The 56,234-nt window shown below is 66.0% G+C and carries 51 protein-coding genes and 2 pseudogenes (2 of these 53 cut by a window edge); 28 read left to right on the top strand and 25 right to left on the bottom strand.

Features of this window, described 5'->3' with window-relative positions; all coding sequences use genetic code 11:
- Both smc and LT948_RS09900 read right to left on the bottom strand, forming a co-directional pair.
- Window positions 1-1,915, bottom strand: the 5' portion of a protein-coding gene (gene smc, locus LT948_RS09905) for a chromosome segregation protein SMC (RefSeq protein WP_003133020.1). Its footprint begins 1,574 nt before the window's first position; only the first 1,915 of its 3,489 coding nucleotides appear in the window; the start codon lies at window positions 1,913-1,915; the stop codon falls past the left edge of the window.
- 25 nt (window positions 1,916-1,940) lie between these two features.
- Window positions 1,941-2,600, bottom strand: coding sequence for a GntR family transcriptional regulator (locus tag LT948_RS09900; RefSeq protein WP_003087224.1), 660 nt, complete (start codon window positions 2,598-2,600; stop codon window positions 1,941-1,943).
- A 180-nt stretch (window positions 2,601-2,780) separates the two neighbouring features.
- Between LT948_RS09900 and alkB2 the strand changes: the two genes are divergently transcribed.
- The 5 genes from alkB2 (at window position 2,781) to guaD (ending at window position 10,221) form a co-directional block, all read left to right on the top strand.
- Window positions 2,781-3,914 carry an alkane 1-monooxygenase AlkB2 gene (gene alkB2 / locus LT948_RS09895; protein ID WP_003083349.1) on the top strand — a complete coding sequence of 378 codons (1,134 nt, stop codon included), beginning with the start codon at window positions 2,781-2,783 and terminating at the stop codon, window positions 3,912-3,914.
- A 220-nt stretch (window positions 3,915-4,134) separates the two neighbouring features.
- Window positions 4,135-5,589, top strand: a complete 1,455-nt coding sequence (gene xdhA / locus LT948_RS09890) for a xanthine dehydrogenase small subunit (RefSeq protein ID WP_023875552.1) — start codon at window positions 4,135-4,137, stop codon at window positions 5,587-5,589.
- Window positions 5,582-7,981: a xanthine dehydrogenase molybdopterin binding subunit gene (gene xdhB / locus LT948_RS09885; RefSeq protein ID WP_003087217.1), complete on the top strand. Its 2,400-nt coding sequence runs from the start codon at window positions 5,582-5,584 to the stop codon at window positions 7,979-7,981. Before xdhA ends, xdhB begins: the two co-directional genes overlap by 8 nt.
- A gap of 26 nt (window positions 7,982-8,007) precedes the next feature.
- Window positions 8,008-8,847 carry a xanthine dehydrogenase accessory protein XdhC gene (xdhC, locus tag LT948_RS09880; protein ID WP_023097800.1) on the top strand — a complete coding sequence of 280 codons (840 nt, stop codon included), beginning with the start codon at window positions 8,008-8,010 and terminating at the stop codon, window positions 8,845-8,847.
- Window positions 8,848-8,916: 69 nt separating this feature from the next.
- Complete coding sequence (guaD, locus tag LT948_RS09875) at window positions 8,917-10,221, top strand: guanine deaminase (protein ID WP_003083342.1); 1,305 nt, start codon at window positions 8,917-8,919, stop codon at window positions 10,219-10,221.
- A gap of 158 nt (window positions 10,222-10,379) precedes the next feature.
- Here guaD and LT948_RS09870 read toward each other — a convergent pair whose 3' ends face one another.
- Window positions 10,380-10,913, bottom strand: a complete 534-nt coding sequence (locus tag LT948_RS09870; RefSeq protein ID WP_023097801.1) for a GNAT family N-acetyltransferase — start codon at window positions 10,911-10,913, stop codon at window positions 10,380-10,382.
- Between the two features lie 135 nt (window positions 10,914-11,048).
- Between LT948_RS09870 and aceK the strand changes: the two genes are divergently transcribed.
- Complete coding sequence (gene aceK / locus LT948_RS09865; protein WP_003133326.1) at window positions 11,049-12,782, top strand: bifunctional isocitrate dehydrogenase kinase/phosphatase; 1,734 nt, start codon at window positions 11,049-11,051, stop codon at window positions 12,780-12,782.
- A gap of 20 nt (window positions 12,783-12,802) precedes the next feature.
- Here the strand turns inward: aceK and pdxB are convergent, their stop codons facing one another.
- Together pdxB and LT948_RS09855 are read right to left on the bottom strand one after the other, a co-directional pair.
- Window positions 12,803-13,945, bottom strand: coding sequence for a 4-phosphoerythronate dehydrogenase PdxB (gene pdxB, locus LT948_RS09860; RefSeq protein WP_023097802.1), 1,143 nt, complete (start codon window positions 13,943-13,945; stop codon window positions 12,803-12,805).
- 214 nt (window positions 13,946-14,159) lie between these two features.
- On the bottom strand, window positions 14,160-14,666 hold the full coding sequence (locus LT948_RS09855) for a winged helix-turn-helix transcriptional regulator (RefSeq protein WP_003086962.1): 507 nt from the start codon (window positions 14,664-14,666) through the stop codon (window positions 14,160-14,162).
- A gap of 108 nt (window positions 14,667-14,774) precedes the next feature.
- On the opposite strand from LT948_RS09855, the gene fabF reads away from it, so the two are divergent.
- Together fabF and LT948_RS09845 are read left to right on the top strand one after the other, a co-directional pair.
- The gene (gene fabF, locus LT948_RS09850) at window positions 14,775-16,043 is read left to right on the top strand and encodes a beta-ketoacyl-ACP synthase II (RefSeq protein WP_003133331.1); all 1,269 of its coding nucleotides are present in this window, start codon (window positions 14,775-14,777) and stop codon (window positions 16,041-16,043) included.
- A gap of 720 nt (window positions 16,044-16,763) precedes the next feature.
- A complete protein-coding gene (locus LT948_RS09845) occupies window positions 16,764-17,237 on the top strand; it encodes a GNAT family N-acetyltransferase (RefSeq protein ID WP_023657597.1) in 474 nt (157 codons plus the stop codon).
- Window positions 17,238-17,601: 364 nt separating this feature from the next.
- Here the strand turns inward: LT948_RS09845 and LT948_RS09840 are convergent, their stop codons facing one another.
- On the bottom strand, window positions 17,602-18,162 hold the full coding sequence (locus tag LT948_RS09840) for a hypothetical protein (protein WP_025991802.1): 561 nt from the start codon (window positions 18,160-18,162) through the stop codon (window positions 17,602-17,604).
- Between the two features lie 251 nt (window positions 18,163-18,413).
- A pseudogene (locus tag LT948_RS09835) lies at window positions 18,414-18,824 on the bottom strand (TolC family protein); the annotation flags it as partial.
- Between the two features lie 262 nt (window positions 18,825-19,086).
- Between LT948_RS09835 and LT948_RS09830 the strand changes: the two are divergent.
- From LT948_RS09830 to LT948_RS09815, 4 genes are all read left to right on the top strand, one after another.
- Window positions 19,087-19,704 carry a TetR/AcrR family transcriptional regulator gene (locus LT948_RS09830; RefSeq protein ID WP_003133334.1) on the top strand — a complete coding sequence of 206 codons (618 nt, stop codon included), beginning with the start codon at window positions 19,087-19,089 and terminating at the stop codon, window positions 19,702-19,704.
- 71 nt (window positions 19,705-19,775) lie between these two features.
- Window positions 19,776-20,891 carry an efflux RND transporter periplasmic adaptor subunit gene (locus tag LT948_RS09825; RefSeq protein WP_003162328.1) on the top strand — a complete coding sequence of 372 codons (1,116 nt, stop codon included), beginning with the start codon at window positions 19,776-19,778 and terminating at the stop codon, window positions 20,889-20,891.
- Window positions 20,888-23,977, top strand: a complete 3,090-nt coding sequence (locus tag LT948_RS09820; RefSeq protein ID WP_003133339.1) for an efflux RND transporter permease subunit — start codon at window positions 20,888-20,890, stop codon at window positions 23,975-23,977. The genes LT948_RS09825 and LT948_RS09820 overlap by 4 nt, the downstream gene beginning before the upstream one ends.
- Before the next feature lie 30 nt (window positions 23,978-24,007).
- Entirely contained in the window at window positions 24,008-24,814 is an 807-nt protein-coding gene (locus LT948_RS09815; protein ID WP_003124979.1) for an oxidoreductase, read from the top strand.
- Between the two features lie 484 nt (window positions 24,815-25,298).
- Here LT948_RS09815 and LT948_RS09810 read toward each other — a convergent pair whose 3' ends face one another.
- Both LT948_RS09810 and LT948_RS09805 read right to left on the bottom strand, forming a co-directional pair.
- Window positions 25,299-25,772 carry a methyltransferase family protein gene (locus tag LT948_RS09810; RefSeq protein ID WP_003086935.1) on the bottom strand — a complete coding sequence of 158 codons (474 nt, stop codon included), beginning with the start codon at window positions 25,770-25,772 and terminating at the stop codon, window positions 25,299-25,301.
- 21 nt (window positions 25,773-25,793) lie between these two features.
- On the bottom strand, window positions 25,794-26,687 hold the full coding sequence (locus LT948_RS09805) for an NAD(P)/FAD-dependent oxidoreductase (protein ID WP_003086934.1): 894 nt from the start codon (window positions 26,685-26,687) through the stop codon (window positions 25,794-25,796).
- A gap of 111 nt (window positions 26,688-26,798) precedes the next feature.
- On the opposite strand from LT948_RS09805, the gene LT948_RS09800 reads away from it, so the two are divergent.
- The gene (locus LT948_RS09800; RefSeq protein WP_019485174.1) at window positions 26,799-27,443 is read left to right on the top strand and encodes a TetR/AcrR family transcriptional regulator; all 645 of its coding nucleotides are present in this window, start codon (window positions 26,799-26,801) and stop codon (window positions 27,441-27,443) included.
- A 27-nt stretch (window positions 27,444-27,470) separates the two neighbouring features.
- Here LT948_RS09800 and LT948_RS09795 read toward each other — a convergent pair.
- A pseudogene (locus LT948_RS09795) lies at window positions 27,471-27,578 on the bottom strand (IS5/IS1182 family transposase); the annotation flags it as partial.
- Between the two features lie 164 nt (window positions 27,579-27,742).
- Between LT948_RS09795 and LT948_RS09790 the strand changes: the two are divergent.
- Window positions 27,743-28,579: a PhzF family phenazine biosynthesis protein gene (locus LT948_RS09790; protein ID WP_218816310.1), complete on the top strand. Its 837-nt coding sequence runs from the start codon at window positions 27,743-27,745 to the stop codon at window positions 28,577-28,579.
- A 159-nt stretch (window positions 28,580-28,738) separates the two neighbouring features.
- On the opposite strand, the gene LT948_RS09785 is transcribed toward LT948_RS09790, so the two are convergent.
- From LT948_RS09785 to LT948_RS09770, 4 genes are all read right to left on the bottom strand, one after another.
- Complete coding sequence (locus LT948_RS09785; protein WP_031633514.1) at window positions 28,739-31,180, bottom strand: TonB-dependent siderophore receptor; 2,442 nt, start codon at window positions 31,178-31,180, stop codon at window positions 28,739-28,741.
- Between the two features lie 77 nt (window positions 31,181-31,257).
- The gene (locus tag LT948_RS09780; RefSeq protein ID WP_003140338.1) at window positions 31,258-32,100 is read right to left on the bottom strand and encodes a FecR family protein; all 843 of its coding nucleotides are present in this window, start codon (window positions 32,098-32,100) and stop codon (window positions 31,258-31,260) included.
- Window positions 32,097-32,621: an RNA polymerase sigma factor gene (locus tag LT948_RS09775; protein ID WP_034005207.1), complete on the bottom strand. Its 525-nt coding sequence runs from the start codon at window positions 32,619-32,621 to the stop codon at window positions 32,097-32,099. The genes LT948_RS09780 and LT948_RS09775 overlap by 4 nt, the downstream gene beginning before the upstream one ends.
- Window positions 32,622-32,849: 228 nt before the next feature.
- Window positions 32,850-33,173, bottom strand: coding sequence for a hypothetical protein (locus tag LT948_RS09770; RefSeq protein ID WP_023112165.1), 324 nt, complete (start codon window positions 33,171-33,173; stop codon window positions 32,850-32,852).
- 495 nt (window positions 33,174-33,668) lie between these two features.
- Between LT948_RS09770 and pmpM the strand changes: the two genes are divergently transcribed.
- The gene (gene pmpM / locus LT948_RS09765; protein ID WP_003086920.1) at window positions 33,669-35,102 is read left to right on the top strand and encodes a proton-coupled multidrug efflux MATE transporter PmpM; all 1,434 of its coding nucleotides are present in this window, start codon (window positions 33,669-33,671) and stop codon (window positions 35,100-35,102) included.
- Here pmpM and rhtA read toward each other — a convergent pair.
- Window positions 35,085-35,978 carry a threonine/homoserine exporter RhtA gene (gene rhtA / locus LT948_RS09760; RefSeq protein WP_003086919.1) on the bottom strand — a complete coding sequence of 298 codons (894 nt, stop codon included), beginning with the start codon at window positions 35,976-35,978 and terminating at the stop codon, window positions 35,085-35,087. The genes pmpM and rhtA overlap by 18 nt on opposite strands.
- Here rhtA and LT948_RS09755 point away from each other — a divergent pair.
- Together LT948_RS09755 and LT948_RS09750 are read left to right on the top strand one after the other, a co-directional pair.
- Window positions 35,977-36,627 (top strand): helix-turn-helix domain-containing protein, encoded by a 651-nt coding sequence (locus LT948_RS09755; protein WP_003082844.1) that lies wholly within the window; start codon window positions 35,977-35,979, stop codon window positions 36,625-36,627. The two genes, rhtA and LT948_RS09755, sit on opposite strands and share 2 nt — an antisense overlap.
- A 37-nt stretch (window positions 36,628-36,664) precedes the next feature.
- Entirely contained in the window at window positions 36,665-37,063 is a 399-nt protein-coding gene (locus LT948_RS09750; protein WP_022580675.1) for a VOC family protein, read from the top strand.
- 15 nt (window positions 37,064-37,078) lie between these two features.
- Here the strand turns inward: LT948_RS09750 and LT948_RS09745 are convergent, their stop codons facing one another.
- The 3 genes from LT948_RS09745 to LT948_RS09735 all read right to left on the bottom strand — a co-directional run bounded on the left by LT948_RS09745 (window position 37,079) and on the right by LT948_RS09735 (window position 39,020).
- Window positions 37,079-37,555 (bottom strand): YbaK/EbsC family protein, encoded by a 477-nt coding sequence (locus LT948_RS09745; RefSeq protein WP_003086914.1) that lies wholly within the window; start codon window positions 37,553-37,555, stop codon window positions 37,079-37,081.
- 68 nt (window positions 37,556-37,623) lie between these two features.
- Window positions 37,624-38,730 carry a WD40/YVTN/BNR-like repeat-containing protein gene (locus LT948_RS09740; RefSeq protein ID WP_023464451.1) on the bottom strand — a complete coding sequence of 369 codons (1,107 nt, stop codon included), beginning with the start codon at window positions 38,728-38,730 and terminating at the stop codon, window positions 37,624-37,626.
- 20 nt (window positions 38,731-38,750) lie between these two features.
- Window positions 38,751-39,020 carry a MoaD/ThiS family protein gene (locus tag LT948_RS09735; protein WP_003086912.1) on the bottom strand — a complete coding sequence of 90 codons (270 nt, stop codon included), beginning with the start codon at window positions 39,018-39,020 and terminating at the stop codon, window positions 38,751-38,753.
- A 257-nt stretch (window positions 39,021-39,277) separates the two neighbouring features.
- Between LT948_RS09735 and LT948_RS09730 the strand changes: the two genes are divergently transcribed.
- The 3 genes from LT948_RS09730 (at window position 39,278) to LT948_RS09720 (ending at window position 41,534) form a co-directional block, all read left to right on the top strand.
- Window positions 39,278-39,703 (top strand): YciI family protein, encoded by a 426-nt coding sequence (locus LT948_RS09730; protein WP_003086910.1) that lies wholly within the window; start codon window positions 39,278-39,280, stop codon window positions 39,701-39,703.
- A gap of 36 nt (window positions 39,704-39,739) precedes the next feature.
- On the top strand, window positions 39,740-40,153 hold the full coding sequence (locus LT948_RS09725) for a VOC family protein (RefSeq protein WP_003082839.1): 414 nt from the start codon (window positions 39,740-39,742) through the stop codon (window positions 40,151-40,153).
- 169 nt (window positions 40,154-40,322) lie between these two features.
- Window positions 40,323-41,534 carry an MFS transporter gene (locus tag LT948_RS09720; RefSeq protein ID WP_003145238.1) on the top strand — a complete coding sequence of 404 codons (1,212 nt, stop codon included), beginning with the start codon at window positions 40,323-40,325 and terminating at the stop codon, window positions 41,532-41,534.
- A 7-nt stretch (window positions 41,535-41,541) separates the two neighbouring features.
- Here LT948_RS09720 and LT948_RS09715 read toward each other — a convergent pair whose 3' ends face one another.
- The 4 genes from LT948_RS09715 to LT948_RS09700 all read right to left on the bottom strand — a co-directional run bounded on the left by LT948_RS09715 (window position 41,542) and on the right by LT948_RS09700 (window position 44,578).
- Complete coding sequence (locus LT948_RS09715; RefSeq protein ID WP_031631469.1) at window positions 41,542-42,765, bottom strand: RNA polymerase sigma factor; 1,224 nt, start codon at window positions 42,763-42,765, stop codon at window positions 41,542-41,544.
- A 17-nt stretch (window positions 42,766-42,782) separates the two neighbouring features.
- Entirely contained in the window at window positions 42,783-43,532 is a 750-nt protein-coding gene (locus tag LT948_RS09710; protein ID WP_003107663.1) for a DUF899 domain-containing protein, read from the bottom strand.
- Window positions 43,533-43,706: 174 nt separating this feature from the next.
- Window positions 43,707-44,057, bottom strand: a complete 351-nt coding sequence (locus LT948_RS09705; RefSeq protein ID WP_003082795.1) for a YciI family protein — start codon at window positions 44,055-44,057, stop codon at window positions 43,707-43,709.
- A 182-nt stretch (window positions 44,058-44,239) separates the two neighbouring features.
- A complete protein-coding gene (locus LT948_RS09700) occupies window positions 44,240-44,578 on the bottom strand; it encodes a hypothetical protein (protein WP_003112384.1) in 339 nt (112 codons plus the stop codon).
- 434 nt (window positions 44,579-45,012) lie between these two features.
- On the opposite strand from LT948_RS09700, the gene LT948_RS09695 reads away from it, so the two are divergent.
- Window positions 45,013-45,705, top strand: coding sequence for a helix-turn-helix transcriptional regulator (locus tag LT948_RS09695; protein ID WP_014603097.1), 693 nt, complete (start codon window positions 45,013-45,015; stop codon window positions 45,703-45,705).
- Between the two features lie 65 nt (window positions 45,706-45,770).
- Window positions 45,771-47,336 (top strand): aminotransferase class I/II-fold pyridoxal phosphate-dependent enzyme, encoded by a 1,566-nt coding sequence (locus tag LT948_RS09690; protein WP_034005206.1) that lies wholly within the window; start codon window positions 45,771-45,773, stop codon window positions 47,334-47,336.
- 10 nt (window positions 47,337-47,346) lie between these two features.
- Here LT948_RS09690 and LT948_RS09685 read toward each other — a convergent pair whose 3' ends face one another.
- The 3 genes from LT948_RS09685 to pagP all read right to left on the bottom strand — a co-directional run bounded on the left by LT948_RS09685 (window position 47,347) and on the right by pagP (window position 50,468).
- Complete coding sequence (locus tag LT948_RS09685; protein WP_003133393.1) at window positions 47,347-48,936, bottom strand: RimK family alpha-L-glutamate ligase; 1,590 nt, start codon at window positions 48,934-48,936, stop codon at window positions 47,347-47,349.
- Window positions 48,937-49,119: 183 nt separating this feature from the next.
- On the bottom strand, window positions 49,120-49,914 hold the full coding sequence (locus LT948_RS09680; RefSeq protein ID WP_003082773.1) for an SDR family NAD(P)-dependent oxidoreductase: 795 nt from the start codon (window positions 49,912-49,914) through the stop codon (window positions 49,120-49,122).
- A 95-nt stretch (window positions 49,915-50,009) separates the two neighbouring features.
- Entirely contained in the window at window positions 50,010-50,468 is a 459-nt protein-coding gene (gene pagP, locus LT948_RS09675; RefSeq protein ID WP_003082771.1) for a palmitoyltransferase PagP, read from the bottom strand.
- A gap of 451 nt (window positions 50,469-50,919) precedes the next feature.
- On the opposite strand from pagP, the gene LT948_RS09670 reads away from it, so the two are divergent.
- From LT948_RS09670 to LT948_RS09645, 6 genes are all read left to right on the top strand, one after another.
- Entirely contained in the window at window positions 50,920-51,828 is a 909-nt protein-coding gene (locus LT948_RS09670) for a glutamate/aspartate ABC transporter substrate-binding protein (protein WP_003140367.1), read from the top strand.
- A 202-nt stretch (window positions 51,829-52,030) separates the two neighbouring features.
- Window positions 52,031-52,777 carry an amino acid ABC transporter permease gene (locus LT948_RS09665; protein ID WP_003082767.1) on the top strand — a complete coding sequence of 249 codons (747 nt, stop codon included), beginning with the start codon at window positions 52,031-52,033 and terminating at the stop codon, window positions 52,775-52,777.
- Window positions 52,774-53,442, top strand: coding sequence for an amino acid ABC transporter permease (locus LT948_RS09660; RefSeq protein WP_003082765.1), 669 nt, complete (start codon window positions 52,774-52,776; stop codon window positions 53,440-53,442). Before LT948_RS09665 ends, LT948_RS09660 begins: the two co-directional genes overlap by 4 nt.
- Window positions 53,439-54,173 carry an amino acid ABC transporter ATP-binding protein gene (locus LT948_RS09655; RefSeq protein WP_003082761.1) on the top strand — a complete coding sequence of 245 codons (735 nt, stop codon included), beginning with the start codon at window positions 53,439-53,441 and terminating at the stop codon, window positions 54,171-54,173. Before LT948_RS09660 ends, LT948_RS09655 begins: the two co-directional genes overlap by 4 nt.
- A gap of 77 nt (window positions 54,174-54,250) precedes the next feature.
- Entirely contained in the window at window positions 54,251-55,924 is a 1,674-nt protein-coding gene (ggt, locus tag LT948_RS09650; protein ID WP_003086881.1) for a gamma-glutamyltransferase, read from the top strand.
- Between the two features lie 85 nt (window positions 55,925-56,009).
- Window positions 56,010-56,234, top strand: the 5' end (the start) of a protein-coding gene (locus tag LT948_RS09645; RefSeq protein ID WP_003109247.1) for an asparaginase. It continues 864 nt past the right edge of the window; 225 of the gene's 1,089 nt are visible here — the first part of the coding sequence; it begins with the start codon at window positions 56,010-56,012; its stop codon lies off the right edge, out of view.

Here is a 56,234-nt window from a genome sequence, read left to right as displayed (position 1 = left end):
CCCGCAGGAAGTGCCGGCCGACCCAGTAGCCATCGCGACTGATCAGGCTCTCGCCGTCGTCCAGGGCGCCGCGCTGGGCGAGCGCCTGTTCCAGGGTCTCCACCGGTTTCACCCGGGCCAACCAGGGACTCAGGTCGGCGTCGGCGCGGACCTTGTCCAGCAGCGAACCGGCCGCCGTCGCGGCTCCGCGAGCGGGGCTGAGCAGGCGCAGCTCGCCCTTGCCGAAGCCGGCCAGGGCGAGCCCGTCGAAGCCGTCCAGCAAGACCGCCTGCAGATCCGCGCCGAGCACGGTCTCCACCGCCAGCTCCCAACCCGGCTCGACACGCAAGCCTTCGGCGAGGCGCGGACGTTGTTCCAGGCCCTGCTCGCGCAACCACTCCAAGGCGCCCTGTCCGGGATCGAGAGCGGCCTGCTGCAGGGCCTCCAGCGAAGCGATGCGCCCGTTCAGGCGCTGCAACTCGCCCTGCGCCTGGTGCTGTTCGGCGGCCAGCTGCTGCAATTCCTGGCGCAATTGTTCGAGTCGCTCGGCTTGGCCCTGCTCCTGCAATTGCAGTTCTTCCAGGGCCAGTTCGGCGATCGCCACCTGTTCGTTGAGTTCGAGGATCGCCGCGTCCTCGGGGTCGGCCGCCAACTGGCCACGCTCCTCCTGCAGGCGCCGCTCGCGATCCTGCAGGCGCTCCAGGCTCTGCTCCAGGTGCTGGATGCGCGACTGCTGCACCTCGGCCTGGCGGCGGGGTTCGGCGCTCTGCTGGTTGAAGGCATCCCACTGCTGCTGCCAGGCCTGCATGCCCTGCTCGGCCTGTTCCAGGGCGATGCCCGCTTCTTCCGCGGCGGCCGCGCTGAGTTCCTGTTCCGGTGCGAGCATGGCCATTTCCTCGGCCAGGGTCGCGAGCAAGGTACGGTCGTGCCCGAGGTGCGATTCGGTTTCCTGGCGGGTCCGTTCGGCTTCGCGCAAGTCGTCCTGCAACTGGCGCTGGCGCTGCTGGCCATGCTGGATGCTCTGCTCGACCCGGGCGATGTCGCCGCCGACCGAATAGAAGCGCGCCTGCACCTGGTTGAAGCGTTCGGACAACTCGTGATGGCCGTCGCGCAGCCGTTCGATGCCGGCATCGGCACCACGCTGCTCGGCCACCAGGGCCTCGAAGGCGATCTCCTGGTCGCCGATGACCCGCTCGCGCTGACCGACCTGCTCGTTCAGGTCGCGCCAGCGCACGGCACCCAGCTGGGCCTTGAGCTGGCGCTCCTCGGCCTTGTGTTCCTGGTATTTTTCCGCCGACTGGGCCTGCCGGTGCAGGCGTTCCAGTTGCCGCCCCAGCTCTTCGCGCAGGTCGGTGAGGCGTGCCAGGTTTTCCTGGGTCCGACGGATGCGGCTTTCGGTTTCGCGGCGGCGCTCCTTGTACTTGGAAATACCCGCGGCTTCCTCGATGAAGTTGCGCAGGTCTTCCGGACGCGCCTCGATCAGCTTGGAGATCATGCCCTGTTCGATGATCGAGTAGCTGCGCGGCCCCAGGCCGGTGCCGAGGAAGATGTCGGTGATGTCGCGCCGCCGGCACTTGGTGCCGTTGAGGAAATAGGTGTTCTGCCCATCCCGCGAGACCCGTCGGCGAATGGATATCTCGGCGTACTGGGCGTATTCGCCCACCAGGGTGGTCTCGGCGTTGTCGAAGATCAGCTCGATGCTCGCCTGGCTCACCGGCTTGCGGGTATTCGAGCCGTTGAAGATGACATCGGTCATCGACTCGCCGCGCAGGTTCTTCGCCGAGCTTTCGCCCATCACCCAGCGCACCGCGTCGATGATGTTCGACTTGCCGCAGCCGTTCGGCCCTACCACTGCCGCCATGTTGCTGGGGAAGTTCACCGTCGTCGGATCGACGAAGGACTTGAACCCCGCCAGCTTGATGCTCTTCAGGCGCATGCGTGCGCTCCCGCCAGGGTCGCCATCAGCGTTCGGCGAGCGCGGCCAGCACCAGCTGGCAGTTGTGGCGGCCGTATTCCAGCAGGACCTCGCGGATCCTCGCCTCGTCACGGGCGATCACCGCTTGCAGGAGCTGGGCGAAACTGCCGAGGAACTGGTTCATTTCCGCCTTGCGCCGCTCCAGCGCCAGGTGGTAGGCGCGACTCACCGCTGGCAGCAGGTTTTCGACGGTCTCCTGCAGGTAGGGATTGTTCGCGAAAGGAAAGGCCGCGCGCATGATGTCGAAACTGGCCTCGACGAAGCCGTCGATATCGCTTTGCGCCAGGTTGTTCAGCAGGCGCTGCTGGATGGCCAGGAACGGTGCCAGCTCGGCTTCGCTGCGCCAGCGCCGGGCGACGCTTTCCGCCAGCAGGATGTAGAGCTGCACGATCAGCGCGTAGAGGCTTTCCACATGTTGCGGGGACAGTTCGGACACCTGGGCGCCGCGGCGCGGCAGGATGTTCACCAGGTGGCGGCGTTCGAGAATCAGCAGCGCCTCGCGGACCGAGCCGCGACTGACGTTGAGGGTCTGGGTGACCTTCTGCTCCTGGATACGTTCCCGTTCCTTGAGTTCTCCCCGGATGATGCGTTCCGCGAGGTGGTGGGCGATCTGCTCTGCCAGGCTGTCCGGGGCCTTGAACGTCATGGTGATCCTTTTATCCAGGGGCGCGTTTTCCGGGGGTATATGGATGGGAAGTGTAACACAGGGCGTTACCCCGCCGGCTTCCCGGCGAAGCGGCGGACAGAACGAAGGTTGGGATGGGGCAGGCCGGCCAAGGGAGGACAATTGTCAGACAATCTAACAAGATAAATACGAGGACTTCCCATGTTTGCCTCGCTTTCCTCTGCCTGGATGCTGCGTCTGAAAAAGTACGGCTACTGGATCTGGCTGATCGCGGTGCTCGGCATCCCGCTCAGCTACTGGTGGTCGCTCGGTAGCGACTATCCCAACGCCTGGCCCTGGCTGGTGATCAGCGTGGTGTTCGGGCTGATCCCGATCCTCGATGCCATCGTCGGCCGCGACCCGGCCAACCCCGAGGAAGCCAGCGAAGTGCCGGAGATGGAAGCACAGGGCTACTACCGCGTACTGTCCCTGGCCACCGTCCCGCTGTTGCTGGGCATGCTCGTCTGGTCCGGCTGGATCCTCGCCCACGAGACCCGCTGGGACTGGGTCGGCCAACTGGGCTGGATCCTGTCGGTGGGCACCGTGATGGGCGCCATCGGCATCACCGTCTCCCACGAACTGATCCACAAGGACCCGCAACTGGAACAGAACGCCGGCGGCCTGCTGCTGGCAGCGGTGTGCTATGCCGGCTTCAAGGTCGAACACGTGCGCGGCCACCATGTACACGTCTCGACCCCGGAAGATGCCTCGTCCTCGCGCTACGGCCAGAGCCTCTACTCGTTCCTCCCGCACGCCTACAAGCACAACTTCCTCAACGCCTGGCGCCTGGAGGCCGAGCGCCTGAAGCGCAAGGGCCTGCCGGCCCTGCACTGGCGCAACGAGCTGATCTGGTGGTACGCCATCAGCGCCCTCTTCCTGCTCGGCTTCAGCCTGGCCTTCGGCTGGCTGGGAGCGATCTTCTTCCTCGGCCAGTCGGTGATGGCCTTCACCCTGCTGGAGATCGTCAACTACGTCGAGCACTACGGCCTGCATCGGCGGCGTCTGGACAACGGCCGCTACGAACGCACCACGCCGGAGCACTCGTGGAACAGCAATTTCCTCCTGACCAACCTGTTCCTTTTCCACCTGCAGCGCCATTCCGACCACCATGCCTACGCCAAGCGCCGCTACCAGGTGCTGCGCCACTACGACAGCAGCCCGCAACTGCCCAACGGCTACGCCGGGATGATCGTCCTCGCCCTGTTCCCGCCGCTCTGGCGCGCGGTGATGGACCCGAAGGTGCGCGCCTACTATGCCGGCGAGGAATACCAACTTACCGACACCCAGCGCATCTGAGCGTCCCGCCCCTGGGAAACGGCACCTTCGGGTGCCGTTTTCGTTTATGGGCAAACTGACTGACCTACAGGTCAAAAAATTATTTGACTCAAAAGTCAGTTTTTTCTAGATTCGCCTCCATAGCTCCTACCGTGGAGCCCTGTGCGGAAACCGCCCCACTCCGGCCGGTTCTCCTGCAAGGCCTAGAATTCAATAACAAGAACCCGCCTGGAGGCACGCCTTGATCAGGTTCCTGCTCAACCGGGAGATCCGCGTCGAAGAACGCCTGGACCCCAACCTTACCGTCCTCGACTACCTGCGCCGACACCTCGGCAAGACCGGCACCAAGGAAGGCTGCGCCTCCGGCGATTGCGGCGCCTGCACCGTGGTGGTCGGCGAACTGGTCACCGGCGAGGATGGTGCCGAACGCATCCGCTATCGCAGCCTGAACTCCTGCCTGACCTTCGTTTCCGCCCTTCACGGCAAGCAATTGATCACCGTCGAGGACCTCAAGCACCAGGACCGCCTGCACGACGTGCAGCAGGCGATGGTCGACTGCCATGGCTCGCAGTGCGGGTTCTGCACGCCGGGCTTCGTCATGTCGCTGTTCGCCCTGCAGAAGAACAGCGCCGGCGCCGATCCGGCCAAGGCCCACGAGGCGCTCGCCGGCAACCTCTGCCGCTGCACCGGCTACCGGCCGATCCTCGACGCTGCCGAGCAGGCCTGCTGCCACAAGCGCGCAGACCAGTTCGACGCCCGGGAAGCCGCCACCATCGAGCAATTGCGCGCCATCGCTCCGCGCGAAACCGCCGAGCTGAACAGCGGTGACCGGCGCTGCCTGCTGCCACTCACCGTCGCCGACCTGGCCGACCTCTACGGCGCCAATCCGCAGGCACGCCTGCTGGCTGGCGGCACCGACCTGGCGCTGGAGGTCACCCAGTTCCATCGCGAACTGCCGGTGATGATCTATGTCGGCCACATCCGCGAAATGAAACGCATCGAAGTGGGCGTCAACTGCCTGGAAATCGGCGCCGCCACCCCGCTGACCGACTGCTACCAGGCGCTGGCCGCGGACTACCCGGACTTCGGCGAATTGCTGCAGCGTTTCGCGTCCCTGCAGATCCGCAACCAGGGCACTCTCGGCGGCAATATCGGCAACGCCTCGCCGATCGGCGACGCCCCGCCGCTGCTGATCGCCCTCGGCGCGAAGATCGTCCTGCGCCGCGGCGAACGGCGCCGCGAGCTGCCGCTGGAGGAGTACTTCCTCGACTACAAGGTCACCGCCCGCGAAGAAGGCGAGTTCATCGAGAAGATCCTGGTCCCGCGTGCCCGGCCCGGCCAGGCGTTCAAGGCCTACAAGGTCTCCAAGCGCATCGACGACGATATTTCCGCGGTCTGCGCCGCCATCAGCCTCGACCTGGAAGATGGCCGGATCGCCCGCGCCAGGGTCGCCTTCGGCGGCATGGCGGCGATTCCCAAGCGCGCCGCCGCCTGCGAAGCGGCGCTGCAAGGCGCGCGCCTGGAAGCCGCCAGCTTCGAACGCGCCGCGGCCGCCCTGGCGAACGACTTCACCCCGCTCAGCGACTTCCGCGCGAGCAAGGAATATCGCCTGCTGACCGCGCAGAACCTGCTGCGCAAATGCTTCCTGGAGCTGCACGCTCCCGCCGTCGAAACCCGGGTGACCGCCTATGTCTAACCATCGCAAGCCGCACAAGAGCCAGGAAGAGCTGGCCGACCTGTTCCGCGCCGAGTTGACCACCGGGGTCGGCCGCAGCGTCAAGCACGAAAGCGCCCCCAAGCACGTCAGCGGCGAGGCGATCTACATCGACGATCGCCTGGAGTTTCCCAACCAGTTGCACGTCTATGCGCGCCTGAGCGAGCGCGCCCACGCCCGCATCACCCGCCTCGACGTGACGCCCTGCTACCAGTTCCCCGGCGTCGCCATCGCCCTCACCGCCGCCGACGTTCCCGGCCAGCTGGACATCGGCCCGGTGGTGGCCGGCGACCCGCTGCTGGCCGATGGCAAGGTGGAGTATGTCGGACAGATGGTCCTGGCGGTCGCCGCCGACAGCCTGGAAACCGCGCGCAAGGCGGCCATGGCGGCGATCGTCGAGTACGAAGACCTGGAACCGGTGCTCGACGTGGTCGAGGCCCTGCGCAAGCGCCATTTCGTCCTCGACAGCCACCAGCACCGCATCGGCGATTCCGCCGCCGCGCTGGCCGGCGCGCCGCATCGCCTGCAAGGCACGCTGCACATCGGCGGCCAGGAGCATTTCTACCTGGAAACGCAGATTTCCTCGGTAATGCCCAGCGAAGACGGCGGCATGATCGTCTATTGCTCGACGCAGAACCCCACCGAAGTGCAGAAGCTGGTGGCCGAGGTCCTCGGGGTTTCCTTCAACCGCATCGTCATCGACATGCGCCGCATGGGCGGCGGCTTCGGCGGCAAGGAAACCCAGGCCGCGGCGCCGGCCTGCCTGTGCGCGGTGGTCGCCTACCACACCGGGCGTCCGGCGAAGATGCGCCTGCCGCGCATGGAGGACATGCAGATCACCGGCAAGCGTCACCCGTTCTACGTCGAATACGACGTCGGCTTCGACGACGATGGCCGCCTGCACGGCATCCAGATCGACCTGGCCGGCAACTGCGGCTATTCGCCGGACCTCTCCGGCTCGATCGTCGACCGCGCCATGTTCCACTCGGACAACGCCTACTTCCTCGGCAACGCCACCATCAACGGCCACCGTTGCAAGACCAACACCGCCTCGAACACCGCCTACCGCGGTTTCGGCGGGCCCCAGGGAATGGTCGCCATCGAGGAGATCATGGACGCCGTGGCCCGCAGCCTCGGCAAGGATCCGCTGGAGGTGCGCAAGCTCAACTACTACGGCAAGGACGAGCGCAACGTCACCCATTACCACCAGACCGTCGAGCACAACCTGCTGGCGGAGATGACCGCCGAGCTGGAAGCGAGCAGCGAGTACGCCCGCCGCCGCGAGGAAATCCGTGCCTTCAATGCCGCCAGCCCGGTCCTGAAGAAAGGCCTGGCGCTGACCCCGGTGAAGTTCGGCATTTCGTTCACCGCGACCTTCCTCAACCAGGCAGGTGCGCTGATCCACATCTATACCGACGGCAGCATCCACCTGAACCATGGCGGCACCGAAATGGGCCAGGGCCTCAACACCAAGGTCGCCCAGGTGGTCGCCGAGGTCTTCCAGGTCGACGTGGAGCGCATCCAGATCACCGCCACCAATACCGACAAGGTGCCCAACACCTCGCCCACCGCCGCCTCCTCGGGCACCGACCTGAACGGCAAGGCCGCGCAGAATGCCGCCGAAACCATCAAGCGGCGCCTGGTGGAGTTCGCCGCGCGGCACTGGAAGGTCAGCGAGGAAGACGTCGAGTTCCGCAACAACCAGGTGCGTATCCGCGAGCTGATCCTGCCGTTCGAGGAACTGGTCCAGCAGGCCTACTTCGGCCAGGTCTCGTTGTCCAGCACCGGCTTCTACCGCACGCCGAAGATCTTCTACGACCGCGAACAGGCCCGTGGCCGGCCCTTCTATTATTTCGCCTACGGCGCCGCCTGCTCGGAGGTGATAGTCGACACCCTCACCGGCGAATACCGCATGCTGCGCACCGACATCCTGCATGACGTCGGCGACTCGCTGAACCCGGCCATCGACATCGGCCAGGTTGAAGGCGGCTTCGTCCAGGGCATGGGCTGGCTGACCATGGAGGAACTGGTCTGGAACGCCAAGGGCAAGCTGATGACCAGCGGCCCGGCCAGCTACAAGATTCCCGCCGTCGCCGACATGCCGCTGGACCTGCGGGTGAAACTGCTGGAGAACCGCAAGAATCCGGAGCAGACCGTGTTCCATTCCAAGGCCGTGGGCGAGCCGCCGTTCATGCTCGGCATCTCGGTCTGGTGCGCGATCAAGGACGCCGTGGCCAGCCTCGCCGACTACCGCGCGCAACCCGCCATCGACGCGCCGGCGACGCCCGAGCGGGTGCTCTGGGGCGTGGAACAGATGCGCCGGTTGAAGACCGCCCAGGCGCAAGCGGCGGACGCCGCGGTCGAGCCGGCCTGAACCGCCGCGATCGGGAGGATGACGAGATGAACTGGATCAGCGCCCTGGCCGAGTTGCAGCGTAGCGGCGAACCTTGCGTCCTGGTGACCATCATCGAGGAGCGCGGCTCGACCCCGCGCAACGCCGGCTCGAAGATGGTGGTCAGCGCCGAGCGGCTCTACGACACCATCGGCGGCGGCCACCTGGAATACAGGGCCCAGGCCATTGCCCGGGAAATGCTCGCCGCGCGGACCCAGGACACCCGTCTGGAGCGCTTCAGCCTGGGCGCCAGTCTCGGCCAGTGCTGCGGCGGCGCCACGGTGCTGCTGTTCGAGCCGATGGGCCAGCCGCAGGCACACATCGCCGTGTTCGGCGCGGGCCACGTCGGTCGCGCCCTGGTACCCTTGCTCGCCAGCCTGCCCTGCCGGGTGCGCTGGATCGATTCGCGGGAACACGAATTTCCCGCGCTCCTGCCCGACGGCGTGGAGAAAGTGGTGAACGACGAAGTGCTCGACGAGGTCGAGCGGATGCCGTCCGGCAGCCACTTCATCGTCATGACCCACAACCACCCGCTGGACCTGGAGCTTACCGCGGCGATCCTGGCGCGCAACGACTTCGCCTACTTCGGCCTGATCGGCTCGAAGACCAAGCGCGTCAAGTTCGAGCACCGCCTGCGCGAACGTGGCGTCGACGCCGAACGCCTGCAACGGATGCGCTGCCCGATGGGCCTGGATCAGGTGAAAGGCAAGCTGCCGGCGGAGATCGCCATCTCCATCGCCGGCGAGGTGATCGCCACCTACAACGCCGCCTTCGGCCTGGAACGCAAGCAGGGGCCGTCGAGCGTCACCCGGCTGACCCCGGAGTCGCGCCGCGCCCATGAATCCTGAGCGGCCCCCCGCTCCCCCGCGTCCGCCGCCAGGCGGCGGACCTCCCACGAACCTTTTTTCGAGACTGCCATGACCCGCAACGCCAAAGCCTACCGCGCCGCCATCCTGCACAGCATCGCCGACCCCGCGGAGGTCGGCGTCGAACGCTCCTACGAATACTTCGAGGACGGCCTGTTGCTGGTGGAGGACGGCAAGGTCGCTCGCCTCGGTGACGCCGAAACCCTGCTCGGCGAGATCGGCGAGGTCGAGGTCTTCGAGTACCGCGACGCGCTGATCACCCCCGGCTTCATCGATACCCACATCCATTTCCCGCAGACCGGGATGATCGCCTCCTACGGCGAACAACTGCTGGACTGGCTGAACACCTATACCTTCCCCACCGAGCGCCAATTCGGTGACCAGGCCCATGCCGACCAGGTCGCCGAGATCTTCCTGCAGGAACTGCTGCGCAACGGCACCACCACCGCGCTGGTCTTCGGCAGCGTGCACCGGCAATCGGTGGAATCGCTGTTCGAGGCCGCCCGGCGCCTGGACCTGCGCCTGATCGCCGGCAAGGTGATGATGGACCGCAACGCGCCGGACTACCTGACCGACACCGCCGAGAGCAGCTACCGCGACAGCAAGGCGCTGATCGAGCGCTGGCACGGCCAGGGCCGTCTGCTCTACGCAGTGACCCCGCGCTTCGCCCCGACCAGCACTGCGGAACAGCTGGACATGGCGGCGCGGCTGCTGCGCGAGCATCCCGGCGTATACCTGCACACCCACCTGTCGGAGAACCTCAAGGAAATCGAGTGGGTGAAGGAGCTGTTCCCCGAGCGCAGCGGCTACCTGGACGTCTACGACCACCACGGCCTGCTCGGGCCGCGCTCGGTGTTCGCCCATGGCGTGCACCTGTGCGACGGCGAATGCCAGCGCCTGGCGGAGACTGGCTCGGCAGTGGCGTTCTGCCCGACCTCCAACCTGTTCCTCGGCAGCGGTCTGTTCGACCTGCCGAAGCTGGAGCGCTACAAGGTCAAGGTCGGCCTCGGCACCGATGTCGGCGCCGGCACCAGCTTCTCCCAGCTGCAGTCCCTGAACGAGGCGTACAAGGTCATGCAGTTGCAGGGCGCCCGCCTCGATCCGTTCAAGTCGCTCTACCTCGCCACCCTCGGCGGCGCCCGCGCGCTGGAGCTGGACGACCGGATCGGCAGCTTCGCCACCGGCAACGAGGCGGACTTCGTGGTCCTCGACTACCACGCCACCCCGCTGCTCTCCTACCGCCTGAGCCAGGCCGGCAGCCTGGCCGAACGGCTGTTCGCGCTGACCATCCTCGGCGACGACCGCACGGTGAAGGAAACCTTCGCCGCCGGTCGCTCGGTGCATCGCCGCGACTGACACGCTCATGAAAAAAGCCCCGAAGGTGTCCGAACTCTAGCTGGGGGGAGCCACACTTCTGCACTGCTGAGTTTCGCGTGGCTGAGTCACCTGTATCGGTGGGCTGGAGCGGTCCTTAAATAGGCCACTGCTGGCCGGAGGCAGTCTCCCGGCCACCCTCACTCCCCCACCCGACCCTCGACCCTCCGCAAGCGCGCCATGCTGTACACATCCACGAAGCGCCCATCCCGCACCGCGTAGTCGCGCATTTCTCCTTCGGTCTCGAAGCCGAACTTGCGATACAGCGCCAGCGCCGGGGCGTTGTCGGTGTAGACGGTGAGTTCGACGCGGCGCAGGTTCATCCAGTTGTCGGCGATGTCCAGCAGTTCGCCGAGCAGGCGGCTGCCGACGCCCTTGCCCTGCCAGGCGACGGCGACACCCAGGCCGATGCTGCCGCTGTGGCTGCGGCGGATGCGCGGGTGCTGTTCGAGGCTGGCGCTGCCGATGACGTCCCCCTCGTGCAAGGCGACGAGAATCAGCAGGCGGTCGTCGTCCACGCTGTCGTGCAGGCGCTTGCGCCGCTGCTCCACCGACTGGTAGGGCATCTGCAGGACCTGGCGGGCCACGGCGGGGTCGTTGTACAGGGCGGTGAGGCCTTCCACGTGGCGTTCGCTGTAGCGTTCGAGGCGGATCGTCGGCGATTCGGCGGTCATTGCGGTCATCCCTGGGCTGTCTGGCCACCCAGCATAAGCGTCTGCGCCGGGCTCGACCAGCCGGTCGGAGATCGCGCTTTCCCTGCCGCGCGGCTCTGGCTAAGCTCGACCTTCGAACAACGAAAGGACGCCAGCATGGTCCAGAGCGCCCCAGCCAGCGAAATCGCCGCCCTCATCCTGCGCGGTTTCGACGATTACCGAGAGCAGTTCCGCGAGATCACCGACGGCGCCCGTGCCCGCTTCGAGCAGGCGCAGTGGCAGGAAGCGCAGCGCGCCTCGGCGCAGCGGATCAACCTCTACGAGGAAAAGGTCGCCGAGACGGTGGCCGGGCTGCGCGCGGGGCTGGCCGACAGCGAGCTGCTGGACGTGGAGCGCTGGCCGATCATCAAGAGCGCCTACATCGCGCAGATCGACCTGCGGCTGGACGACGAGCTGGCCGAGACCTGGTTCAACTCGATCTTCTGCGGGCTGTTCAGCCACGACAACATCAGCGACGGCACGATGTTCGTGCACACCACCCGGCCCTCGCTGCGCGCCCACGCCCGCGCGCCCTACACCCGCACCTACCGGCCGGGCGGCGACTTGCGCCAGGCGCTGGAGAAGATCTTCGACGACTACCGCTTCGACGTGCCCTACGACGACCGCGAGCGCGACCTCGAACGGATCGACGCACTGCTGCACAGCAACCTGCCGGACTGGGTGTGCAAGGACCCGGACCTGGCCATCGAGCTGATCGGCTCGGTGTTCTATCGCAACAAGGGCGCCTACCTGGTGGGTCGCCTGTTCACCCCGGACGAGCAGTGGCCGCTGGTGTTCCCGCTGCTGCACCGCGAGGGCCACGGCATCCAGTTCGACACGGTGATCACCGACGAGGCGGAAGTCTCGATCATCTTCTCCTTCACCCGCTCCTACTTCATGGTCGACGTGCCGGTGCCGGCCGAGCTGGTGGCCTTCCTCAAGCGCCTGCTGCCGGGCAAGCACCTGGCCGAGCTGTACACGTCGATCGGCTTCTACAAGCAGGGCAAGAGCGAGTTCTACCGCGCCCTGATCAACCACCTGGCGACCACCGACGACCGCTTCGTCATGGCCCCCGGGGTGCGCGGCATGGTGATGAGCGTGTTCACCCTGCCCGGCTTCAACACGGTGTTCAAGATCATCAAGGACCGCTTCAACCCTTCGAAGAGCGTCGACCACGCCACGGTGATCCAGAAGTACCAGTTGGTGAAGAACCACGACCGGGTCGGACGCCTGGCCGACACCCAGCAGTTCGCCGACTTCCGCTTCCCGGTGAGCAAGTTCGAGCCGGAGTGCCTGGCAGAACTGCTGGAAGTGGCGCCGTCGACGGTGGTGATGGAAGGCGACGTGGTGCTGATCCGCCACTGCTGGACGGAGCGGCGCATGACCCCGCTGAACATCTACCTGGAGAACGCCAGCGAGGCGCAGACCCGCGAGGCGCTGAACGACTACGGGCTGGCGATCAAGCAACTGGCGGCAGCGAACATCTTCCCCGGCGACATGCTGCTGAAGAACTTCGGCGTGACCCGCCACGGCCGGGTGGTGTTCTACGACTACGACGAGATCTGCTACCTCACCGAGGTGAACTTCCGCTACATCCCCGAGCCGCGCTTCCCCGAGGACGAGATGTCGTCCGAGCCCTGGTATTCGGTGGGGCCCAACGACGTGTTCCCGGAAGAATTCCCGCGCTTCCTGTTCGTCGACCTCAACCAGCGCCGGCTATTCGCCAAGCTGCACGGCAACCTCTACGACGCCAAATACTGGCAGGGCCTGCAGGAGCAGATCCGCGAGGGCAAGGTGATCGACGTGTTTCCCTATCGGCGGCAGGAGACGCCTGAGCAGTTGCTCAAGTAGACCGAACCAGCCGCCCATTCCTAGACCAACTGCGCCCCCAGCGCCCGCACCACCCGCTGCAACTCCGCCTGTCCACCGGTGGCGACGCGCAGGCCGGTGATCTCGCGGCGCGGCGGGTAGTGTTTGCGCAGGGCGTCGAAGGCGGCGCGGCGGGTGGCGCTGTCGCCGGTCAGGCTGCGGCGGAAGGCGGCGTCGTCGCTGCGCGGGTCGTATACCGCGCGGCACAGAGTGGCCAGCGCCCAGGCCGGGTCGCAGCCGGGGTTGAGTTGCAGGCCGGCGAGCCAGGTTTCCGGCAGCACGTCTTGCAGGCTCACACGTTCGGCGATGCCGCGCCAGGCGCAGTAGGCCTGGTAGATCTGTGCGGTGCCGCGCAGCTTGCCTTCCAGGCTGTAGCCGGCGATGTGCGGCGTGGCGATCAGGCAGTGCGCGGCCAGTTCGGGGTCGGCCTGCGGTTCGCCTTCCCAGACGTCCAGCGCCACTTCCAGGTCGGCGCCGCCTTCGAGCAGGCGGCGCAGGGCCTGGTTGTCGACCACCGCGCCACGGCTGGCGTTGACCAGCCAGGTGCCGGGACGCAGGGCGGCCAGGCGGGTCTCATCCAGCAGGTGACGGGTCGGGTATTCGCCGTCGCGGTTCAGCGGAGTGTGCAGGCTGATCACGTCGGCCTCGGCCAGCAGCCGTTCCAGCGAGACGAACTCGCCGTCCGGCTCGCGTGCCTGGCGCGGCGGATCGCAGACCAGCACTTTCCAGCCCAGCCCGCGCAGCACCTCCACCAGCCGCCCGCCGACCTGCCCGGCGCCGACCACGCCATAGGTGCGTTCGGCCAGGTCGGCGCCGCGCTTCTCGGCCATCACCAACAGGCAGCCGAGCACGTAGTCCACCACCCCGCGGGCGTTGCAGCCGGGCGCGCTGGACCAGGCGATGCCGGCCTCGGCGAAGTAGTCGAGGTCGAGATGGTCGGTGCCGATGGTGCAGGTGCCGACGAAGCGCACCGGCGAGCCGGCCAGCGCGGCGCGGCTGACCTCGGTGACCGAGCGCACCAGCAGCACGTCGACCTCGGCCAGCGCCGCGCGGTCGATGGCGCGCCCGGGCAAGCGGCGAATGGAGCCCTGGTCGGCGAAGAAGGCGTCGACCACGGGAATGTTTTCATCGGCGAGAATACGCATGCAGACCTCCGCGAACGAGGCTGCACACTCTAGCAGGCCGAGGGCTCGCGGTGTTGCCGAACGGCTCGCGAGGCGGACCTGCCAGCGCCATGCGCAAGCCTCGACGATCGCGTTTCTCCCAACCACGACCGCGAACGATGGCCAGCTACAAGGAACAGAACCGCGAACGCCTCGTCCGCCTCCTCGACCAGGCGGCGTACGCCAGGGAGCCCGTTCATCGAGCCGGTAGCTCACTCCGCTCCGGCATGGCCGCCAGGCGCTGGCGCATTTCCTCGCTGGCGGCAGGCCCGGCCTGCACGGTGCATTGCTCCAGCGGTACCGTTCGGCCATCGGCGAGAGCCGCCATGAACGAGCGCACCGGCCGCCCGCTTGTTCGCTCGACGAGCTGCACGCTCTGCCCTTCCTCTGCGTAATGGCGATTGCCCCAGGCGACGAAAGCCATGAGCACGACGCGAAAATCCTCGCCCTTGGCCGTGGGCACGTACTGATAGCGCAGCGGACGCTGGCTGTAGGGCTGGCGTTCGAGCAGGCCCGCCTCCACCAGCGCGTTCAGGCGCCGGGTGAGCATGTTCGGCGCGATATCCAGGCTGCGGGAAAATTCGTCGAAGCGGCGCAGGCCCTGTAGCGCATCGCGCATGATCAGGATGCTCCACCATTCGCCGACCCGTTCCAGGCTGCGGGCTATGGGGCATTCGGCATCGGCGAAGGTCTTGCGTTGCATGGTTCTTCCTTGGCGAGGCTCACAAAGTGCTGGTCCGCATGTTACTTTCATGATGATAGTTACGTCCACTGACTGCTATTCCATCGGAACAGAAGGACTCGGACCCTCATGAGCAAACGTATCGTCGTCACCGGCATGGGCGCGGTCAGCCCGCTGGGCTGCGGAGTCGAACCCATATGGCAACGCCTGCTGGCCGGGCAATCGGGCATCGCCACGCTCCCAGCGGAGCTGATCGGCGACCTGCCCATCAGCATCGGCGGCCAGGTCCCCGACCGTGTCCAGGACCCGCAGGCCGGCTTCGATCCCGACCTGCTGCTGGCCGCCAAGGAACAACGCAAGATGGACCGCTTCATCCTCTTCGCCCTGGCCGCCGCGCAAGAGGCCCTGGCGCAGGCCGGCTGGGCGCCGCAGAGCGCCGAGGCGCAGGAGCGCACGGCGACCGTCATCGCCTCCGGGGTGGGCGGCTTCCATGCCATCGCCGAAGCGGTGCGGACCACCGACGGCAAGGGACCGCGGCGCCTGTCGCCCTTCACCATCCCGTCCTTTCTCTGCAACATGGCGGCCGCCCATGTGTCGATCCGCCATGGCTTCAAGGGACCGCTGGGCGCCCCGGTGACCGCCTGCGCGGCGGGCGTGCAAGCCATCGGCGACGCGGCGCGGATGATCCGCGCGGGAGAGGTCGACGTGGCGCTCTGCGGCGGCGCGGAAGCGACCATCCACCGGGTCAGCCTGGCCGGCTTCGCCGCCGCGCGCGCCCTGTCCAGCGATTTCAACGACAGCCCCGAACGCGCCTCGCGCCCCTTCGACCAGGCCCGCGACGGCTTCGTCATGGGCGAAGGCGCTGGCCTACTGGTCATCGAGGAACTGGAGCACGCCCTGGCGCGCGGCGCCAGGCCCATCGCCGAGCTGGTGGGCTACGGCACCAGCGCCGACGCCTACCACATGACCGCCGGGCCGGAAGATGGCAGCGGCGCCCGCCGGGCCATGCAGCAGGCGCTGCGCCAGGCCGGCGTGGAAGCGGCCGCGGTGCAGCACCTGAATGCCCACGCCACCTCCACCCAGGTAGGCGACAAGGGCGAACTGGCCGCCATCAAGGCCGTGTTCGGCACCGGCAGCGGGCTCGCCATCAGCGCGACCAAATCCGCCACCGGCCACCTTCTGGGCGCCGCCGGCGGCATCGAGGCGATCTTCACGGTCCTGGCACTGCGCGACCAGCTCGCCCCCGCCACGCTCAACCTGGAAACGCCCGACACCGACGCCGAGGGCCTCGACCTGGTTCGCGGCGAAGCCCGGCGCTGGCCGATGGAACACGCGCTGTCCAATGGCTTCGGCTTCGGCGGGGTGAATGCCAGCCTGTTGTTCCGGCGTTGGGTGTAGGGTGGGCGACCCCTCTGCCAGTCGTTCCTGAGCACGCTGGCGGAGGGGAAGCCACTCATGTCGCATTGCCCCAGAGCGTGTGGGTTTTCCTATGCTGTAACTGCGTCGTGATGGTCTAGGCGCGATCTGGATTCGTGGGGCAATTGCTTGTGGAGTGGGCGTTCAATGACCGCTTTCGGCCAAGAGCGGACTTACCCTTTCGTTTAGATTGATCTGCCCAGCAGGGAGTCAGTAAGGAAATGGAATGATCGAAGGCCGCTGAACTGATCTTGCTTACTCAATCATGATGGACATCGCCCTTGGACTTTATGTCAGTGCAAGCGGTGTAGTGCAGCGTGCTCTCGTGGGGAGCGTGACGAGCCAGCATTAGCTGTCCTCCACGAGAAGCGGCTAGGGCTCGGAAGCTGCCGTTCGACCAAAGAAGACGAACTACCTAACAGAGTTTGCACCATGAGTTGCCCTCGGCAATGATCGGCAGGCTCTCGGGTCGAATAGCCGACCCAGATGTTTACCAGACTTAAGAGAGACGATACGGTAAACTCTCATGGGCGGGTGTAAGTCTGGTCTTTCCGTTAGTGCTGGCGGAACCCTTTCGGGCTCTATCGTGAGATGATGTCATGCCTTTGGTAGCTGATTATTATCGCGCTAGCGCTGTGAAATTCTCACTTTTTGAATACTTATGTTCTGCCTAGAAAAAACATTAAAAAATGGAAGCGTCCAATGATCTCGTTAAGACCTATGCGAGAAAGCGAATTCTCAGGTTATCTCGATTATTTTGTCCCTGCCTATGCATCTGAGATTTCATCCAGTCATAGGCTTTCGTACAGTGAATCTCTTGTGCAAGCCAAATTGGAAATAGCAGATGATTTACCTGACGGTATCAATACGGCTGGACAATCTTTGCTGTGCCTGTACGATCCGGCAGATGGCCCTGAAGAGGTCATAGGATATCTGTGGTACGAAGAGGATCTGTCCCTGCACTTGGCATTTATAAATGATTTCCACATTCTTCCCGTCCACCAGGGAAAAGGTCTCGCCAAGCAGGCCTTGGAGTCTTTGGAGCGGGAGCTTAAACTTCGAGGATTTCAACAGATAAAATTACGAGTAGCTGGCGACAACGAACGAGCCAAACATGTTTATGAAGGTAGTGGCTTTTGTGTGACCGGTATCAATATGAGCAAGCCGCTCGTTTAGTAATGAGGTTGCTACCGTTCGCGTACTGGCGTTTGATTACAATGAGTTCGAGGTAACGATGCGAAATTGCCCATCAGAGTAAGCGCTATTGCCGGCACTTTGGCAGATATCTGAGCGTGCGGTGGAGCATACCACGCTTCGCTGCACTGCTCTGCGATAGCTCTATGAGTCGCGGTAGGGTTTTGTGTAGACATGGATTTTTAGTTTTGGGTTGAACGTGTCCTTGGCTTGGCTTCACAAAACTCCTTGTGGCCTTTTCTGTCAGCGGCTGACGGCAGCCAGGGGGCGAAAGCAGCCGGTAATGAGCGATAGCTACCGGCCACAAGCGGGCAGTAGCCTCTGAGTGTTGAAAAGCGCTAACTTTCTACGCTCCCAACGAAACAGCGATATCTATCATTGCCAAGGGTAGATACACCAGTGTCAGTGGCGCGTAAAAGCGGCGAGAGCGAGAGAAGAACGCTGCCAGCGATACTGTGAACATGACCAAATCCAACGCACCCCATAGCTGGAATGGTGAGGCGTTGAAGAACAGGATATTGGTCGTACTTCCTAATCCTAGATAAATGCAGATCGCCAATAGGGCAAAGCGTCCATCTTGTTCAAAGTAGACCTGAAGGCCATCGGCCTCGTCTTCGCTGCGACTTGGCAATATCAACGCCGCCGCACTAAACAGCGATAGTGACAGGCAGACCAAAAGCAGGAACTCGATGAACGAAAAGGCATTCTTTAAGGTGGGGAGGTCGTTTAGGGCCCACCAGAACTGCAGTTGGAACAGGAAAAGCACGAGTGCCCAAGCAAGTGCGACCCAGTCTGGCTGTGCCGTGCGGCGAATCCTGAAAACGGTCATGGCGCCCAACAGAACCCTGGTGATGGACAAGCCCAGGATCATCGAAAGCACGGTCGCCAGAATATGGAAGTTTTCCACGACTGCCCCCTTGCTTGGACTTCGCTCTCGCCTGCCGCGTGCTTCACACCGCAGCCTGCCAAATCCCGACTGATGACATTAGTAATAGACTACGCAACGCCACAGGTAAGATTCAGCCCAAATCGAGCGGCTGCTTCTGGCCGGAAGCTGACACTAGTGGCGGGCAGCTACGGCCAATAACGGACTGTCGGCATCGCCATCACTAGTTACTGAAGATCAGCACAAAGCAACTACCTGATACAGCATTGCAATCACTTGGCCGCAAGCGCCTCGGGCACCTTCCAGCCACCGCCCAACGCTTTGAATGCCGCAACGCCAGTGCGGGCCGACTCGGTTTGCGCCTGGGCTCGGGCATCGGCGGCGCGCAGCAGGTTGTCGTCGGCCTGCAGCACTTCGATCAAGCTGACGACGCCCTGCTGGTAGGCCTCGAACGATGCCTGCCGCGCGCGGCTGAGCGAATCCACGCCCTGCTCAAGCACGTTGGCCTGCTGCTCACGCTTGACCAGTGCCGAGAAGGCGTTTTCCACGTCCTCGGTGGCGCGCAGCACGGCGAGGCGGTAAGCCGCCAGTTGCTCGGCTTCCTGCCCTTTGGCCAGGTCGATCTGGGCATCGATGCGGCCGAAGTCAAACAGGCGCCAACGCAGCCCCAGCACACCAATCGATCAAATCGCCCATGGAACTCACAGGCCGCTGCTCGACAGCCTCCTGCCCCAGGAAGCGCTCGGACAGGGAAATCTCGGGACGCTGGTAATCGGGGCCAACCGCGCAGCCTCCCACCAGGTCGGTACTGATCAGTACAACGAGGAGTCGCTTCGACAGCATGGATGTTCTTCCAGGGCAAGGGAGGAGATTGCAGAAATTGTGACCATAATACTTTTTGGTCACTAATTGTCTATCACCCTGCCGCTCTGTAGGCTATCCCCCATGAACAAGACCCCCTCCCCCAAAGTTGCAGCACGTGGTCCGGTGGATCACGAGGTGCGTGATCAGATCGTGGCAGCGGCGACCGAGCACTTCCGCCTGTATGGCTACGAGAAGACCACGGTTTCCGACCTGGCCAAGGCCATCGGTTTTTCCAAGGCCTATATCTACAAGTTCTTCGAGTCCAAGCAGGCCATCGGCGAGATGATCTGCTCGAGCTGCCTACAGCAGATACAGACCGAGGTGAATGCTGCCATCCATGAGGTGGACAGCCCGCCGGAGAAGCTGAGGCGCATGCTCAAGGTGCTGATGGAAGCCTGCCTGCGGCTGTTCTTCCAGGATCGAAAACTCTACGAAATCGCCGCCTCCGCCGCCTCCGGGCGCTGGCCGGCAACCCTGCTCTACGAAGGCTTCATCGAGCAGACCCTTCGCGAGATCCTGCAGCAGGGCCGGCAGAGCGGCGACTTCGAGCGCAAGACGCCTCTGGATGAAACCACCCGCGCGATCCACCTGATCATGCGCCCCTATTTCAACCCGCTGCTGCTCCAGTACGGGCTCGAAACCACCGATGAAGCGCCGGCCCTGCTGTCCAGCCTGGTGTTGCGCAGTCTGTCACCCTGATTAGTGACTATTGACTAAATTGGTCACAAGAATCAAAGTGAGGCTCCCTACGACTTCGCAACGGGTTCCTCATGCGCCGGCGCAACCTCCTTCTGTCCCCCCTGGTCGGTGTAATTCCGTTCGTGCTGCTCGCCTGTAGCGACCAGACGCCCCCCGATCCCCGCACTGACGCGCCACTGGTTCGCATCACCACCATCCAGTCGGCAACCGCTACATCGCGCGCCTTCACCGGCATCGTCGCGGCCAGGGTGCAGAGCGACCTGGGTTTCCGCGTGTCCGGCAAGGTGTTGCAGCGCCTGGTCGATACCGGCCAGACCGTCAAGCGTGGCCAGGTGCTTTTGCGCCTCGATCCTATCGACCTGCAACTCGCCGCCCATGCCCAGCGCGAGGCGGTGACCGCAGCGCGGGCACGGGCTCAGCAGGCCAGCGATGACGAAGCTCGTTACCGCGCCCTGCGCGGCACTGGCGCGGTATCGGCATCTGCCTACGACCAATACAAGGCAGCGGCGGATGCGGCTCGCGCGCAACTCAGTGCAGCCGAGGCCCAAGCCAAGGTTGCCGGTAACGCCACCCGCTACGCCGAGCTGCTCGCCGATGCCGACGGTATCGTCATGGAGACACTGGCCGAGCCAGGCCAGGTGGTCAGCGCCGGCCAGGCCGTGGTACGGCTTGCACATGCCGGCCCACGCGAAGCCCTGGTGCAACTGCCGGAAACCCTGCGTCCAGCAGTCGGTTCCAGCGCTGAGGCCAAGCTCTTCGGCAGGCAAGACGTCAGCGTCGCCACCCGACTGCGCCAGCTGTCGGATGTCGCCGACCGCCAGACCCGCACTTTCGAGGCGCGTTACGTGCTCGAAGGCGAGCTGTCCGACGCGCCGCTGGGCACCACCATCACCGTGCAAATCAGCGATCCGCAAACTGCTTCACCAAGCACAGTGCAGGTGCCCATCGCCGCGCTGTACGACGCAGGCAACGGGCCTGGCATCTGGATGATTCGCGGAGAGCCCGCAGAGGTGGCGTGGACGCCCGTAAACGTTCAGTCGCTGGATGATGAGAGCGCTCGCATCAGCGGCGCGATCAAGCCGGGCGACCAGATCGTCGCCCTGGGCGCGCACCTGCTGCGCGACGGCCAGGCCGTTCGCCTGGCCGAGCCGGCCACCGTGGCGGCAGCCGAGGAAGGCCAGCCATGAGCGAAGGTCGTTTCAACCTCTCCGCACTCGCCGTGCGCGAGCGCTCCGTCACCCTGTTCCTGGTCTGCCTGATCTCCCTGGCGGGTCTCGTCGCCTTCTTCAAGCTGGGGCGTGCCGAAGACCCGGCCTTCACCATCAAGGTCATGACCATCGTCACCGCCTGGCCGGGCGCCACCGCCCAGGAAATGCAGGATCAGGTCGCCGAGAAGATCGAGAAGCGCCTGCAGGAACTGCGCTGGTACGACCGCAGCGAAACCTATACACGCCCGGGGCTGGCCTTCACCACCCTGTCGCTGCTCGACACCACCCCACCCTCGGAGGTGCTCGAGGAGTTCTACCAGGCGCGCAAGAAGATCAGCGACGAGGCCAAGACGCTGCCTACCGGGGTGATCGGCCCGCTGGTCAACGATGAGTATTCGGACGTCACCTTCGCCCTGTTCGCGCTCAAAGCCAGGGGCGAGCCGCAACGCCACCTGGTGCGCGACGCCGAGACCCTGCGTCAGCGCCTGCTGCATGTACCGGGCGTGAAGAAGGTCAACATCATCGGCGAACAGGCCGAGCGCATCTTCGTCGAGTTCTCCCACGAGCGCCTGGCCACCCTGGGCATCGGTCCCCAGGACGTGTTCGCCGCGCTCAACGGGCAGAACGCCCTGACCCCGGCCGGCTCCGTGGAAACCCGTGGCCCCGACGTGTTCCTGCGTCTGGACGGTGCCTTCGATGAGCTAGAGAAGATTCGTGACACTCCGATCATCGCCCAAGGCCGCACCTTGAAGCTTTCCGATGTTGCCACGGTCAAGCGCGGCTACGAAGACCCGGCCACCTTTCTGATTCGCAACGGCGGCGAACCGGCCCTGTTGCTCGGCATCATCATGCGTGAAGGCTGGAACGGGCTCGACCTGGGCAAGGCCTTGAACGATGAAGTGCAGCAGATCAACGCTGAGCTGCCGCTGGGCATGAGCCTGAGCAAGGTCACCGACCAGGCCGTCAACATCAGCGCGTCCGTCGACGAGTTCATGATCAAGTTCTTCGTCGCGCTGCTGGTGGTGATGCTGGTGTGCTTCGTCAGCATGGGCTGGCGCGTCGGCGTGGTAGTCGCGGTGGCAGTGCCGCTGACCCTGGCGATGGTCTTCGTGGTGATGGCCGCCACTGGCAAGAACTTCGACCGCATAACCCTGGGCTCGCTGATCCTCGCCCTTGGCCTGCTGGTAGACGACGCCATCATCGCCATCGAGATGATGGTGGTGAAGATGGAGGAAGGCTACGACCGTGTGCGGGCCTCCGCCTATGCCTGGAGCCACACAGCGGCGCCGATGCTCTCCGGCACCCTGGTTACCGCCGTCGGCTTCATGCCCAACGGCTTCGCCCGCTCCACGGCCGGCGAATACACCAGCAACATGTTCTGGATCGTCGGCATCGCGCTGATCGCTTCCTGGCTGGTCGCGGTGATCTTCACGCCGTACTTCGGCGTCAAGCTGCTGCCCGAGATCAAGAAGGTCGAGGGCGGTCACGACGCCATCTACGACACTCCGCGCTACAACCACTTTCGTCGGATTCTGGGTAAGGTGATCGCCCACAAGTGGCTGGTCGCAGGTTCAGTGATAGGGCTGTTCGTGACGGCCGTGCTCGGCATGGCGCTGGTCAAGAAACAGTTCTTCCCCATCTCCGACCGCCCCGAAGTCATGGTCGAGGTACAGATGCCTTATGGCACCTCGATCCTCCAGACCAGCGCAGCTGCGGAAAAAGTCGAAGCCTGGCTGGCCCAGCAGGCAGAGGCGAAGATCGTCACGGCGTACCTCGGCCAGGGCGCACCGCGCTTCTTCATGGCCATGAGCCCGGAACTGCCGGATCCGTCGTTCGCCAAGATCGTCGTACGCACCGACAACCCGGATGAGCGCGAGGCACTCAAGCACAGGCTGCGCAAGGCGATTGCCGAGGGTCTGGCCAGCGAGGCGCAGGTGCGCGTCAGTCAATTGGTGTTCGGCCCCTACTCGCCCTACCCGGTGGCCTACCGGATTAGCGGCCCGGATCCGCAACGCCTGCGCGAGATCGCCAGCGAGGTGCGCCAAGTGATGGATGCCAGCCCGCTGATGCGGACGGTCAATACCGACTGGGGCACCCGCGCTCCCACGCTGCACTTCAATCTGCAGCAAGATCGCCTGCAAGCGGTGGGGCTAACCTCCAGTGCCGTTGCGCAGCAGCTGCAGTTTTTGCTCAGCGGCGTGCCCGTCACCGCCGTACGCGAAGACATCCGCACGGTGCAGGTCATGGCCCGTGCCGCTGGCGATATTCGCCTCGACCCGGCACGGGTGATGGATTTCACCCTGGCCGGCGCCAATGGTCAGCGCATCCCGCTGTCGCAGATTGGCGAAGTGGAGGTACGCATGGAAGAGCCGATCATGCGCTGGCGCGACCGGGTGCCGACTATCACAGTGCGTGGCGATATCGCCGAAGGCTTGCAACCGCCAGACGTGTCGACCGCCATCAGCCAGCAGTTGCAACCCATCATCGACAGGCTGCCGAGCGGCTATCGCATCGAGCAAGCGGGCTCCATCGAGGAATCGGGCAAAGCCAGCAAGGCCATGCTGCCGCTGTTCCCGATCATGCTGGCCGTCACGTTGATCATCATCATCCTGCAGGTGCGTTCGATCGCCGCGATGATCATGGTCTTTCTCACCAGCCCGCTGGGGCTGATCGGCGTAGTGCCGACGCTGATCCTGTTCCAGCAGCCGTTCGGCATCAACGCGCTGGTCGGGCTGATCGCGCTGTCCGGCATCCTCATGCGTAACACGCTGATCCTGATCGGGCAGATTCGCCAGAACGAAGCGGCGGGTCTCGATCCGTTCCGCGCCGTGGTCGAAGCCACCGTGCAACGCGCTCGGCCGGTGATCCTCACCGCGCTGGCGGCGATCCTGGCGTTCATCCCACTTACGCATTCCGTGTTCTGGGGCACCCTCGCCTACACCCTGATCGGCGGCACCTTCGCCGGCACCGTGCTGACCCTGGTGTTCCTGCCGGCCATGTACGCCATCTGGTTCGGCATCCGCCCCATCCCCCACGAGCCACTCGCGCAGGCACAACCTGCATGAACAGCCCTTCCCTGATCGAGAGTAACTGCCATGCCCAACTCCCCAGTGGTCGTCATAACCGGCGTGTCATCAGGCATCGGTCGCACGGCGGCCGAACAGTTCGCCGGACGCGGTTGCCGCGTGTTCGGCAGCGTGCGCAACCCGGCCACTGCGCAGGCCATCCCCGGTGTCGAGCTGATTCACCTGGATATTCGTGACGAAGCCTCGATTCGCCAGAGCATCGAACATGTGATTGCAGAAGCTGGGCGCATCGACGTACTGGTCAACAATGCTGGCACCACACTGCTCGGTGCGACAGAGGAAACCGCCATCGACGAGGCCCAGGCGCTGTTCGACACCAACGTCTTCGGCGTCCTGCGCGTTACCCAGGCGGTACTGCCGCAGATGCGCAAGCAAAGCGCAGGGCGCATCGTCAACGTCAGTTCGGTGCTCGGCTTCCTGCCAGCACCCTACATGGGCCTGTACTCGGCTTCCAAACATGCAGTGGAGGGTTTGTCCGAGACCCTGGATCACGAGGTGCGGCGCTTCGGCATTCGCGTCGCGTTGGTCGAGCCTTCGTTCACCAAGACCAGCCTGGACCTCAACGCGCCACAGGCCGCCCTGCGTATCGCTACCTACGACAGCGAGCGGGCAACCGTCTCCCAGGCCATCCAGATGAACGTGCAGAAGGCACCTTTGCCCGATGCGGTCGCCGCGACCATCGTCGAGGCCGCCCTGGGCGCGTGGAAAATGCGCCACACCCCCAAAGGCGAGGCCACCCTGCTCAGACGCCTGCGCCGCTTTATGCCGGCAGGCCCAGTCGACTCGGGCCTGCGCAAGACCTTCGGCCTCGGCTGATTCACCTCTTCACGTACGAGACCACACCATGCACAGAGAACACAGCACACGTATCGTCGTTACCGGCCTGGGCATCGTCAGCCCTCTATGCTGTGGCAGCGAGACGATATGGACGCGCCTGCAGGCCGGCCACTCGGGCCTAGACTGCAGCAGCCCCTCGGCAGTTAGCAAAGCGCGGCTAGCTGCAGCCGTCGAAATTTTCGCCCAAGTCTATGCATAGGCCATTTGGACGTGTCTAAGACATCGAAACTCTGAGTGCCCAAAGCGAAGACGAACTTCATTTTGTCGCTCTACTTGCGATGTCAGCTTAGATTCTGACATTGGTTGGAGCGTCCGATTACGGCCGTAGCTGCCCGCCACTAGTGTCAGCTTCCGGCCAGAAGCGACCCTTGGTTATCTACGAACTCAGGGCCCATTCAGTAGCCGTGGCAAGAAAGTCGGTGTTGGTTATCAGAAAATCCCGCAGGCGGCAGTTGCGGAATAGTCAGAGCCAGCGGCGAACCTCGGCCTTGTAGCGGCGGTAGTCGTCGCCGAACTTTGCTTCGAGATAGCGCTCCTCGCGGGCGATCACCTGCGTCTGGATCGCGACCAACACCAACGGAAGCAACGCGAAGGCGATCGGTCCGTCGAAGCCGACCGCAAGGCCTGCATAGATAAGCGCCATGCCGAGATACATGGGATTGCGCGTCCACCGATAGGGACCGGTCGTTGCGATGAGGGTCGTTGGTCGCGACGGCGGAATGTTGGTGCCCAGACGCCGGAACAGCCCCGCCGCCGCAAGCATCATTACCGCGCCGGCAGCGAACGGCAGCGCGCCCATTGCGATCAGCAACCACCAATCGATGCCGAAAGAGTGCAGGGCGACGAACCGCTCCGCCGCCAGCCCCAACAGCAGCGCTCCCAGATAGATGAAGGGCGGAGGGAAGCGCACCCCCGCGCTGTCCGGCTCGACGGCCATGTTCATCTCCTCTCTATGGGCTCAAGCCAGCATCGACTGCTGGGCGAAAATACCCGCCATCGCGCCCTGCGATGATGCCTGGGTGACCGAGGGCAATATGGGGGTGGTGAGATCGCCGGCGGCATAGATGCCAGGCGTGCTGGTTTGGCGGCGCTCGTCGACCTTGAGCACGACGCCGGTGGGCGTATCCATCGTGGCAAGGCCCAACGATTCATGCAGGTTTGCGGACGGCTTGTTGCGCGGATGAGCAAACAGGATGTCGACCGCGACAGTGGAGCCAGTGTCGAGATTGACGGTAGCGATATGCCCCTGGTGATGGGCGATCTCGACGATCCGTCCGTCGACGACAGGTATGTTGCGGTGCGCCAGATCGGCCTGGATATCAGGTGTAATGTCGTGACCATCGGCAAAGACAGTCAACCTGTCGGTCCAATCGAGGAACAGCCTGACCTGGTTGTGCGATTGCGGGCCGGACCACACGAGGCCCCAATGCTGGCCGGCGGCTTCAAAGCCGTCGCAATAGGGGCAGGGGACGATGGACGTGCCCCAACTCTCGGCAAAGCCTGGAACATCAGGCATCTGATCGGCAACGCCATAGCTCAGGATCACGCGGCGGGCCTTTAGGCTTTCGTGATCGTCAGTGACAACGCAGAAATCGTCTATTACGCCAGAAATCTTCTCTGCCCGGGCATTGACTAGCCTGACCGTTGGATAGCGCGTCAACTGCTGCCGCGCCGCGGCCAGGATGTCCAGCGGCGGCGTGTGATCGTGACCGAGCAGACCATGCGAATGGCCGGCAAAGCGGTTACGCGGCCGACCGGTATCGAGAACGATGACCTTGCGACGGGCACGGCCGAGCTGCAAAGCGGCGGCGAGACCTGCAAAACTTCCGCCGATGATGATGACGTCATTCATGGTGATGGGCTCCGCTGGAGGGCAGGTTGTAGCCAAGCCCTTGGATTGCTCATTTAAGACACTGAGTGGTATCCTAAATCTTAAATTAAGATACTGTAAAGTACCAATATCATGACCGAAACCATACAGGCACGGCGCGGTCGGCCCACCAACGAGGCGCTTGCCCAAACGATACTCGACGCCGCGAGCGAACTTTTTGTGGAATTGGGTTTTCAAGCGACGACGCTGGACAAGGTCGCCCAGCGGGCGAAGATATCCAAGCTCAGCATCTATAGGCGTTTCGAGAACAAGGAGGCGCTGTTCAGCGCAGCCATCGCGGCCGGCTGCCAGCAGTCGTTTGCACCACAGGCCCTGCTTGAAGGTGTCGAAGGTTCGGTCGAAGACCAACTTATGGCGGTGGGAACATCACTGCTGCGCACGCTATTGAGACCAGACGTCAGCAGTATCGAAGCCATGGTCATGGCCGATAAAACGAGTCAAAACGCCCTGAGCAAGCGCCACTACGAAGCCGGCGCCGCTCATGTCATCGCCGACATCGATGCCTTGTTGCGCCAACTTCACGCGAAGGCGCTTCTCAACGTGCCCGATCCCCTCCAAGCCGCCCGCTTGTTTGCCGCGCTCTTCAAAGGCTCCGATCTATTGATGATCGCCCGATTCGATCAGGCGAGAGCAGAGGACGAAATAGAATCCTATTGCCGGTCGGCCGTCGCCATGTTCATCGCCGCGCACGGTCGCAGCGACCACGCGGGTGGATAAGCATTTAATTGCTCCGGGGCAGCTCGGCCCAGGCTTGTGTTTGCGCTTTAGGGGCCGCAGCGGAATCACAGGCTGCGTCCGATAACTGTCGCAGTACTGGCGCAAGTGCTCAACATCGTAGCCTGAATCGACCATAGATTCGTCGACTCCTTCAAGCTGCTGTCTCTGGCCAGGAGCGGCTGCTATTGGCCGATTGCAGCCCCTGACGAGAGCCCCCAAGCCCCCTCGAAAGTTCCCCCTCCGGTTTCGGACGGCAGCTCTCTAGCCTATCCTCCCCCGCCACAACAACAGGAGGTTCCATGCCGGTTTCGTTACCCTTCGAGCAAGTCGATGTCTTCCCCGAACAGCCCTTCAAAGGCAACGCCGTTGCCGTGGTGATTGGCGCCGACCGCCTGAGCAGCCAGCAGATGCTCGAGTTCGCCGCCTGGACCCAGTTGAGCGAGACGACCTTCCTGCTGCGGCCGACCGTTGCCGAAGCCGACTATCGCGTGAGGATCTTCACCCCGTTGCGGGAGTTGCCCTTTGCCGGGCATCCGACGCTGGGGAGCTGCCAGGTCTGGCTGAACCAGGGGGGCGGCAATGCTGCTGACGAGATCGTCCAGGAGTGTCTGGCGGGCCTGATCCGCATCCGCCGCAAGGGCGCCTTGCTGTCGTTCGCGGCGCCTCCCCTGCTTCGTGGCGGAGCGGTCGAAGACGAGGTGTTGCGACGGATCGAGAGCGGGCTTGGCCTGTCCCCGGGGCAGGTACTCGGCAGCCAATGGGTGGACAACGGACCCGGCTGGGTCGCCGTTCGGCTGGCCACGCGTGACGAGGTCCTGGCCATTCGCCCGGACTACGCGAAGCTCGACGGGCTCAACGTGGGCGTGGTCGCGCCCTGGCAAGGTCCCCAGGCGGAGGCGGATGTGGAAGTGCGCGCCTTCATGGGCGAGGAACTCAATGAAGACCCCGTTACCGGCAGCCTCAACGCGAGCCTGGCGCAATGGCTGATCGGCACGGGAGTCATGCCCGGGCGCTACACGGCGAGCCAGGGCACGGCCTTGGGTCGCCGGGGGCGGATAAGCGTCGAGCAGATCGGCGGCGATATCTGGATCGGCGGTGAGGTGCAGCCGGGCATGTCGGGGCAGGTCGTGTTCTGAGCGGGACGGCGTACCCTGTCCTTCCCCATTACCTGGCCGACCTGGATCGGCGTCCGGCATTGGACGGAAATGCCTGCCCATGACAACGGGGCCGCCTTCCCTCTGGAAGCACCCTCCTGCCCACCGGGCCCGCCCAGCCCCGGTGGCTCCGCCCTCCCCTCACCAGTTGTGCGTATAGCTCGCCGTCAGCACCGTGCCCGGCGCCGGCAGGTGGCTGGTGTTGTTGTTGTTGCGCAGCAACTGGCTGTAGAGCGGGTAGTAGTCGCGGTTGAACAGGTTCTGGATGCCCAGGCTCAACTGGTCGTCGGGGGTGATGCGGTACTGGCTGACCAGGTCGACCGTGGTGTAGGTGCTGACCTGGCGCCGGCCGAAGCTTTCCACGCCGTCGAGACGGTAGTCCTTGGAGTCGAAGAAGGTGGCCTGCAGGCGGTTGTTCCAGTCGGCATCCGGCTTGTATTGCAGGTAGGCGGTCAGCTTCAGCGGCGGCACGCGGTAGCCGGTCATGTCCTGCCAGTCCTTGCCGTCCGGCTTCTCGCGTCCGCGCATCCAGGTGGCGCTGCCGCCCGCGCCCCAGACTTCGTCGTCGCTGAGCCAGTCGGCGCTGGCCTCGACGCCGTAGATGCGCTCCTTGGTGCGGGTGAGGATCAGGCCGTTGTTGAAGCTCTGCACGTCGCCCAGCTTGGAGGTGGTGTAGAACAGCGCCAGGCTGCCCAGGGTGTTGCCGCCGATGGCGCCGCGCCAGCCGAGTTCGTAGTTGTTGGTCTTCACCGGTTCGAGGTTCGAGGAGCCGATATCGAAGCCACGGCGGGCGTTGCGCAGCTGGATGCCGACGTCGGGCAACTGGAAGCCCTGGCTGAAGGAGGCATAGATTTCCTGGCCAGCCACCGGCGAATAGACGATGCCGAGGTTCGACAGCACCGCGTCGTAGTCGAGGTCGCCGCCCTTGACGGTCACCGGCGAGGCGGCCTTGGACTCGGAGAGCGGGACGAAGTCGTCGAATTCGGCGGTGGAGTATTCGTAGCGCAGGCCGCCGTCGATCGACCAGTGTTCGTCGAAGCGATGCTGCAACTGGGCGAACGCGCCGGCGCTGCGGGTGCGTAGCGGCGGCATGTAGGTGAGCTTGCCGATCTTGTCGAAGACCAGCCCGCCGCTGGCGTCGTAGGCCGCCGGGTCGAACACGTCGAGCGGCATGTCGCTGCGTTCCTGGTTGTAGTCGCCGCCCCAGACCAGTTCGGTATTGCCGCTTTCGCCCAGCGGCGTGCGCAGGGTCAGGCGGCTGCCGAACACTTCGCTGTTCTGCATGATCTGGTCGACGTTGCCGCCGCGGGTGGAAACGGCGCGGGCGTCGAACGGGGTGAAGCGGGTGAAGTAGTCGCGGTAGTAGAGCTGCGCGGAGAGCCGGCTGCCGAGGATGTCGAGGTTCTCGTACTCGAGGTTCGCCAGGGTGTTGCGGATTCGGTTCTGCTCGTCCAGCTCCAGGCCCTTGATCGCGTTGGCCGGGACCGAGCCCGGCGGCAGCCTGGCGACCCTCGGGTCGGTGGCGTAGTCGGTGTCCTGGCGGGCGTCGTAGTGGCTGAGGGCGAGCTGCACGCGCTGGTTCTCGTCGATGCGCAGGCCGAGCTTGCCGCCGATGTTGTAGACGTTCGAGTCGAACAGGTCGCCCTGGCTGGGTTCCGGGGCGATGCGGTCGCCATGGGCGTCGTAGGAAGCGCCGACGTGGCGGGTGCCGAAGTCGAACGAATAGTCGAGCGCCCCCAGGGAGCCGGCGAAGTATTGCTGGAACTGGCCGCCGAGGCCATCGCTGCCCAGCCGGGTCAGCGGCGAGGTGGCGCTGAGGCGGGTTTCTGCGCGGTTCTCGCCGCCGGCCGGACGGGTGGTGATGGAGATGATCCCGCCGGTGGCGCCGCTGCCGTAGATGGCGCTGCTGCCACGGATCACCTCAATCCGCTCGATCAGCGCCGGGTCGATGTTGGCCAGGTTGCGCGAGGAGTCGCGGTTGGTGTTCAGCGGCACGCCGTCGACCATCACCAGCATGCTGCGCCCGCGCAGGGTCTGGCCGTATTCGGTGATGGTGCGGCTGGAATCGGACATCCCCGGCACCGCCTTGGCCAGCACCGTGGCCAGGCTGTCGGAGCCCTGGCGCAGCTCCTCCAGTTGGGCATGCTCGATGACGGTGGACTGGCGCGTGGCGGAGACCAGGTCGCTGCTGGTGCGCGAGGCGGTGATTTCCATCTGCTCCATGTCCAGCGGTTCGCTGCGGGCATGCGTAGCGGGCACGGCGGCTTCGCTGGCCGGAACGACGATGAAGGTATGTTCGTCCCTGGCCTGCGCCTTCAGGCCGCTGTCCCTGAGCAACTGGCGCAATGCCTCTTCGGGGGTGAAACGCCCCTTCAGCGCGGGCGCCTGGCGGCCGGCGCCGAGATCGCCGGCGAAGAGGATCTGTACCGAGGATTGTTGCGCGAGGGCGTTGATCGCCTGGCCGAGCGGCGCGGCGGGCAGATCCACGTCGAGCTTTTCCTGGCCCTGGGCCGACACCGCCAGGAGCAGGCTGCTGGCGAGCAATGAAGGACGCAGGTGGCGACTGCGGAGGGAAAAATGCACGTCTCGATTTCCTATGCAGGTTGGCTTTTCCTGGATAGCCGCCACGGCGCGCGGGAAACCCTACCTGCGTCCGAGAATTATTTTCGCGTCGATTTGCGTTGGATCTCGACGCTGCCGTCCTCCTGCCGCGACACGGCCACGGGAAGGATGCTCGGCAGCAGGTCGAGCAGCCGGTCGACGTTGTGCGCGGCGAAGACGCCGGTCAGCCGGAGGGAGGCCAGGCTGGGGTCGTCCAGGAGAATGGGCGCCTTGCGGTAATGGCGCAGCAGCGCGACGGCTTCGCCCAGGGGCGTGCGCTCGAAGACCAGGCGGTCGTCTTTCCAGGCCATCGCCGTGGCGGCATCGACCTTGGCCAGCGGCATCAGTTGCCCGCCAATGGCATCGACCTGCTGGCCCGGCAGGAGCACGACTGGCGCTTGCGCCGTAGCCGAGGTGCCGACCTCCACCCGGCCACGCTCCAGGGTCACGCGGACGTCGTCGTCCAGGCGGCGCACGTTGAACCGGGTGCCGAGCACGCGGACGTCGGTCGACCCCGCGGACACCACGAAGGGCCGATAGCGCGCCGGGGATACCTCGAAAAGCACCTGCCCCGCGCGCAACGCGACCCGGCGGCTGAGCGGGTGCCAACTGACCTCGATCTGGCTGCCGCTGTCGAGCAGGAGCTGGCTGCCGTCGGCCAGGGTCACGTCGCGCCGCTCACCGATGGCGGTGGCGAAGCGCTCGCGCTTGTAGGCCGGGTCCAGCCAGGTCAGGGCGCCGATGGCCAGCGCCAGCAATAGCGCGACGCCGGCCGCCTTGCTTGCCTTGCGCGATTTCGGCCGGGAGGGCGGCAGCGGAAACAGGTCCTTCAGCGCGTCGCGATGGCGCTCCAGGGCGTCGTCCAGCGGAACCTGCCCATTCCGTTTCGAGGGCTGGGTCATGGCCGTGCCTCGCCGCGGCCGAGCCGTTCCCGGCAGGCCGCCAGTCCGAGGCGCAGGTGCTTTTCCACGGTCTTGACGGAAATGCCGAGGCGGTCGGCGACTTGCGCCTGGGGAATTTCGTGGATCTTGTGCATGACGAAAACGGCCTGGCAGCGAGGAGGAAGCGTGGCGATGGCGTCGACCAGTGCCTGGAACTCGCGCTCGGCCTCGTGGCGACCCATGGGCGTCGCCGCCATGCAGGCGACTTCCGGTAGCTCGGCGACGGCTTCCACCCAGGCGGTTCGACGACGGTCGCTACGATAGCGGCTCACGGCGGCGTCGTGGGAGATTTTCCGCAGCAGGGCCAGGTGTGTGTGCACGTCCTCCTTCTCGTCGCGTTCGAGCAACTGCACGCACACGTCGTGCACCACTTCGCGCGCCATGCCCCGGTCGCCGAAGCGCCGGCGAACATGGTCGACCAGTTCCTCGTAGTGACGAACCAGTGTGGACAGCAGCGTCGGCTTGGCGGGATCGAACGGCACGATGCACCCAGGAAAGGAGCCTGGCTCCGAAGAATGGGGGTCGAGTGTAAATGAGAAACAGTCGCAGATGAAAGACCGGTCATCGTCAGGGATTGCCTGGGCTGGCGTGCGTAGCGGGCGGGTGGCTTTCACCCGCCCGCGCAACTGCCGAGCCAGGGCGGAGAGGGATCCCCTTTTCTCCCCGCTACTCAACCCCCCGGCCTTGCCGGGGGGCACCGCCTCCGTCGGTTATCGGTGTCTGCGTGCGTATTCCGCCTCGAACAGCGACAGGGCGTCGCTGAGCAACGACAGCAGGGAACCGGTGATGCGGCAGATGCTTTCGCCGGGCTCTTCGGTTTCGTCGAGCAGGTCGAGGACGCTCAGCGTTCCGATCGCCGACTCCAGCCGGCGGCGGGCGGTGTCGAACAGGTCTTCGCTGGCTGCGCTGCTGTCCAGGTAGAGGGTGGCGCAGCCGGAGTGCTGGTTGCATTGCGAGGTGCGTCGCAGGGGGATGAAGGTGGAAGGGGACTGTGCGGTTATTGCGGGATTCGACGTATCATCGGCCTTAGCCATGGGTCAGCTCCTATCGTTAAGCTGGTCTCTGGTTAGCGGGTCGTAGGTGTTCCTGCACCTGCGGCCCGCGTCTTTTCTGCCCCCAAGAAAACAGATGGACTTGGCGACCCCTCCATCTTCCTCCTACTGGTTTTTTATCCAATTCCTGGGCGTCTGAGAGAGGCTGCGGAAAAGTCTGGGGGAGATGTCCGGCGTTTCCAGGGCATGTCATCCGCCGCTGTCACGGGTATGTGGCGGATAACCGCTAGGCGGTTATCCGCCCTACGGGGTCGGGCCTCAAGCGGGCAGCGCGGGGGCGTTTGCCTGCGCGTAGCGCGGTGGTGGGGCGAATGACGCCATGGGCGTTATCCGCCGCTGCCATGGGTAATCGGCGGATAACCGCTAGGCGGTTATTCGCCCTACGGGGCTGGGCAACCGGCACGACCCTGCTGACCCTTCCTGACCACCCCGTCAACCCGTAAACTACGCGGTTCCCCTGCCCAGACAAGGACTGCCGTGAACAGCCCCGCCCTGCCCCTTTCCCGTGGCTTGCGCATCCGCGCCGAACTCAAGGAACTGCTGACCCTCGCCGCGCCGATCATGATCGCGCAACTGGCGACCACCGCCATGGGCTTCGTCGACGCGGTGATGGCCGGGCGCGCCAGTCCGCACGACCTGGCAGCGGTGGCGCTGGGCAACTCGATCTGGATCCCGATGTTCCTGCTGATGACCGGCACCCTGCTCGCCACCACGGCCAAGGTCGCCCAGCGCCATGGCGCCGGCGACCAGCCCGGCACCGGGCCGCTGGTGCGCCAGGCGCTGTGGCTGGCGCTGCTGATCGGACCGCTGTCGGGGGCGGTGCTGTGGTGGTTGTCGGAGCCGATCCTCGGCTTGATGAAAGTGCGCCCGGAACTGATCGGGCCGAGCCTGCTGTACCTCAAGGGCATCGCCCTGGGCTTCCCGGCGGCGGCGCTGTATCACGTACTGCGTTGCTACACCAACGGCCTGGGACGGACCCGGCCGAGCATGGTGCTGGGGATCGGCGGGCTGCTGCTGAACATCCCGATCAACTACGCGCTGATCTACGGCCACTTCGGCATGCCGAAGATGGGTGGCCCCGGCTGCGGCTGGGCCACCGGCTCGGTGATGTGGTTCATGTTCCTCGGCATGCTGTTCTGGGTGAACAAGGCCTCGATCTACCGCGCCAGCCAGTTGTTCTCGCGCTGGGAGTGGCCGGATCGCGCGACCATCGGCCCGCTGGTGGCGGTCGGCCTGCCGATCGGCATCGCGGTGTTCGCCGAGTCGAGCATCTTCTCGGTGATCGCCCTGCTGATCGGCGGGCTCGACGAGAACGTGGTGGCCGGCCACCAGATCGCCCTGAACTTCAGCGCGCTGGTGTTCATGATTCCCTATTCGCTGGGGATGGCGGTGACCGTGCGGGTCGGCCACAACCTCGGCGCCGGCCTGCCGCGCGACGCGCGCTTCGCCGCCGGCGTGGGGATGGCCGCGGCGCTGGGCTACGCCTGCGTCTCGGCGAGCCTGATGCTGTTGCTGCGCGAGCAGATCGCCGCGATGTATTCGCCGGACCCGGCGGTGATCGCCATCGCCGCCTCGCTGATCGTGTTCTCCGCGCTGTTCCAGTTCTCCGACGCCCTGCAGGTCACCGCCGCCGGGGCCCTGCGCGGCTACCAGGACACCCGGGTGACGATGATCATGACCCTGTTCGCCTACTGGGGCATCGGCCTGCCGGTGGGCTACAGCCTCGGCCTCACCGACTGGATCCAGGAACCCACCGGACCGCGCGGCCTGTGGCAGGGCCTGGTGGTGGGCCTGACCGGCGCGGCGATCATGCTCTGCATCCGCCTGGCGCGCAGCGCGCGGCGCTTCATCCGCCAGCACGAGCGCCTGCAGCGGGAGGACGCGGCGGCCGCCTCAGTCCTTGGCCGGTAGCGCCGGGGCGGCGCCACGCGACTTGACGCTGAGGGTAGTGCCGACCGAGGCGAGGATGATCGCGCCGATGGCCAGCCATTGGGTCGGGCTCAGCCGCTCGCCGAGGAACAGCAGCCCGGAGAGCGCGCCGAAGGCCGGCTCGATGCTCATCAGGGTGCCGAAGGTGCGCGCCGGCAGGCGGGTCAGCGCGACCATTTCCAGGGTGTAGGGCAAGGCCGTGGAGAGCACCGCGACGCCCAGCGCCAACGGGATCAGCGCCGGGTCGAGGAGGTCGGCGCCGGCGTGGGCGACGCCGATCGGCACCACCAGGATCGCCGCCACCAGCACCCCCAGCGCGGCGCCCTGGGCGCCATGGTCGGCGCCGGCGCGCTGGCCGAAGAGGATGTACAGCGCCCAGCACACGCCGGCGCCGAGGGCATAGGCGGCGCCGACCAGGTCGAGCGGCTCGGCGCTGTTGCCCAGCGGCAGCAACAGCCAGATGCCGAACACCGCCAGGCCGATCCAGAGGAAGTCCAGCAGGCGCCGCGAGGAGAGGATCGCCACCAGCAGCGGCCCGGTGAACTCCAGAGCCACCGCGATGCCCAGCGGCACGGTGCGCACCGAGAGATAGAACAGCAGGTTCATGCCGCCCAGGGCGATGCCGTAGACCACCACCGAGCGCAGCGATTGCAGGCTCAGGCGCTTGCGCCAGGGACGCAGGAGCAGCAGCAGGATCAGCGCGGCGAAGAACAGCCGCAGGGCCGTGGTGCCCTGGGCGCCGACCAGGGGGAACATGCTTTTCGCCAGGGAGGCGCCGCTCTGGATCGAGGCCATGGCGATCAATAGCAGGCCGACCGGCAACAGCGTTCCGGCGAGGCCGCGGGAGGTGGAGGTCATGGAAGAGGTCCGGCAGTGGGAAGCAGCCCGATGGACTGCGGGAAACGGGATGTGCACTATAATGCGCAAAACCGCGACAGTGAGCAATATATTGCCCAACCCTACCGAACGCCCCAGCGTCCTCGAACATGTCTCCGGCAACGTCCGCCGCCTGCGCCTGCAAGCCGGCCTCAGCCAGGAAGCGCTGGCCCGCGCGGCCAGTGTCAGCCGGCGGATGCTGGTGGGCATCGAGAGCGGCGACGTCAATGTCAGCCTGTCGACCCTCGACCGTATCGCCGCCGCCCTCGGCGTGCTGTTCCCCGACCTGGTCCAGGCACCGGCCACCGACCGCTCGCGGATCAATGCGGTGGCCTGGGTCGGCCACCACCCCGAGAGCCGCGCCACCCTCCTCGCCAGCGCGCCGGCGCGGCGCGAGGTGGAACTCTGGGCCTGGTCGCTGGGACCGGGCGAGCGCTACGTATCGGAACCCGACGCCGCCGGCTGGCGGGAGATGGTTCTGGTCATCGAAGGTCGCCTGCGCCTGGAACTGGCCGACGGCGAACGGCGCATCGAGGCCGGCGACTTCCATGCCTTCGCCAGCGACCAGCCGTACGCCTACGTCAACGACGGCGACGAGGTGGTGCGTTTCACCCGCAACGTGGTGAGCTAGGCTCTAGCCTCGAGCCAGCCTTCCAGAGGAGACCGCGATGAGCGCACGCGTACGCCCCTTCCTGATGTTCCAGGGGGTCCAGGCCGAGGCGGCCATGAACTTCTACCTGTCGCTGTTCGACGACGCCGAGATCCTCCAGATCCAGCGCTACGGCGCCGAGGGGCCGGGCCCGGAGGGCTCGGTGCTGAAGGCGCTGTTCCGCCTCGGCGACCAGAGCGTGCATTGCATCGACAGCCATGTGCGGCACGCCTTCGATTTCACCCCGGCGTTCTCCTTCTTCGTCGAGTGCGAGAGCAACACGCAGATCGAGCGCCTGGCCGAAGCCCTGGGCGACGGCGGCAAGGCCCTGATGCCGCTCGGCGACTACGGCTTCAGCCAGCGTTTCGCCTGGCTGGCCGACCGCTTCGGGGTGTCCTGGCAGCTCAACCTGGCCTGAGCCCGGCAGTTGCCGTCAGGCTTCCTGGAGGACTTCCTGGCACACATCGACCCACTGCGCATCCACCAGCTCGGCCATCCGTTGCGGGGCGATGCGGACCGCGCTGTGCACCGCCCCGGCGGCCGGCAGCACTTCGTCGAAGGCTTGCAGCGAGACGTCGCAGTACACCGCCAGCGGCGTCGCCAGGCCGAACGGGCAGACTCCGCCGACCGGGTGCCCGGTCAGCTCGACCACGTCCTCGGCGCCGAGCATCTTCGCCTTGCCGCCGAAGGCGGCCTTGATCTTGCGGTTGTCCAGCCGCGCGTCGCCGCGCGCCACTACCAGTACGGTGCGCTCGCCGACCCGCAGCGACAGGGTCTTGGCGATCCGCCCCGGCTCCACGCCATGGGCCTCGGCGGCCAGGGCGACGGTGGCGGTGCTGGTTTCCAGCTCGATGATGCGCAGGTCCGGGGCTTTCTCGGCGAAGAACCGCCGGACGGATTCGAGGCTCATGGGGTGGGCTCCTTGGCGAAAACCCACGAACTTATGCAAGCGCGCCGAGGCTGTCCAGCGCCGCGCGCTCAGGCGAAGCGCACGCAGTAGATCGGCGGCAGGTTGGCGGAGAGCTGCTGCCAGTCCTCCCCGCCGTTCTCGCTGAGCCACAGGCCGCCGGTGGTCGAGCCCATGGCCAGGCGCTCGCCGCTGGGGTCGATGTCCAGGCCGTGGCGGTAGACCAGGTCGTAGGCCGGGCCGTCGGGCAGGCCGCGCTCGAGGGTCTCGAAGCTGCGGCCGCCGTCGCGGGTGCGGGTGACCACGAAACGGGCGTCCCTGGGAATGCGGCATTCGTCCTTGGTCGCCGGGACGAACCAGGCCGTGTCCGGCTGCCGCGGATGCACGGCGACGGCGAAACCGAAGCTGGACGGCTCGGCGACCACGCCCTGCCAATGCAGGCCGCCGTCGCGGGAACGGAAGATGCCGTTGTGGTGCTGCACCCAGAGGAACTCCGGGCGCGCCTGGCACTGCACCAGGCGGTGCGGGTCCTGGATCGCCGCCTCCTCGCTCTGCTCCGGCGGCATGTAGTCGGCGCGCATGCCTCTGGTGGTGCAGGTCCAGCTGCGGCCGTCGTCGTGGCTCTGCCAGACGCCGCCGCAAGACACCGCGACGGTGAGGTGGCGACTGTCGCGTGGGTCGACGCAGATGGAATGGATGCCGGGATGGTCGTAGCCGCCGCCGAACCACTGGGCGCGTTCGGGTCGTTCCCAGAGTTCGCGGTTGAGGCGCCAGCTGGCGCCACGGTCGTCGGAGCGGAACAGGCCGCCGGGGATGGTCCCGGCCCACAGCGTGCCGGGCCGGTCGGCGCCGCCTGGCTCGAGGATCCACAACTGCTGTAGCGACCAGGGTGGCTCCGCCGCCTGGCCTTCCAGCGGTTCGGCCGCTGGCGGCTGCGGCGGATAGACCGGCACCGCGCATTCCTTCCAGTCCGTCGCGCCGGCGTCGCGACGCCACAGCTTGACGCCGAAATGGCCGAGATTCAGCGCCGCGTAGAGCGCGCCGTCGCGCGGGTCGGCGAGGAGCATGCTCAGCGGCTCGCCGAGGAAGTGGCTGGCCATCGGCAGCCACTGGCCCGCCGCGTTGCGCCGCAGCTCGAACAGGCCCTTGCGGGTGCCGACATAGAGTCGCTCGCTCACCGGATGTCCTCCTCTGTTGGTCAACCGCCGCTCAGCGCCTGCACCACGTAGATCTCGCTATCGTCTTGGAGCGGATCGCCCAATCCCCGGCGATCGCGGACCTGCACGCCATCGACGAACAGCGCCACATGCCGGCGCAGACTGCCCTGGTCGTCGAGCAGGTAGCCGCGCAAGCGCGGCTCGCGGGCGAAGGCCGCCTGCAAGGCGGCGGCGACGGTGGCGGCGCCGACGTCCAGCGCGGGCATGGCGACATGCCGCTGGATGGCCGGGGCGAAGACGATACGGGGCATGCCGAGGCTCGCGGAAATGGCTCTGCTGGAACAGTGTAGAAGCCCTGCAGGCCACGGCTGGCGCGGCCCGCCCAGCGGTCGGCACACTCCGCAGCGACGCTCGTCGGCCATCCCGGCCGCTCGGCGCGGGCCTCCTATACTGCCCCGGCCAGCGAAAAAACCGCCGTCGCCTGTCGATCCGCCGGCCTGCCGTTCGACCAGTTCGGGAGGCGGGCCAGAACGGACCGTCATTGCGCAGAACAACAAGGAGAACGCAGATGAGATTCATGGTGATCGTCAAGGCCACCCAGGCTTCCGAAGCCGGCGAGATGCCCAGCGAGGAACTGCTCGCGGCGATGGGCCGCTACAACGAGGAACTGGTCAAGGCCGGGGTGATGCTCGCCGGCGAAGGGCTACAGCCCAGCGCCAAGGGCGCCCGGGTGCGTTTCTCCGGCAACGCGCGGACGGTGATCGACGGCCCCTTCGCCGAGACCCGCGAGCTGATCGCCGGTTTCTGGATGTTCCAGGTGGCCTCCCTGGAAGAGGCCATCGAGTGGGTCAAGCGATGCCCGAACCCATTCGACGGCGAATCCGAGATCGAGATCCGCCAGGTCTTCGAGGCCGAGGACTTCGGCGAGGAGTTCACCCCGGAACTGCGCGAGCGCGAGGAGCGCCTGCGCGCCGAGCTGGAAAAACGCAACTGAACCGCCCCGCACTCCGCCAAGAACGAGGAAAGCGCCATGCAAATCGTCCCCTACCTGATCTTCAACGGTAATTGCCGGGAGGCCTTCAGCTGCTACCACCAGCACCTGGGCGGCACCCTGGAGGCCATGCTGCCGTTCGGCGACAGCCCCGAGTGCGGCGACATCCCGGCCGACTGGAAAGACAAGATCATGCACGCACGGCTGGTGGTCGGCAGCTTCGCCCTGATGGCCTCGGACAATCACCCGGCCTATCCCTACGAAGGCATCAAGGGCTGTTCCATCAGCCTCAACGTCGACAGCAAGGCCGAGGCCGAGCGCCTGTTCAACGCCCTCGCCGAGGGCGGCTCGGTCCAGATGCCGCTGGGCCCGACCTTCTGGGCGGCGAGCTTCGGCATGTTCACCGACCGCTTCGGCGTGGCCTGGATGGTCAACTGCGAGCAGGACCGGTAGCGTCCGCTACGCGGGCCCGCCGCCAGGTGAATCGGCGGCGGGCCCGCGTTCCGCTGTGCGCGAGTCGCGATCGATAGACGCACTGCCGCGATAATTTAAGTTGCATTTTAAAACCAAAATTCCTAGCCTCCGCCTTAGTTTCATATTGAAACCTTACGGAGCGCTTCGCATGCCATCCTCGCCATCCTCCCTCCCCTCCGCGCTGGTGCTGCTGTTCGCCGTCGCCTGCGGTCTCAGCGTGGCCAACGTCTATTACGCCCAGCCGCTGCTGGACGTCCTCGGTGCCGAGTTCGCCATCGGCCAGGCCGGGGTCGGCCTGCTGTTCGGCGCGACCCAGGCCGGTTGCGCCCTGGCGCTGCTGCTGGTGGTGCCGCTGGGCGACCTGCTGGAGCGGCGCCGGCTGATGTTCGTCCAGCTCCTGCTGCTGGTGCTGTCGCTGCTGCTGGTGGGCTTCGCCGGCGATACCCTCGGCCTGGCGCTGGGGCTGCTCGGACTGGGCCTGCTCGGCACCGCCATGACCCAGGGACTGCTGGCCTACGCCGCGGCGCTGGCGGCGCCTGGCGAGCGCGGGCGGGTGGTCGGCGCGGCGCAGGGCGGCGTGGTGATCGGCCTGCTGCTGGCGCGCAGCCTGGCCGGGCTGCTCGCCGACCTCGGCGGCTGGCGCAGCGTCTACCTGGTCTCGGCAGCGAGCATGGGCGGGCTTGGCCTGCTGCTCTGGCGGGTACTGCCGGCGGCGCCGAGCAACGAACTGGGGCTGTCCTACCGGCAGCTGCTCGGCTCGATGTTCGGCCTGCTGGCGAGCCAGCGCGTGCTGCAGGTGCGCGGCCTGCTCGGGCTGTTGATGTTCGCCGCCTTCGGGGTGTTCTGGAGCAGCCTGGTATTGCTGCTCGGCGCGCCGCCGTATTCGCTGTCGCACAGCGCCATCGGCGCCTTCGGCCTGGTCGGCGCGCTCGGCGCGCTGGGCGCGGCGCGGGCCGGCAGCCTGGCCGATCGCGGCCACGCCCAGGCGCTCAGCGGCGGCGCCCTGCTGCTGTTGCTGCTGTCCTGGCTGCCGCTCGCCCTCGGCGCGCATTCGCTGGCGGCGCTGATTCTCGGCGTGCTGCTGCTCGATCTCGCCGGCCAGGCGATCCATGTGCTCAACCAGAGCCTGGTCTTCGCCATCGACCCGCGCGCCCACAGCCGCCTGGTGGGTTGCTACATGCTGTTCTACGCCGCCGGCAGCGGCCTCGGCGCCAGCGCCGGCACCGCCATGTACGCCTGGGCCGGCTGGGACGCGGTGAGCCTGCTCGGCGCGGCGATCAGCCTGGCGGCCCTGGCGTTCTGGTGGTTCACCCGCGGCGTTGGCGGCGAAGCGCGGACGGCCTGCGCCAACGGCGCCTGAGCCGGCCTCAATCGAGTTCGCGCAGGCGCTGCTCGATGAAGCGCCGCTCCGGCTCCTGGCGCGCCAGGGCCAGCGCCGCGCGGTAGGCCTCGCGGGCCTCGCGGCGGCGACCGAGACGGCGGCAGAAGTCGGCGCGCGCCGAGTGCGCCAGGTGGTAATCGGCCAGTTCACCCCGCGCCAGCAACGCATCGACCGCGGCCAGCCCGACCTCGACGCCATCGCACATGGCCAAGGCCACGGCGCGGTTGAGTTCGATCACCGGCGATGGCGCCAGGCGCAGTAGCGCGTCGTAGAGGGCGACGATCCGTGCCCAGTCGGTGTCCTCGGCGCGCGGCGCCTGGGCGTGCACCGCGACGATGGCCGCCTGCAGGGTGTAGGCCCCGAAACGGCGGCTGGCCAGGGCCCGCTCGACCAGGCCGAGCCCCTCGACGATCAGTCCACGATCCCACAGCGCGCGGTCCTGCTCGTCGAGCCGCACCAGTTCGCCGCTGGCCGAGGTCCGCGCCTGGCGCCGCGAGTCGTGCAGCAACATCAGGGCGAGCAGGCCGAGGGCCTCGGGGTCGGGCAGCAGTTCGACCAGCAGGCGGCCGACGCGGATCGCCTCGCCGCTGAGATCGGCGCGGGTCAGGCTGGTGCCGGTGGAGGCCGAGTAGCCCTCGTTGAACACCAGGTAGATCACTTGCAGGACGTTGCCCAGCCGCTCGGGGAGTTCCTCCAGGGTCGGTACCTGGTAGGGAATCCGGGCCTCGCGGATCTTGTTCTTGGCCCGCACGATGCGTTGGGCGATGGCGCTGGGCGCGGCGAGGAAGGCGCGGGCGATCTCCTCGGTGCGCAGGTCGCAGACCTCGCGCAGGGTCAGCGCCACCTGTGCCTCGGGGGTCAGCGCCGGGTGGCAGCAGGTGAAGATCAGGCGTAGCCGGTCGTCTTCCACCGCATCGCCCTCCTCCGCCGGCGCCTCGGCCTGCTCTTCCAGTTGCTCTGCGAGCAGCCGCTGCGAGGCGTCGAAGCGCGCTCGCCGGCGCAGGTTGTCGATGGCTTTGAAGCGCCCGGCGGAAACCAGCCAGGCGCGCGGGTTGCGCGGGATACCGTCGCGCGGCCACTGCTCGACGGCGGCGATGAAGGCGTCGTGCAAGGCTTCCTCGGCCAGCTCGAAATCGCCGAGCAGGCGGATCAGGGTCGCCAGCACGCGCCGCGACTCCTCGCGGTACAGCGCCTCGATGCGGCTGCGCAACGGCTCGCCGTGCTCCCTCAATGGCTGGCCTGCGCGTGGCAGCAGGCGCTTTTCGGCGCCTCGTCGTAGCGGTCGTGGTGACGCAGCCAGTCCATGATCGCGTCCTCGTTGCGCCCCTTGGGCGTCAGGTCGAGGAAGTTGTAGGTGGTGAGCAGGATGTCGAGGCCGCGCGCATAGGCCGAATAGGTGTGGAACACCTCGCCCGCCGGATTGCGCAGGAACACGCTGGCACCCGGCATTTCCTCGCCGGCGTCGGGGGTCGGCTGGTAGTTGTAGTCGACGCTGCCGGCGGCCAGTTGCGCCTTGTCGAAGGACACCCCGAAGTCACGGTTGAAATCGCTGCCGTACGAGGAGTACCAGTCGAAACGCCAGCCCATGCGCCGGCGGAACGCCTGGAACTCCTCCAGGGGCGCGCGCGATACCGCCACCAGGCTGACGTCGTGGTGCGCCAGGTGCCGGTTGGCGCCGTCGATGTGGTCGGCGAGGAACGAACAGCCGACGCAGCCTTCGCTCCAGCCCGGCGCGAACATGAAGTGGTAGACGATTAGCTGGCTATTGCCGCCGAACAACTCGGCCAGCGAACGCTCGCCGCGCTCGCCCTGGAAGCGGTAGTCCTTGTCCACCCTGACCCAGGGCAGTTCGCGTCGTTCGGCGGCGACCTGGTCGCGCAGGCGGGTGAGTTGCTTTTCCCGCGCCAGCAGACGGCGACGGGCGTCCAGCCATTGTTCCCGGTTGCTCACCGGGTGGTCCTGCAAAGAAGGATTCATTGCCGATTCTCCACGGAAATTCTCGGTTTTCCAGCCTGCCCGGGGTCGTTCCGCCAGCGGCGCCGGCGCCCGGTCGCCAGGGCGAAGCCGGCCAGCGAAGCGCCGCCGGCGCACAGCAGGGACAGGGATGCGATGCACAGGGGGCACATGCTTCACCTCCGGCGCCGGGCGCCCTCACTCCCATTCCTTGACCGGTCGCACTTCGACGCAGCCGAGCCGTCCCGGCGGAATCTTCGCGGCGATCTGCAGGGCCTGGTTGAGGTCGCGCGCCTCGATCAGGTAGAAACCGCCGAGTTGCTCCTTGGTCTCGGCGAACGGCCCGTCGGTCATCGCCAGCCGCCCGCCCTGGTGGCGCAGGGTGGTGGCGGTCTGCACCGACTGCAGGGCGTGCGAGGCGATGTAGTGGCCGGCCTTGCCCAACTGGTCGGAGTAGGTCATGCACTCGTCGACGATGGCGGCAAGCTCCTCGGCCGGCACGGCGGCCAGCTTCGCTTCGTCGAAATAGATCAGGCAGAGGTATTTCATGGCGGTGGGCTCCTGGTGCGGATCGACGATCCGTTCGTTCGGTAGTCGCCCGGCGAGGGCGCCTTTCGACAGCGGCGGGGAAAAAAGCCCGCGGCGCGGACGAACGGTCGGCGCTCGCCGTGGAACGCCGCCGACCGCAGCACAAGCCTAGACCCGCCCGGCCACCGGGCGCGGGCCGTCGGTCAGGGCTGGCGCGGTGCGTAGGGATTCAGGCGGGGATCGCGCAGCGGGCTTTCCCGGGTCGGCCCGGGATCGTCCTGGCGCAGGCGGAGACTGCCGTTGCCGATCTTCAAGCCGTCCTTGGTCGTCGCCTCCCCGTCGGCGCTGGCCGCGTCGCTGCCCGGCAGGTCCGGCTCGGCGGCCTCCGGTTGCGGCTGTGGCGCGCTGCCCATGGGCAACGGCGCGACCGGCGGCGCGGCGGGCAAGGCTGCCGGCAGCTCGTCCGGCAGGGGCGCGGCGAGGGTCGGTTGGCCCAGGCCGGCGAGCACCATGGCCAGGAGCAGGAAAAGCACACGCGACATGACAAAGCCTCGATAGGCCTCGGGACTTCCACCATAGCCGCGCAACGGCCCCGGCGAGCGAAGTACGGACCAGCGGCATCGCGCATTGGAAAAAGGGAATTCCTGGAATTGTTCGATAGGACCCTGGCCACCTCCGTCAGCTGTCAATCGACTTTTCGAACAACGCGCCCGCCCCCTATTAGAACAGCGCAAAAAAACTCGATCAAAAGTACAGCCTGAGCATGAGGTCGCGGATATAACCTGAAATCGAATTGCGCCCCGGCGTAGTTGCTCCGGTAACACTTCGCAGACGCAGGAGTCGAACGCCACCGAAAAGAAGATAGCACTTGCCAGAGAAACTTCCGCAGGACCCAACGAACATCCCGGCACGCACTCGCCTCGCCATCTTTCTTCCATTCAAAGACCCGCCCACATGTAAATGAGTGGAGTAGCCAATGACGCTATTGGATATCGAAAAGCTGCTGGACATGACTCACCACATGTCGGTGCACATTCCCATCGAACTGATCATTTCCTGGGAGCAGAGCGAAGAGGCCTGGAGTGTGAAAGACAACTGTCTCAACTTCGTCTATGTCAATCGTCGCTATACCGAACTGATCACCCCGCGGTTCGGCCAGAAGAACTCCCTGCTGTCCCCCTTCAGTGCCAGCATCGAAGAGCACGACAAGCTGGTCATCCAGACCGGCAAGCGCATCGAGGCCCTGGCGCTGCTCAGGCCGGACGACCATCCGGCGCCCTGCTGCCTGTACTTCGAGCGCATGCCGCTGTATGACCGGCGCGGCAACCGCATCGGGGTGATCGCCCATGCCAAGACCCTGACCTCGGTCGCCCCGCGCGGCTTCATCGCCACCGACGGCATCGGTACCTTCACCTTCACGCCCCCCTCGGAGTTGTTCACCTCGCGCGAATGGGACGTGATCTACCTGCTGCTTTCCGGTCTCTCGGAAAAAGAAATAGCCGAACAGATCAGCCGCTCCCTGAGTACCGTCAAGTTTCACAAGAGCAACATCTTCCAGAAGGTCGGTTGCAGTTGCATCGGCGCCTTCAAGGCACTCGCCCGGCAAAAGAAGTGGAACTTCTATATCCCGCCGACCTTCGCCAGCGCCAAGTACATCATCAATCACTAGTCGCGCCTCGCGAGAGCCTTCGGCGTGCCGGGCGACGCTTTTGCCGGCAAAACCGAGCGGTTCGAATGGACAAGGACAACAGCATGTCTCGAAACAATCCTTCGCGTCATTCAATACTCGTCACTTCCAACATAAACGCGGCCAATGATGCGAATCGTCTTTCCGAGCTTTGTCGACAACTGGAAATACGCGGCTATCGGCTCTTCCAGGCGCCAAGCCGCAAGGTCGCCCTGGATTTTCTCGGCAACGCCGCGCACCCCGCCGGCATCCTCCTGCTCGTCGCGGAGCCGACAGGCGAGAACGAGGCCGCACAATTGTCGGCCCTCGATGAACTCCGCCAGGTCGCGCCGTCCATCCCGCTGTTCCTGTTGTTTCGTCAACTGCGCATCGAGCAGTTGTCCAGCCAGCTACTGGACGAGGTCCAGGGATGCTTCAACCTGGCCGCCGGCCCCGCACGCTTCATCGCCGAGCGCATCGACAGCGACCTGCGCGAATGGCGCGCCCCGGCGGGCCCCAGGCGGCTGCGCGACTATGCCCCGCCGGTCCCGCGCACGCCGGTGAGCGCCCGCTACAACGGCCGCGCACGCCTCGATCTGGCGCCGGCCAAGCAGTGGCGGATCGGCTCGGGGAGCACCGCGGAGCGCCTGGCGACGCCGCTGAACGACCTCTCCACGGCCTACCGCAAGACGTCCGCAGGAGCCCCGGCGGCGCACGCCGGCGACATCGCCGAGGCCTTTCGCCGGGCGCTCTGGGAAGCCGCCGCGCGGCTCGCCAGGGAGGATGGCGATACGTGGTTCTTCGAGATACTGCGGGGCAACCCGGGGCCTGGCATCGAGGCCGGCCGGGAGACGCCGGCGAAGCGCTGGCACGGGCTCGCCGAGACACTCGACAGCAGTCCTCGGCTGGACCCGCTGCGCGTCGCCCTGAGCGCCCCCGGCCTCGATTCGCGCGGTCGCCCGGCCAGCTTCGGAGTACCCGCCGCGGTGGTCTGCCGCTACCTGCGCCGGCACGGCATCGCCCCGTTGCGCACCGGCGACTATCGCTTCCTGCTGCTGTTTCCCCAGGGCGCCAGGGCGGAACACGCGCAGCCGCTGGTGGACAGGCTGTGCGAATTCAAGCGCCGGCACGACGACGATGCGCCGCTGAAGCAGGTGTTGCCGGAGTTGCTCGACAGCTCGCCGCTGTACCGCTACATCGGCCTGCGCGAACTCTGCGCGATGATCCACGAGGCCAGCCTGCGGCTGCACCTGACCGCTCTCGCCGACGCCGCCGCCAGGGCTGCCGGCCACGCCGCGCTGGCGCCGGCCACGGTCTATGGGCACCTGGTCAGGGACGAAACCGAAGCGGTGGCGATCGACAGGCTCGGCGGCCGTGTGGTCGCCAGCCTGGTCGGCGTCCATCCGGCGGCCGCGCCGCTGCTGTTGCCCGGCGAACGGGTGGCCGAGGAATCGCCGGCGCTGATCGACTACCTGCTGGCCTTGCAGGCCTTCGGCGAGCACTTTCCCGGTTTCGCTCCCGAGTTGCAGGGCATCGAGATCGATGAGCGCGGCCGCTACCGGGTCCGTTGCGTCAGGCCGGCCGCCCTCGCCCGCGGCTCCGGCCTGCGCCTGGCCACGCGCCGGCCGGACTGAGGCGCGCCGCTCAGCGCAGCGCCTTGCTCAACTGGCCACGGTGCTTGAGTTCCAGGCGCTGGACGAAGGCCTGGAGGATGCGCCGGTAGAGTTCGTCGCCGAGCTGGCCGTCCTCGATGCCGGCATCGATATTCGGGTTGTCGTTGACCTCGATGACCAGCACCTTGTCGCCGGCCTGCTTCAGGTCCACCCCGTAGAGGCCGTCGCCGATCCGCCCGGCGGCCTCCAGGGCCAGCTCCAGCACCGCCGGCGGCACCTGCTCCAGCGGCACGGCGCGGCACTCGCCGTTGACGTCCTGGCCGTCGGCCTTGTGGTTGTAGATCTGCCAGTGGCCGCGCGACATGAAGTACTGGCAGGCGTACAGCGGTTGGCGGTCGAGCACGCCGATGCGCCAGTCGTACTCGGTGTAGAAGAACTCCTGGGCCAGCAACAGGACCGAGCGCTCGAACAGCTCGCTCGCCGCCGCCAGCAGTTCGCTGTCGTCGTTGACCTTGACCACGCCACGGGAGAAGCAGCCATCGGGAATCTTCAGCACCAGCGGGAAGCCCAGGCGCCGGGCCACCCGCTGCCAGTCCTGCGGGCGTTCCTTGTAGAGGATCTCGGTGAGCGGCATGCCCAGTTGCCGGCAACCGAGCAGGTCGGCCAGGTAGACCTTGTTGGTGCAGCGCAGGATCGATGCCGGGTCGTCCATCACCACCAGGCCTTCGCGCTCGGCCTTCTCGGCGAAGCGATAGGTATGGTGGTCGACCCGGGTGGTCTCGCGGATCAGCAGGGCGTCGAACTCGGCCAGGCGCGCGTAGTCCTTGCGTCCGATCAGTTCGACGTCGATGCCGAGGCTGGCGCCGACCCGTACGAAGTTGGCCAGCGCCTGCGGGTTGGACGGCGGCAGCGCTTCGTCGGGATCGTGCAGGATCGCCATGTCGTAGCGTGCCACCCGCCGCGAACGCGGCATGCGCCAGGCGCGCCGGCTGAAACCGTCGAGGGCATCGGCGAAGACATCCTCCTGGTCGCTGCGCAAGCGGTTCAGCACGCCAGGGCGCACGCCCTCGATATGCCAGCCCTGCTGGCGACGGAACTCCACCAGCAGGATCGGACAGGGAAAGGCTTCGAACAACTGGCGCGCGAGGTCGGCCAGCGGCTCGAACTCGGTATGGCCGAAATACAGGGTCAGGGTGAAGCCGTCGGTGGCGCCATAGGGCGTACGGCACAGCGCCTTGTCCAGGGCCTTGTCGAGGCCACCCAGGGCCAGCCCGTACACCGACTTGCGAGCCAGTTCGCTGATGCAGCGCAGCGACGGGATCACCCGGTGGCCGCGGGCCTCGGCCAGCAGCGAACAGTAGTAGCCGAGGCCGAGGTACTTGTAGCCGCGGCACAGGTTGATCACCTGCACGCGGCGGCCGCCGTGGTCGCGCGCCGATTGCTCGAGGTATTCCTGGGCGGTGAGTACTTCCTCGCTGGGCAGGTAGGAGGCCCAGTCCTCGCGTCGCTCGACGACGATCATCAGGCGGCTGCCGAGGTCGGCGAGAGCCGGCGGCCGGGGTTGCTCGACGGGGGTCATGCGGAGCGACCCGTCGAGGGTAGCTAACGAGGCTGCTGACATGAGTGGCGGTATCCTCTGAATGACGGTACCTGCCGTTCTAGACCTGCCGGCGCCTCCTGTCGCGCCTCGTTACGCAAGCTTTACGAGCGCCGCCGCCAGACGCCGGCGCGGCAACCGGCCAGGGCCGCCGGGTACCGCGCCGCGAGTGCCGAGGAGCATTTTTACGCTGGCGTTGCGCGCTCGTCAGGCCAGGCTGTCGAGCACCCCGCCGTCGACCCGCAGGGCCGCGCCGGTGGTCGCCGAGGCCTGGGTCGAGCAGGTGTAGACCACCAGGTTGGCGACTTCCTCGGGCGTCGCCAGGCGCTGGATGATCGAACTGGAACGGTGCTGCCGGACAAAGGCGGTGCCGGCCTCTTCTATGCTCTGCCCGGCCTTCTGCGCATCCTCGCGAAGCATCTCGGCGACGCCTTCGGTGAGGGTCGGTCCGGGCAGCACCGCATTCACCGTCACCCCGGTGCCGGCCAGGCGCTTGGCCAGGCCGCGCGACACCGAGAGGTTGGCGGTCTTGCTGAAGCCGTAGTGGATCATGTCCGCCGGGATGTTCAACGCCGATTCCGAAGACAGGAACACCACTCGCCCCCAACCCCGCTCGACCATTCCCGGGACGTAGGCGCGGGCCAGGCGTACCCCGGACATCACGTTGACCTCGAAGAAGCGGCTCCACTCGGCGTCCTCGATGTCGAAGAAGTCCTTCAGCTCGAAGATGCCCAGGTTGTTGACCAGGATGTCCGCCTTCGGCTCGGCCGCAACGAAAGCCGCGCAGCCTTCCGCCGTGCCCAGGTCGCCGGCGACGCCGCGTACCCTGGCATCCGGCTGGCCGTTCCGGATCGCCGCGATCGCACGGTCCACCGCCGCCTGGCTGCGTCCGTTGACCACCACGGTGGCGCCGGCGGCGGCGAGGCCGCTGGCGATGGCGAAGCCGATGCCGGCGGTGGAACCGCTGACGATTGCCAGTTTGTCGCTCAGATCGATCTGCATGGGAGTCTCCTGTCGAGTGACGAACCGCTCAGGAACGCGGCTCGGGGAACAGACGACAGCCTAGACCAGCCAGCGTTCCGTGCCCGCCCTGGGCCTCAGAGACGCAGGCCGAGGTTGATCATCGCCGCCGAATTGCCGAGCAGCACCAGCTCGCTGCCCAGCGGGCCGAAGCGAACGCCCACCGAGGGGATGATCGCCGGCGCGACGCCGAAGCGGTTCAGCGGGATCTTGTCGCGGTATTCGCCGCGATAGCCCTGCAACAGGCCGCCGGTGAGCTTCAGGTAGACCGGGTAGCTGTCACTGTCGAAGCGCTTGCCCAGGTAGGCGTAGTTGGAGCGCTGGCTGAACGAGTTGCGGAAGGTCGCGCCGCCGGCCAGCACGCCATCGGCGCGGTTGTATTCGAGGCCGAGCAGGTCCTGGTGATTGTTGTGTTCCGGATCCGGGTTGAAATGCCGGGTGTAGACGCTGGTCTGCAGGTACCAGAAGTCGCCGTCGTCGGCAGCCCAGGCAGGTGCGGCGAGCACGGCCAGCAGGCTCAGGATGAGATAGCGCATGGGGACTCCAGGCGGCCGTCGCCAGGTAAGAAAGGCAAGACGTGACGGCTTGCGCCTCGCAGCGTGAATTCTGCTGAACCCGGCCTGAATCGGGCCTGAACGAAGCCTGAACAATTTCTGAACGAACCGTCAGAAAAACCCGGAATGGCTCAAGAACGGACCTCGGCGAAACGTTCGGAAAACCGAACGCCATGCCCCGAAAATATTCGGAAGAGCGGACGAAAGGCCATTTCGGGGCATTTCCATCCAAATTTAATTTCTTTTACTTTCAAATATTTAGGCTAAAAAAAGCCGGATTTCATAAGCTGGCATGCATCCTGCCACTACACTGTTCGGCAAGCACGATACTCTCGTGGCTTCCCCCGCCGGGGAAAACCGCGAAACACCCTGTCCCGGAGAGGCCAGGCGCTCGCGGCTCAATAAAAATCAAAACAAGTCGAGGAAGAAATTCATGCGTATCGCTCCCAGTCTGCTGAGCACCGCCATCGTGGCCGCTCTGTTGTCCGCTCCGGTCGTCGCTGACGAGCTCACCGGCACGCTGAAGAAGATCAAGGACACCGGCACCATCACCCTCGGTCACCGTGACGCTTCGATTCCCTTCTCCTACCTCGGCACCGAGCCGGGCAAGCCGATCGGCTACTCCCACGACCTGCAACTGAAAGTGGTCGAGGCGGTGAAGAAGGAACTCAACCTCCCCGACCTGAAGGTCCGCTATAACCTGGTCACCTCGCAGACCCGCATCCCGCTGGTGCAGAACGGCACCGTGGACATCGAGTGCGGCTCTACCACCAACAACGAAGAGCGCCAGAAGCAGGTCGACTTCTCCGTCGGCATCTTCGAGGTCGGCACCCGCCTGCTGTCGAAGAAGACCGCCAACATCAAGGACTTCGACGACCTCAAGGGCAAGAACGTGGTGACCACCGCCGGCACCACCTCCGAGCGCCTGCTCAAGGCCATGAACGCGGACAAGAAGATGGGCATGAACATCATCTCCGCCAAGGACCACGGCGAGTCCTTCATGATGCTCGAGTCCGGCCGCGCGGTGGCCTTCATGATGGACGACGCGCTGCTCTACGGCGAAATGGCCAAGGCCAAGAAGCCGGACGACTGGGTCGTCGGCGGCACCCCGCAGTCCTTCGAGATCTACGGCTGCATGGTGCGCAAGGGCGACGCGGCGTTCAAGAAAGTGGTCGACAAGGCCATCACCGATACCTACGCCTCCGGCGAGGTCAACAAGATCTACGACAAGTGGTTCACCCAGCCGATCCCGCCGAAGGGCCTGAACCTCAACTTCCCCATGAGCGAAGAGCTGAAGAAGCTGATCGCCAGCCCGACCGACAAGGCCGCCGAGCAGATGTAACGAGCGCCAGGCGTTCCTCCCGGAGCGCCAGCGCTTCGCGCGTCGTCCCCGCCTCGCGGCGGGGCCTCGGGGACGCGGGAGGGGCCTGCCCCTCCCCAGCCGTCTCCCCCGGAAGAGCAGCGCCGCCGGCCCGCACGGCCGCGCCGGCGCCTGCCTTCCCCGCCAGTGTCTGCAACCGATTGAACCGAGGGGAAACCCCAACATGAATTACAACTGGGACTGGGGCGTGTTCTTCAAGTCCACCGGGATCGGCAGCGAAACCTACCTCGACTGGTACATCGCCGGTCTGGGCTGGACCATCGCCATCGCCCTGGTCGGCTGGATCATCGCCCTGGCGCTGGGCTCGCTGCTCGGCGTCATGCGCACCGTGCCGAACCGCCTGGTATCGGGGATCGCCACCGCCTACGTGGAAATCTTCCGCAACGTGCCGCTGCTGGTGCAGCTGTTCATCTGGTACTTCCTGGTACCCGACCTGCTGCCTGAGGGCCTGCAGACCTGGTTCAAGCAGGACCTCAACCCGACTACCTCGGCCTACCTCAGCGTGGTCGTCTGCCTCGGCCTGTTCACCGCCGCGCGGGTCTGCGAGCAGGTGCGCACCGGCATCCAGGCGCTGCCCTACGGGCAGACCTCGGCGGCCCGTGCGATGGGCTTCCGCCTGCCGCAGATCTACCGCCACGTGCTGCTGCCGCAGGCCTTCCGGATCATCATCCCGCCGCTGACCTCGGAGTTCCTCAACATCTTCAAGAACTCCTCGGTGGCGTCGCTGATCGGCCTGATGGAGCTGCTGGCGCAGACCAAGCAGACTGCCGAGTTCTCCGCCAACCTGTTCGAGGCCTTCACCCTGGCCACGCTGATCTACTTCACGCTGAACATGAGCCTGATGCTGATCATGCGCCTGGTGGAGAGAAAGGTCGCCGTACCGGGCCTGATCTCCGTAGGAGGTAAATGATGGACTTCAGTGGAATCGTTCCCGCCCTGCCGAGCCTCTGGGAAGGCATGCTGATGACCCTCAAGCTGATGGTCCTCGGCGTCCTCGGCGGCGTCGCGCTGGGTACCGTGCTGGCGCTGATGCGGCTGTCGCACAGCAAGTTGCTGTCGAACATCGCCGGCTTCTACGTCAACTACTTCCGCTCGATCCCGCTGCTGCTGGTGATCACCTGGTTCTACTTCGCGGTGCCCTTCATCCTGCGCTGGATCACTGGCGAGGACACCCCGGTGGGGGCGTTCACCTCCTGCCTGGTGGCCTTCATGATGTTCGAGGCGGCCTACTACTGCGAGATCGTCCGCGCCGGCATCCAGGCCATCCCGAAAGGCCAGATGGGCGCCGCCCAGGCACTGGGCATGACCTACGGGCAGACCATGCGCCTGGTGATCCTGCCGCAGGCGTTCCGCAAGATGACCCCGCTGCTGCTGCAACAGAGCATCATCCTGTTCCAGGACACCTCGCTGGTCTATACCGTCGGCCTGATGGACTTCCTCAATTCGGCCCGTTCGCGCGGCGACATCATCGGCCAGGCCAACGAGTTCCTGATTTTCGCCGGCCTGGTCTACTTCGTCGTAAGCTTCACCGCCTCGTTCGCCGTCAAACGTCTGCAGAAAAGGTTAACCGTATGATTTCCATCAAGAATGTCAGCAAGTGGTATGGCGACTTCCAGGTCCTGACCGACTGCTCCACCGAGGTTGCGAAAGGCGAAGTGGTGGTGGTCTGCGGGCCGTCCGGCTCGGGCAAGTCGACCCTGATCAAGTGCGTCAACGCACTGGAACCCTTCCAGAAGGGCGACATCGTCGTCGACGGCACCTCCATCGCCGATCCGAAGACCAACCTGCCCAAGCTGCGCTCGCGGGTCGGCATGGTGTTCCAGCATTTCGAGCTGTTCCCCCACCTGAGCATCACCGAGAACCTGACCATCGCGCAGATCAAGGTGCTCGGCCGCAGCAAGGAAGAAGCCACCAAGAAGGGCCTGGCCCTGCTCGAGCGCGTCGGTCTCAAGGAGCACGCGCACAAGCACCCCGGCCAGCTCTCCGGCGGCCAGCAGCAGCGCGTGGCGATCGCCCGCGCGCTGGCGATGGACCCGGTGGTGATGCTGTTCGACGAGCCGACCTCGGCGCTCGACCCGGAAATGGTCAACGAAGTGCTCGACGTGATGGTCCAGCTGGCCCACGAAGGCATGACCATGATGTGCGTGACCCACGAGATGGGCTTCGCGCGCAAGGTCGCCAACCGGGTGATCTTCATGGACCGCGGGCAGATCGTGGAAGACTGCGAGAAGGAGGAGTTCTTCGGCGACGTCAGCGCCCGCTCCGAACGCGCCCAGCAGTTCCTCGCCAAGATCCTCCCGCACTGATGTACCCGCCCTCGCCGGCCCGCCCGGCGGGGGCCTGCTCTACCCTCGCCTGCGATAACAATAAATAGGGAAAGCCCATGCAACCTGTGCTCTTCAGAACCCTGTCCCTCGGCGTCGCCATTGCCGCCGCATCCTCCTCGGCCTTCGCCGCCACGCTCGACGGCGGCGCCGTCGCCGCGCCCGACGAGTACGGCGCCAAGGTCGCCGCGCAGATCCTCAAGGCCGGCGGCAACGCGGTGGACGCCGCGGTGGCCACCGCCTTCACCCTGGCGGTCACCTACCCCGAGGCCGGCAACATCGGCGGCGGCGGCTTCATGACCCTGTACATGGACGGCAAGCCGTACTTCCTCGACTACCGCGAGGTGGCGCCGAAGGCCGCGAGCAAGACCATGTACCTGGACGACAAGGGCGAGGTGATCGAGAACCTCAGCCTGGTCGGCGCCAAGGCCGCCGGCGTGCCGGGCACCGTGATGGGCCTCTGGGAAGCCCACAAGCGTTTCGGCAAGCTGCCCTGGAGCGAGCTGCTGACCCCGGCCATCGGCTACGCGCAAAAGGGCTTCAAGGTCGCCGACAAGCAGTTCCAGTACCGCCAGGACGCCGTCGCGCTGTTCAACGGCAAGACCAACTTCGGCGACTACTTCGGCCACATGAAGGCCGGCGAGGCGTTCCTCCAGCCGGACCTGGCGAAGACCCTGGAGCGTATCGCCGACAAGGGCCCGGACGAGTTCTACAAAGGCCATACCGCCGACCTGCTGGTGGCACAGATGCAGCAGGACAAGGGACTGATCACCCACCAGGACCTCGCCGACTACAAGGTCAGGTGGCGCGAACCGATGCGCGTCGACTGGCAGGGCAACACGCTCTATACCGCGCCGCTGCCAAGCTCCGGCGGGATCGCCCTGGCCCAGTTGCTGGGCATCAAGGAAAACCGTGCCGCCGACTTCAAGGGCGTCGAGCTGAATTCCGCGCGCTACATCCACCTGCTGGCGGAGATCGAGAAACGCGTGTTCGCCGACCGCGCCGACTACCTCGGCGATCCGGACTTCTCCAAGGTCCCGGTGGCGCGCCTGACCGATCCGGCATACCTGAAGCAGCGTGCCGCCGAGGTCAACCCGACGGCGATCTCGCCGACCGAGAAGGTCCGTCCCGGCCTGGAACCGCACCAGACCACGCACTTCTCCATCGTCGACGCCGACGGCAACGCGGTGAGCAACACCTACACCCTCAACTGGGACTTCGGCAGCGGCGTGGTGGTCAAGGGCGCCGGCTTCCTGCTCAACGACGAGATGGACGACTTCAGCGCCAAACCGGGCGTGGCCAACGCCTTCGGCGTGGTCGGCAGCGACGCCAACGCCATCGAGCCGGGCAAGCGCATGCTCTCCTCGATGAGCCCGAGCATCGTCACCCGCGACGGCAAGGTCAGCCTGGTGGTCGGCACGCCCGGCGGCTCGCGGATCTTCACCTCGATCTTCCAGGTGCTGAACAACATCTACGACTTCCACCTGCCGCTGGAGAAGGCCGTGGCCGCGCAGCGCGTGCACCACCAGTTGCTGCCCAAGGACACGATCTACTACGACGCCTACGCGCCGCTCGCCGGCAAGGTCGCCGAGGAACTGAAGGCGATGGGCTACACCCTGGAGGACCAGGGCTGGAACATGGGCGATATCCAGGCCATCCGCGTCGACGGCAAGGCCCTGGAGACCGCCTCCGATCCCCGTGGCCGCGGCGTCGGCCTGGTGGTGAAACCCTGACAGGACGGCGGGCGGCCGACGCCGCCCGCGCCTGATTGCGTGCAACGACGATAACCCTACCAACCTACCGACACGAGATATCGCCATGAAGCCATTGCTCCACGCGTTCGCCCCCGGTGTTATGGCCCTGATGCTCCTGCTGCCGCAGGCCGCCCAGGCCAAGGAAGTCGCACCGCAACAGAAACTGTCCAACGTGGTCATCCTGGCCACCGGCGGTACCATCGCCGGCGCCGGCGCCAGCGCCGCCAACAGCGCCACCTACACCGCCGCCAAGGTGCCGGTCGACCAGTTGCTGGCCAGCGTGCCGCAG

The sequence above is a fragment of the Pseudomonas sp. CP-1 genome (assembly GCF_021213715.1).
In the GTDB taxonomy this organism is placed as follows: Bacteria; Pseudomonadota; Gammaproteobacteria; order Pseudomonadales; family Pseudomonadaceae; genus Pseudomonas; species Pseudomonas aeruginosa.
This window is presented reverse-complemented; position numbering and strand designations above follow the sequence as displayed.

Coding starts and splice junctions, on each gene's coding strand:
- LT948_RS09900 (WP_003087224.1), bottom strand. CDS start 2,600: ATGACGTTCAAGGCCCCGGACAGCCTGGCAGAGCAGATCGCCCACCAC.
- alkB2 (WP_003083349.1), top strand. CDS start 2,781: ATGTTTGCCTCGCTTTCCTCTGCCTGGATGCTGCGTCTGAAAAAGTAC.
- xdhB (WP_003087217.1), top strand. CDS start 5,582: ATGTCTAACCATCGCAAGCCGCACAAGAGCCAGGAAGAGCTGGCCGAC.
- xdhC (WP_023097800.1), top strand. CDS start 8,008: ATGAACTGGATCAGCGCCCTGGCCGAGTTGCAGCGTAGCGGCGAACCT.
- guaD (WP_003083342.1), top strand. CDS start 8,917: ATGACCCGCAACGCCAAAGCCTACCGCGCCGCCATCCTGCACAGCATC.
- LT948_RS09870 (WP_023097801.1), bottom strand. CDS start 10,913: ATGACCGCCGAATCGCCGACGATCCGCCTCGAACGCTACAGCGAACGC.
- aceK (WP_003133326.1), top strand. CDS start 11,049: ATGGTCCAGAGCGCCCCAGCCAGCGAAATCGCCGCCCTCATCCTGCGC.
- pdxB (WP_023097802.1), bottom strand. CDS start 13,945: ATGCGTATTCTCGCCGATGAAAACATTCCCGTGGTCGACGCCTTCTTC.
- LT948_RS09855 (WP_003086962.1), bottom strand. CDS start 14,666: ATGCAACGCAAGACCTTCGCCGATGCCGAATGCCCCATAGCCCGCAGC.
- fabF (WP_003133331.1), top strand. CDS start 14,775: ATGAGCAAACGTATCGTCGTCACCGGCATGGGCGCGGTCAGCCCGCTG.
- LT948_RS09845 (WP_023657597.1), top strand. CDS start 16,764: ATGATCTCGTTAAGACCTATGCGAGAAAGCGAATTCTCAGGTTATCTC.
- LT948_RS09830 (WP_003133334.1), top strand. CDS start 19,087: ATGAACAAGACCCCCTCCCCCAAAGTTGCAGCACGTGGTCCGGTGGAT.
- LT948_RS09825 (WP_003162328.1), top strand. CDS start 19,776: ATGCGCCGGCGCAACCTCCTTCTGTCCCCCCTGGTCGGTGTAATTCCG.
- LT948_RS09820 (WP_003133339.1), top strand. CDS start 20,888: ATGAGCGAAGGTCGTTTCAACCTCTCCGCACTCGCCGTGCGCGAGCGC.
- LT948_RS09815 (WP_003124979.1), top strand. CDS start 24,008: ATGCCCAACTCCCCAGTGGTCGTCATAACCGGCGTGTCATCAGGCATC.
- LT948_RS09810 (WP_003086935.1), bottom strand. CDS start 25,772: ATGGCCGTCGAGCCGGACAGCGCGGGGGTGCGCTTCCCTCCGCCCTTC.
- LT948_RS09805 (WP_003086934.1), bottom strand. CDS start 26,687: ATGAATGACGTCATCATCATCGGCGGAAGTTTTGCAGGTCTCGCCGCC.
- LT948_RS09800 (WP_019485174.1), top strand. CDS start 26,799: ATGACCGAAACCATACAGGCACGGCGCGGTCGGCCCACCAACGAGGCG.
- LT948_RS09790 (WP_218816310.1), top strand. CDS start 27,743: ATGCCGGTTTCGTTACCCTTCGAGCAAGTCGATGTCTTCCCCGAACAG.
- LT948_RS09780 (WP_003140338.1), bottom strand. CDS start 32,100: ATGACCCAGCCCTCGAAACGGAATGGGCAGGTTCCGCTGGACGACGCC.
- LT948_RS09770 (WP_023112165.1), bottom strand. CDS start 33,173: ATGGCTAAGGCCGATGATACGTCGAATCCCGCAATAACCGCACAGTCC.
- LT948_RS09755 (WP_003082844.1), top strand. CDS start 35,977: ATGGAAGAGGTCCGGCAGTGGGAAGCAGCCCGATGGACTGCGGGAAAC.
- rhtA (WP_003086919.1), bottom strand. CDS start 35,978: ATGACCTCCACCTCCCGCGGCCTCGCCGGAACGCTGTTGCCGGTCGGC.
- LT948_RS09750 (WP_022580675.1), top strand. CDS start 36,665: ATGAGCGCACGCGTACGCCCCTTCCTGATGTTCCAGGGGGTCCAGGCC.
- LT948_RS09745 (WP_003086914.1), bottom strand. CDS start 37,555: ATGAGCCTCGAATCCGTCCGGCGGTTCTTCGCCGAGAAAGCCCCGGAC.
- LT948_RS09735 (WP_003086912.1), bottom strand. CDS start 39,020: ATGCCCCGTATCGTCTTCGCCCCGGCCATCCAGCGGCATGTCGCCATG.
- LT948_RS09730 (WP_003086910.1), top strand. CDS start 39,278: ATGAGATTCATGGTGATCGTCAAGGCCACCCAGGCTTCCGAAGCCGGC.
- LT948_RS09725 (WP_003082839.1), top strand. CDS start 39,740: ATGCAAATCGTCCCCTACCTGATCTTCAACGGTAATTGCCGGGAGGCC.
- LT948_RS09720 (WP_003145238.1), top strand. CDS start 40,323: ATGCCATCCTCGCCATCCTCCCTCCCCTCCGCGCTGGTGCTGCTGTTC.
- LT948_RS09710 (WP_003107663.1), bottom strand. CDS start 43,532: ATGAATCCTTCTTTGCAGGACCACCCGGTGAGCAACCGGGAACAATGG.
- LT948_RS09705 (WP_003082795.1), bottom strand. CDS start 44,057: ATGAAATACCTCTGCCTGATCTATTTCGACGAAGCGAAGCTGGCCGCC.
- LT948_RS09700 (WP_003112384.1), bottom strand. CDS start 44,578: ATGTCGCGTGTGCTTTTCCTGCTCCTGGCCATGGTGCTCGCCGGCCTG.
- LT948_RS09695 (WP_014603097.1), top strand. CDS start 45,013: ATGACGCTATTGGATATCGAAAAGCTGCTGGACATGACTCACCACATG.
- LT948_RS09690 (WP_034005206.1), top strand. CDS start 45,771: ATGGACAAGGACAACAGCATGTCTCGAAACAATCCTTCGCGTCATTCA.
- LT948_RS09685 (WP_003133393.1), bottom strand. CDS start 48,936: ATGTCAGCAGCCTCGTTAGCTACCCTCGACGGGTCGCTCCGCATGACC.
- LT948_RS09680 (WP_003082773.1), bottom strand. CDS start 49,914: ATGCAGATCGATCTGAGCGACAAACTGGCAATCGTCAGCGGTTCCACC.
- pagP (WP_003082771.1), bottom strand. CDS start 50,468: ATGCGCTATCTCATCCTGAGCCTGCTGGCCGTGCTCGCCGCACCTGCC.
- LT948_RS09670 (WP_003140367.1), top strand. CDS start 50,920: ATGCGTATCGCTCCCAGTCTGCTGAGCACCGCCATCGTGGCCGCTCTG.
- LT948_RS09665 (WP_003082767.1), top strand. CDS start 52,031: ATGAATTACAACTGGGACTGGGGCGTGTTCTTCAAGTCCACCGGGATC.
- LT948_RS09660 (WP_003082765.1), top strand. CDS start 52,774: ATGATGGACTTCAGTGGAATCGTTCCCGCCCTGCCGAGCCTCTGGGAA.
- LT948_RS09655 (WP_003082761.1), top strand. CDS start 53,439: ATGATTTCCATCAAGAATGTCAGCAAGTGGTATGGCGACTTCCAGGTC.
- ggt (WP_003086881.1), top strand. CDS start 54,251: ATGCAACCTGTGCTCTTCAGAACCCTGTCCCTCGGCGTCGCCATTGCC.